At 71.6% G+C, this 56,075-nt stretch carries 51 protein-coding genes, 1 tRNA gene and 1 riboswitch (1 of these 53 running past the window's edge); of the genes, 33 read left to right on the top strand and 19 right to left on the bottom strand.

The window, feature by feature from the left end:
- From ACFWBB_RS21370 to ACFWBB_RS21305, 14 genes are all read left to right on the top strand, one after another.
- Nucleotides 1-767 carry the 3' portion of a glycoside hydrolase domain-containing protein gene (locus ACFWBB_RS21370; protein ID WP_385274577.1) on the top strand. Its footprint begins 64 nt before the window's first position, so only the last 767 of its 831 coding nucleotides appear in the window; its start codon lies beyond the left edge, outside the window; the stop codon is at nt 765-767.
- A 63-nt stretch (nt 768-830) separates the two neighbouring features.
- Nucleotides 831-1,163 carry a hypothetical protein gene (locus ACFWBB_RS21365; RefSeq protein WP_385274574.1) on the top strand — a complete coding sequence of 111 codons (333 nt, stop codon included), beginning with the start codon at nt 831-833 and terminating at the stop codon, nt 1,161-1,163.
- Between the two features lie 24 nt (nt 1,164-1,187).
- Nucleotides 1,188-1,826 carry a hypothetical protein gene (locus tag ACFWBB_RS21360; protein ID WP_385274571.1) on the top strand — a complete coding sequence of 213 codons (639 nt, stop codon included), beginning with the start codon at nt 1,188-1,190 and terminating at the stop codon, nt 1,824-1,826.
- A 156-nt stretch (nt 1,827-1,982) separates the two neighbouring features.
- Nucleotides 1,983-2,627 (top strand): SurA N-terminal domain-containing protein, encoded by a 645-nt coding sequence (locus ACFWBB_RS21355; RefSeq protein WP_385274568.1) that lies wholly within the window; start codon nt 1,983-1,985, stop codon nt 2,625-2,627.
- 121 nt (nt 2,628-2,748) lie between these two features.
- Nucleotides 2,749-3,771, top strand: coding sequence for a nucleoside triphosphate pyrophosphohydrolase (locus ACFWBB_RS21350; protein WP_385274565.1), 1,023 nt, complete (start codon nt 2,749-2,751; stop codon nt 3,769-3,771).
- Between the two features lie 289 nt (nt 3,772-4,060).
- Nucleotides 4,061-5,356, top strand: coding sequence for a cytochrome P450 (locus tag ACFWBB_RS21345; protein WP_385274562.1), 1,296 nt, complete (start codon nt 4,061-4,063; stop codon nt 5,354-5,356).
- Nucleotides 5,357-5,561: 205 nt separating this feature from the next.
- Nucleotides 5,562-6,599, top strand: a complete 1,038-nt coding sequence (locus ACFWBB_RS21340; RefSeq protein ID WP_385274559.1) for a transglycosylase family protein — start codon at nt 5,562-5,564, stop codon at nt 6,597-6,599.
- A 204-nt stretch (nt 6,600-6,803) separates the two neighbouring features.
- Nucleotides 6,804-6,990: riboswitch (cyclic di-AMP (ydaO/yuaA leader) on the top strand.
- A gap of 3 nt (nt 6,991-6,993) precedes the next feature.
- Nucleotides 6,994-7,719, top strand: a complete 726-nt coding sequence (locus ACFWBB_RS21335; RefSeq protein ID WP_385274556.1) for a transglycosylase family protein — start codon at nt 6,994-6,996, stop codon at nt 7,717-7,719.
- 428 nt (nt 7,720-8,147) lie between these two features.
- Entirely contained in the window at nt 8,148-9,440 is a 1,293-nt protein-coding gene (gene eno, locus ACFWBB_RS21330; protein ID WP_385274553.1) for a phosphopyruvate hydratase, read from the top strand.
- A gap of 113 nt (nt 9,441-9,553) precedes the next feature.
- Nucleotides 9,554-10,030, top strand: coding sequence for a septum formation initiator family protein (locus ACFWBB_RS21325; protein ID WP_385274550.1), 477 nt, complete (start codon nt 9,554-9,556; stop codon nt 10,028-10,030).
- 212 nt (nt 10,031-10,242) lie between these two features.
- Nucleotides 10,243-10,788, top strand: coding sequence for a DUF501 domain-containing protein (locus ACFWBB_RS21320; RefSeq protein ID WP_385274547.1), 546 nt, complete (start codon nt 10,243-10,245; stop codon nt 10,786-10,788).
- Complete coding sequence (locus ACFWBB_RS21315; RefSeq protein ID WP_385274544.1) at nt 10,785-11,726, top strand: exopolyphosphatase; 942 nt, start codon at nt 10,785-10,787, stop codon at nt 11,724-11,726. Before ACFWBB_RS21320 ends, ACFWBB_RS21315 begins: the two co-directional genes overlap by 4 nt.
- Nucleotides 11,727-12,180: 454 nt before the next feature.
- The gene (locus ACFWBB_RS21310) at nt 12,181-13,575 is read left to right on the top strand and encodes an NAD(P)/FAD-dependent oxidoreductase (RefSeq protein ID WP_385274541.1); all 1,395 of its coding nucleotides are present in this window, start codon (nt 12,181-12,183) and stop codon (nt 13,573-13,575) included.
- Between the two features lie 232 nt (nt 13,576-13,807).
- Nucleotides 13,808-15,097 (top strand): class I SAM-dependent methyltransferase, encoded by a 1,290-nt coding sequence (locus tag ACFWBB_RS21305; RefSeq protein ID WP_385274538.1) that lies wholly within the window; start codon nt 13,808-13,810, stop codon nt 15,095-15,097.
- A gap of 62 nt (nt 15,098-15,159) precedes the next feature.
- Here the strand turns inward: ACFWBB_RS21305 and ACFWBB_RS21300 are convergent, their stop codons facing one another.
- On the bottom strand, nt 15,160-17,688 hold the full coding sequence (locus ACFWBB_RS21300) for an ABC transporter permease (RefSeq protein ID WP_385274535.1): 2,529 nt from the start codon (nt 17,686-17,688) through the stop codon (nt 15,160-15,162).
- 69 nt (nt 17,689-17,757) lie between these two features.
- Nucleotides 17,758-18,558, bottom strand: a complete 801-nt coding sequence (locus ACFWBB_RS21295) for an ATP-binding cassette domain-containing protein (RefSeq protein WP_385274531.1) — start codon at nt 18,556-18,558, stop codon at nt 17,758-17,760.
- A gap of 413 nt (nt 18,559-18,971) precedes the next feature.
- On the opposite strand from ACFWBB_RS21295, the gene ACFWBB_RS21290 reads away from it, so the two are divergent.
- The 3 genes from ACFWBB_RS21290 to ACFWBB_RS21280 all read left to right on the top strand — a co-directional run bounded on the left by ACFWBB_RS21290 (nt 18,972) and on the right by ACFWBB_RS21280 (nt 21,579).
- Nucleotides 18,972-19,055, top strand: a tRNA-Leu gene (locus tag ACFWBB_RS21290).
- 181 nt (nt 19,056-19,236) lie between these two features.
- Nucleotides 19,237-20,412, top strand: a complete 1,176-nt coding sequence (locus ACFWBB_RS21285; protein ID WP_385274528.1) for a 4-hydroxybenzoate 3-monooxygenase — start codon at nt 19,237-19,239, stop codon at nt 20,410-20,412.
- 273 nt (nt 20,413-20,685) lie between these two features.
- A complete protein-coding gene (locus tag ACFWBB_RS21280) occupies nt 20,686-21,579 on the top strand; it encodes a Bax inhibitor-1/YccA family protein (protein ID WP_385274525.1) in 894 nt (297 codons plus the stop codon).
- Between the two features lie 150 nt (nt 21,580-21,729).
- Here ACFWBB_RS21280 and ACFWBB_RS21275 read toward each other — a convergent pair whose 3' ends face one another.
- Entirely contained in the window at nt 21,730-21,957 is a 228-nt protein-coding gene (locus ACFWBB_RS21275; RefSeq protein WP_020128488.1) for a DUF4287 domain-containing protein, read from the bottom strand.
- Between the two features lie 104 nt (nt 21,958-22,061).
- Between ACFWBB_RS21275 and ACFWBB_RS21270 the strand changes: the two genes are divergently transcribed.
- Nucleotides 22,062-22,373 carry a hypothetical protein gene (locus ACFWBB_RS21270; protein WP_385274522.1) on the top strand — a complete coding sequence of 104 codons (312 nt, stop codon included), beginning with the start codon at nt 22,062-22,064 and terminating at the stop codon, nt 22,371-22,373.
- Nucleotides 22,374-22,376: 3 nt separating this feature from the next.
- Here ACFWBB_RS21270 and ACFWBB_RS21265 read toward each other — a convergent pair whose 3' ends face one another.
- The 3 genes from ACFWBB_RS21265 to ACFWBB_RS21255 form a co-directional block, all read right to left on the bottom strand.
- The gene (locus ACFWBB_RS21265; RefSeq protein ID WP_385274630.1) at nt 22,377-23,177 is read right to left on the bottom strand and encodes a hypothetical protein; all 801 of its coding nucleotides are present in this window, start codon (nt 23,175-23,177) and stop codon (nt 22,377-22,379) included.
- A 319-nt stretch (nt 23,178-23,496) separates the two neighbouring features.
- On the bottom strand, nt 23,497-24,717 hold the full coding sequence (locus ACFWBB_RS21260; protein ID WP_385274520.1) for an acetyl-CoA C-acetyltransferase: 1,221 nt from the start codon (nt 24,715-24,717) through the stop codon (nt 23,497-23,499).
- Between the two features lie 493 nt (nt 24,718-25,210).
- Entirely contained in the window at nt 25,211-26,248 is a 1,038-nt protein-coding gene (locus tag ACFWBB_RS21255) for an SGNH/GDSL hydrolase family protein (RefSeq protein ID WP_385274627.1), read from the bottom strand.
- A 170-nt stretch (nt 26,249-26,418) separates the two neighbouring features.
- Between ACFWBB_RS21255 and ACFWBB_RS21250 the strand changes: the two genes are divergently transcribed.
- Nucleotides 26,419-27,807, top strand: coding sequence for a cystathionine beta-synthase (locus ACFWBB_RS21250; protein ID WP_385274517.1), 1,389 nt, complete (start codon nt 26,419-26,421; stop codon nt 27,805-27,807).
- 375 nt (nt 27,808-28,182) lie between these two features.
- On the opposite strand, the gene ACFWBB_RS21245 is transcribed toward ACFWBB_RS21250, so the two are convergent.
- Nucleotides 28,183-29,046 carry a helix-turn-helix transcriptional regulator gene (locus ACFWBB_RS21245; protein ID WP_385274514.1) on the bottom strand — a complete coding sequence of 288 codons (864 nt, stop codon included), beginning with the start codon at nt 29,044-29,046 and terminating at the stop codon, nt 28,183-28,185.
- Nucleotides 29,047-29,194: 148 nt separating this feature from the next.
- On the opposite strand from ACFWBB_RS21245, the gene ACFWBB_RS21240 reads away from it, so the two are divergent.
- Nucleotides 29,195-30,004, top strand: coding sequence for an SDR family oxidoreductase (locus ACFWBB_RS21240; RefSeq protein ID WP_385274511.1), 810 nt, complete (start codon nt 29,195-29,197; stop codon nt 30,002-30,004).
- 56 nt (nt 30,005-30,060) lie between these two features.
- Here the strand turns inward: ACFWBB_RS21240 and ACFWBB_RS21235 are convergent, their stop codons facing one another.
- The 5 genes from ACFWBB_RS21235 to ACFWBB_RS21215 form a co-directional block, all read right to left on the bottom strand.
- Nucleotides 30,061-30,486 carry a hypothetical protein gene (locus tag ACFWBB_RS21235; protein ID WP_385274624.1) on the bottom strand — a complete coding sequence of 142 codons (426 nt, stop codon included), beginning with the start codon at nt 30,484-30,486 and terminating at the stop codon, nt 30,061-30,063.
- Nucleotides 30,487-30,650: 164 nt separating this feature from the next.
- Entirely contained in the window at nt 30,651-31,583 is a 933-nt protein-coding gene (locus tag ACFWBB_RS21230) for an ABC transporter substrate-binding protein (RefSeq protein WP_385274508.1), read from the bottom strand.
- A gap of 12 nt (nt 31,584-31,595) precedes the next feature.
- Nucleotides 31,596-32,267 carry an ABC transporter permease gene (locus ACFWBB_RS21225; protein ID WP_385274505.1) on the bottom strand — a complete coding sequence of 224 codons (672 nt, stop codon included), beginning with the start codon at nt 32,265-32,267 and terminating at the stop codon, nt 31,596-31,598.
- Entirely contained in the window at nt 32,267-32,908 is a 642-nt protein-coding gene (locus ACFWBB_RS21220) for an ABC transporter permease (protein ID WP_385274502.1), read from the bottom strand. The genes ACFWBB_RS21225 and ACFWBB_RS21220 overlap by 1 nt, the downstream gene beginning before the upstream one ends.
- On the bottom strand, nt 32,905-33,948 hold the full coding sequence (locus ACFWBB_RS21215; protein ID WP_385274499.1) for an ABC transporter ATP-binding protein: 1,044 nt from the start codon (nt 33,946-33,948) through the stop codon (nt 32,905-32,907). Before ACFWBB_RS21215 ends, ACFWBB_RS21220 begins: the two co-directional genes overlap by 4 nt.
- Nucleotides 33,949-34,089: 141 nt before the next feature.
- Between ACFWBB_RS21215 and ACFWBB_RS21210 the strand changes: the two genes are divergently transcribed.
- The 3 genes from ACFWBB_RS21210 to ACFWBB_RS21200 all read left to right on the top strand — a co-directional run bounded on the left by ACFWBB_RS21210 (nt 34,090) and on the right by ACFWBB_RS21200 (nt 37,230).
- Nucleotides 34,090-35,598, top strand: coding sequence for an aromatic amino acid ammonia-lyase (locus ACFWBB_RS21210; RefSeq protein ID WP_385274496.1), 1,509 nt, complete (start codon nt 34,090-34,092; stop codon nt 35,596-35,598).
- Nucleotides 35,595-36,530 carry a MurR/RpiR family transcriptional regulator gene (locus ACFWBB_RS21205; RefSeq protein ID WP_385274493.1) on the top strand — a complete coding sequence of 312 codons (936 nt, stop codon included), beginning with the start codon at nt 35,595-35,597 and terminating at the stop codon, nt 36,528-36,530. The genes ACFWBB_RS21210 and ACFWBB_RS21205 overlap by 4 nt, the downstream gene beginning before the upstream one ends.
- A gap of 115 nt (nt 36,531-36,645) precedes the next feature.
- Nucleotides 36,646-37,230 (top strand): hypothetical protein, encoded by a 585-nt coding sequence (locus ACFWBB_RS21200; protein WP_385274490.1) that lies wholly within the window; start codon nt 36,646-36,648, stop codon nt 37,228-37,230.
- A gap of 73 nt (nt 37,231-37,303) precedes the next feature.
- Here the strand turns inward: ACFWBB_RS21200 and ACFWBB_RS21195 are convergent, their stop codons facing one another.
- The 4 genes from ACFWBB_RS21195 to ACFWBB_RS21180 are packed head-to-tail and all read right to left on the bottom strand — an operon-like array spanning nt 37,304 to nt 39,626.
- Nucleotides 37,304-37,678, bottom strand: coding sequence for a hypothetical protein (locus tag ACFWBB_RS21195; protein WP_385274487.1), 375 nt, complete (start codon nt 37,676-37,678; stop codon nt 37,304-37,306).
- Nucleotides 37,679-37,700: 22 nt separating this feature from the next.
- On the bottom strand, nt 37,701-38,240 hold the full coding sequence (locus tag ACFWBB_RS21190; protein ID WP_385274484.1) for a roadblock/LC7 domain-containing protein: 540 nt from the start codon (nt 38,238-38,240) through the stop codon (nt 37,701-37,703).
- A gap of 34 nt (nt 38,241-38,274) precedes the next feature.
- Entirely contained in the window at nt 38,275-39,177 is a 903-nt protein-coding gene (locus tag ACFWBB_RS21185) for a transcriptional regulator (RefSeq protein ID WP_385274481.1), read from the bottom strand.
- A complete protein-coding gene (locus ACFWBB_RS21180) occupies nt 39,174-39,626 on the bottom strand; it encodes a hypothetical protein (protein WP_385274478.1) in 453 nt (150 codons plus the stop codon). Before ACFWBB_RS21180 ends, ACFWBB_RS21185 begins: the two co-directional genes overlap by 4 nt.
- A 538-nt stretch (nt 39,627-40,164) precedes the next feature.
- On the opposite strand from ACFWBB_RS21180, the gene hutU reads away from it, so the two are divergent.
- From hutU to hutI, 4 genes are all read left to right on the top strand, one after another.
- On the top strand, nt 40,165-41,829 hold the full coding sequence (gene hutU / locus ACFWBB_RS21175; RefSeq protein ID WP_385274475.1) for a urocanate hydratase: 1,665 nt from the start codon (nt 40,165-40,167) through the stop codon (nt 41,827-41,829).
- Between the two features lie 137 nt (nt 41,830-41,966).
- The gene (locus ACFWBB_RS21170) at nt 41,967-43,169 is read left to right on the top strand and encodes an allantoate amidohydrolase (protein WP_385274621.1); all 1,203 of its coding nucleotides are present in this window, start codon (nt 41,967-41,969) and stop codon (nt 43,167-43,169) included.
- Complete coding sequence (locus tag ACFWBB_RS21165) at nt 43,166-44,515, top strand: formimidoylglutamate deiminase (RefSeq protein ID WP_385274472.1); 1,350 nt, start codon at nt 43,166-43,168, stop codon at nt 44,513-44,515. The genes ACFWBB_RS21170 and ACFWBB_RS21165 overlap by 4 nt, the downstream gene beginning before the upstream one ends.
- Before the next feature lie 80 nt (nt 44,516-44,595).
- Nucleotides 44,596-45,792 (top strand): imidazolonepropionase, encoded by a 1,197-nt coding sequence (gene hutI / locus ACFWBB_RS21160; protein WP_385274469.1) that lies wholly within the window; start codon nt 44,596-44,598, stop codon nt 45,790-45,792.
- 43 nt (nt 45,793-45,835) lie between these two features.
- Here the strand turns inward: hutI and ACFWBB_RS21155 are convergent, their stop codons facing one another.
- From ACFWBB_RS21155 to ACFWBB_RS21145, 3 genes are all read right to left on the bottom strand, one after another.
- The gene (locus ACFWBB_RS21155; protein ID WP_385274467.1) at nt 45,836-46,879 is read right to left on the bottom strand and encodes a DMT family transporter; all 1,044 of its coding nucleotides are present in this window, start codon (nt 46,877-46,879) and stop codon (nt 45,836-45,838) included.
- 313 nt (nt 46,880-47,192) lie between these two features.
- Nucleotides 47,193-48,728 carry a ricin-type beta-trefoil lectin domain protein gene (locus ACFWBB_RS21150; RefSeq protein ID WP_385274464.1) on the bottom strand — a complete coding sequence of 512 codons (1,536 nt, stop codon included), beginning with the start codon at nt 48,726-48,728 and terminating at the stop codon, nt 47,193-47,195.
- Nucleotides 48,729-49,109: 381 nt separating this feature from the next.
- Nucleotides 49,110-50,045 carry an RNA polymerase sigma factor SigF gene (locus ACFWBB_RS21145; RefSeq protein ID WP_385274461.1) on the bottom strand — a complete coding sequence of 312 codons (936 nt, stop codon included), beginning with the start codon at nt 50,043-50,045 and terminating at the stop codon, nt 49,110-49,112.
- A 238-nt stretch (nt 50,046-50,283) separates the two neighbouring features.
- Between ACFWBB_RS21145 and ACFWBB_RS21140 the strand changes: the two genes are divergently transcribed.
- The 6 genes from ACFWBB_RS21140 (at nt 50,284) to ACFWBB_RS21115 (ending at nt 56,027) form a co-directional block, all read left to right on the top strand.
- Nucleotides 50,284-50,679, top strand: a complete 396-nt coding sequence (locus ACFWBB_RS21140) for an STAS domain-containing protein (protein ID WP_385274458.1) — start codon at nt 50,284-50,286, stop codon at nt 50,677-50,679.
- Nucleotides 50,680-50,888: 209 nt separating this feature from the next.
- Nucleotides 50,889-51,437 (top strand): ATP-binding protein, encoded by a 549-nt coding sequence (locus tag ACFWBB_RS21135; protein ID WP_385274455.1) that lies wholly within the window; start codon nt 50,889-50,891, stop codon nt 51,435-51,437.
- 564 nt (nt 51,438-52,001) lie between these two features.
- Nucleotides 52,002-52,715 carry an LPXTG cell wall anchor domain-containing protein gene (locus ACFWBB_RS21130; protein WP_385274452.1) on the top strand — a complete coding sequence of 238 codons (714 nt, stop codon included), beginning with the start codon at nt 52,002-52,004 and terminating at the stop codon, nt 52,713-52,715.
- A gap of 32 nt (nt 52,716-52,747) precedes the next feature.
- On the top strand, nt 52,748-53,578 hold the full coding sequence (locus ACFWBB_RS21125; RefSeq protein WP_385274618.1) for a hypothetical protein: 831 nt from the start codon (nt 52,748-52,750) through the stop codon (nt 53,576-53,578).
- Nucleotides 53,575-54,693, top strand: coding sequence for a hypothetical protein (locus ACFWBB_RS21120; RefSeq protein ID WP_385274449.1), 1,119 nt, complete (start codon nt 53,575-53,577; stop codon nt 54,691-54,693). Before ACFWBB_RS21125 ends, ACFWBB_RS21120 begins: the two co-directional genes overlap by 4 nt.
- Before the next feature lie 68 nt (nt 54,694-54,761).
- Complete coding sequence (locus ACFWBB_RS21115; RefSeq protein WP_385274615.1) at nt 54,762-56,027, top strand: hypothetical protein; 1,266 nt, start codon at nt 54,762-54,764, stop codon at nt 56,025-56,027.
- Nucleotides 56,028-56,075 lie beyond the last annotated feature (48 nt).

Genomic DNA, 56,075 nt, shown 5'->3' with positions numbered 1-56,075 from the left:
TCCTCGCGGGGGCCGGGATAGCGGCGCAGACCTCGATGGCGGCCACCACCTGGCCCGCCCAGAAGACGTACACCGGACGTGCCTTCGACGCCTGCACCGCGCCCTCCCTGGCCGCGATGAAGGCCTGGAAGACCGACGGGTACTACGGCGGCGCGGCCGTCTACGTCGGTGGCAAGAACCGGGGCTGCGCGCAGCCCAACCTGACCGCCTCCTGGGTGAAGTCGGTCAACGCGGTCGGCTGGAAGCTGATCCCGCTCTACGTCGGCGCCCAGCCGCCCTGCCAGACCGGCTCCAGCCCCGAGAAGATCACCGCCGCCACGGCCACCTCGCTCGGCGCGACCGACGGCGCGGACGCGGTCGCCAAGGCCTCGGCGCTCGGCATGAAGGCCGGCAGCCCGATCTACCTCGACATGGAGGCGTACGACATCACCAACAAGGCGTGCAACGACGCCGTGTTGGCGTACGTGCGCTCCTTCACCAAGACGCTGCGCGCCAAGATCTACCGGGGCGGCTACTACGGCTTCAGCAGCTCCAGCGCCAAAGCCATCGCCACCGCGACGAACAAGACGGACCTGCCGGGCAACCTCTGGTACGCCCTGTGGGACAAGAAGGACACCACGACCACCGACTGGCCGTGGGGCGCGACCCAGTTCACGAACCACAGCCGCGGCCACCAGTTCCAGGTCAACAGCAAGGAGACCCGCGGCGGTTACACGATCACCGTGGACCGCGACTCGTGGGACGCCCCGGTCGCCATCGTCGGCTGATCCGGATCACATGAGGCGTGACGCGCGAGTCCTGACACGCGAGGCGTGAGGGAGGGGCAGGACATGAGGATGGTCTTCGCGGGGGCCGTGGCCGGTGCGGCGCTGCGTACGCCCGTCGCGCGCGCGGGCTTCACGCTGCTGCCAGTCCTCAGCCTGGGGCTGCTGTGCCCCGTCCCGTCCCTCGTGCTGGCCCTGCGCCGGCGCTCCCGGGCCGACTGGTCGGCCTTCGTCGCCTTCAGCGCGGTGCTGGCCGCCTGGCTCACCGAGCTCGCGCTGACCCCGGTCGACACGCACGGGGCGCTGTTCGCGCTCGACGTGCTGCTGATCGCCCTGTCTACGGCCGGCGCCGCCACGCACGCGTGGCGCGCCTGGCCGCAGCGACCGACCGGGGAGTAGCGAAGAAGAAATGGAGCGGCAGCGGTGAGCAAGCAGGTCAGACAGGTGTCCCAGGCACGGGCGGCGCGGGCGGCGCAGAGGGCGGACGGGGCGCGCGAAGGGCGGGCGTTCGCCTTCGGGCTTGCGGCCGTCACCTGGCTGCGCGCGCTGCGCGGGCGCACTCTCGCCCTCGCGGCGGGCGCCCTCGTGGCAGCGGCGGCCCTCACGGTGGCCGCCGTCCTCCTCTTCTCCCACGACGACCGTCCCGCCGTCCCCGACACCCGCGCCCGCGCGTACAGCGACGTGGACGCCTGTCTCCTCACCGACGACAAGGGCATCACCGCCGACAGCACCGCGGCCACCGTCTGGCAGGGCATGCAGGACGCGTCTTCGAAGACGCACGCGCGCGTGAGCTACGCGCCGGTGACCGGCGAACAGAGCACCGGCAACGCGCGACCCTTCCTCAACGGCCTGCTTCAGCGCTCCTGCGACGTCGTCCTGGCGGTCGGGAAACCAGAGGTCACCGCAGTGGAAGCGACGGCGGCGCAGTACAAGAAGGTCGACTTCGTCCTGGTGGGCGGCGCCACGCGCGCGAACGTGAACGTGCGCACGGTGGCCACGGGCGACGGCCTGCGCGCGGACGTCGCGGACGCCGTCGAGCACGCGGTGGACGCGCGAGGCTGAGCCCTCGCACCGACGAGCGGGCGGCGAGCGGGCGCGGCGGTGCCCGAAGTCCTGGTGAATCGTTGGTCGAATGGGTTGGCCCCAGCCGCCCCACTGCCTAACATCGATCACCGCAAGACTTTGTGCACCGTCGCACAATCTCCTCGGGAGGTTCCCTTGCACCGCCGTCGTCGCACCGCGCTCCTGCTGTCCGCCGCGATCGTGGCGGCCCCTCTCCTCGCCGCCTGCGGGAACGACGCGCATCCGGGCGCTGCGGCCGTCGTCGGCGGCCAGCGGATCACCGTCGCGCAGTTGGAGAGCCGGGTGGACGAGGTGCGCACGGCCCAGCGCGCCGCGGTCACCGACGACGCCCAGTACAAGCAGGTCGTCGCCCAGACCGGCACCCTCGCCCGCGACACCCTGCACGGCATGGTCCTCGACAAGGTGCTGCACCGGGCCGCCGAGGACGCGGACATCACCGTCAGCCGCCGGGAGGTCCAGGAGATGCGGGCCGGTCTGGAGCAGCAGGCGGGCGGCGCGAAGGGCCTGGAGACGGCGTGGCTCCAGCAGTACGGCATTCCGCCGCAGCGCCTCGACGAGAATCTGCACCTCCAGCTGGAGGCCCAGAAACTCGCCGCCGGGCTCGGTACGAACACCAGCCAGCCCGCCTTCTGGAACGCCCTGTCCAAGGCGTCCAAGGCGCTCGGCGTCGATCTCAACCCGCGCTACGGGAACTGGGACGCGCAGAAGGTCGCCCGCGTCGACGCGAAGACGCCCTGGGTACGGGAGATCTCGACGGCGGGGACGCAGCAGACGACGTGACCACGTGATCGCCCGACACCACGTGCTCACCCGACCAGGTGGCCGTGTGATCGTATGACCGGCTGACCTGTCCTGTGGATAACTCGGAGGGCCGCCGGCGGGTGTGGGTTACGTTCGGGGTGTGAACGCAATCAGCTCCGCCGCCGCCCACGCCGAGGTCGCCGCCCCCGGCCGGGTCGTCCTGCTCACCACCAGCCACCGGGTCGCCCCCGGCCTGTTGTCCTGGCCCGCCTGGCAGGCCCTGCGCACGGCGGACCGGGTGCTGTGCGCGGACGGCGCTCATCCGCAGCTGCCTTACCTGCGGGACGCGGGCATCACGGTCGAGGAGTCCTCCCCGACCGCCGAGGAGCTGCTCGCCGCCTGCGCCGACGGCCGCACGGTCGTGGTCGTGGCCACCGGCGAAGGCGAACCGGCCCTCACGGACGGCCTGGCCCGGCTGGCCGGCTCCGGCCGTGTGTCGATGCCCGACCTGGAACTGCTGCCCGCCTCCTACGACCTGCCCGGCGCCCGGCTCCTCGACCTCGTCCAGGTCATGGACCGCATCCGCGTCGAGTGCCCGTGGTCCTCCCGGCAGACCCACAAGGGCCTGGCGAAGTACGCGGTCGAGGAGTCGTACGAACTGGTCGAGGCGATCGAGGACGGAGACCGCGACGAACTCCGCGAGGAGCTGGGCGACGTTCTGCTCCAGGTCGTCTTCCACGCCCGCATCGCCGAGGAGGACGAGGAGTCCCCCTTCTCCGTCGACGACGTCGCGGGCACGATCGTCGCCAAGCTCATCCACCGCCACCCCCATGTGTTCGGCGACGCCACGGCGACGACCCCGGAGGAGGTGAAGGAGCACTGGCTCCGCACGAAGGCGACGGAGAAGCGGCGGGAGTCCGTGACCGACGGCGTCCCCCTCCACCAGCCCGGACTGGCCCTCGCGACGAAACTGGTGTCCCGGGCCCGGACGGCACGACTGGAGGTGCCACTCCCGGCGGCCGAGGGCATCGGCTACGAACTGCTCGCGCTGGCGGCACGCGCCGAGTCGGAGGGCATAGACCCTGAGGCGGCACTGCGGGCGGCGGCCCGCACGTACCGGGACGCGATCCGGGGCGTCGAAGGTATAGAGGAGACAGAGGATATAGAGGGTATGGAGGGCTGATTCGAGGGCTCCTCGTCCGGGCTCCCCCATAAAGGCGCGGTTCGTCCGGGCTCCCTGTCCGGGTTCCCTGTCAGGGCTTCCCCTCCGGCTTCCCCTCCGGCTTCCCCCCGGGTTCCCTGTCGGGGCTTCCCGTCCGGGTTCCCTGTCCGGTCCGGTTGCCCCGCCGCCGGTCGAAGCGCCTCGCGGAGCTGTCGGGCCCCCCGCCCGAGGCCCTTGCGGAGCCGTCGGGCAACCTCCTCCACCCGAGGCCCTCGCAGAGCCCCCTCGGGAACCCCGCTACCGTCAAGGCGTGACCAACCAGCCCCGCCCCTCGGGCGACACCCCGCCCGCCCCCGACCTCTTCACCTGGGAATTCGCCACCGACCCCTATCCCGCCTACGCGTGGTTGCGTGAGCACGCCCCCGTGCACCGCACCACCCTGCCCAGCGGTGTGGAGGCCTGGCTGGTCACCCGTTACGCCGACGCGAAACAGGCCCTGGCCGACCACAGGCTCTCCAAGAACCCCGCGCACCACGACGAACCGGCGCACGCCAAGGGCAAGACCGGCATCCCAGGTGAGCGCAAGGCGGAGCTGATGACGCATCTGCTCAACATCGACCCGCCGGACCACACACGGCTGCGTCGGCTCGTCAGCAAGGCCTTCACGCCGCGCCGGGTCGCCGAGTTCGCCGCCCGGGTCCAGGAGCTGACGGACGACCTCATCGACCGGTTCGCCGCCGAGGGCGAGGCCGACCTCATCCACGACTTCGCCTTCCCGCTCCCCATCTACGCCATCTGCGACCTCCTGGGCGTCCCCCGCGAGGACCAGGACGACTTCCGCGACTGGGCCGGGATGATGATCCGGCACGGCGGAGGTCCCAGGGGCGGGGTCGCGCGGTCGGTGAAGAAGATGCGCGGATATCTGCTGGAGCTCATCCACCGCAAGCGAGCGGAGCTCCCGGCCGAGCCGGCTCCCGGCGAGGACCTCATCTCCGGCCTGATCCGCGCCTCCGACCACGGCGAGCACCTCACCGAGAACGAGGCCGCCGCCATGGCCTTCATCCTGCTGTTCGCCGGCTTCGAGACGACCGTCAATCTCATCGGCAACGGCACCTACGCCCTCCTCACCCACCCCGAGCAGCGCGAACGCCTCCAGCGGTCGCTCACCGAGGACGGCGGCGACCGCACCCTCCTGGAGACCGGCGTCGAGGAACTCCTGCGCTACGACGGCCCCGTGGAACTGGCCACCTGGCGGTTCGCGACCGAACCGCTCAGCATCGGCGGGCAGGACATCGCGCCGGGCGACCCGGTCCTGGTCGTCCTGGCGGCCGCCGACCGTGACCCGGCCCGTTTTTCGGACCCGGACACCCTCGACCTCTCCCGCCGGGACAACCAGCACCTCGGCTACGGCCACGGCATCCACTACTGCCTGGGCGCCCCGCTGGCCCGGCTGGAGGGCCAGACCGCGCTGGCCACGCTTCTCACCCGGCTGCCCGACCTCCGACTGGCCGTGGCTCCGGCCGAGTTGAGATGGCGTGGCGGACTCATCATGCGCGGACTGCGGACTCTGCCGGTCGAGTTCACTCCGGTGCATTCCGGTTCATAACAGCTACGGACCTGACCGAATGTCGGCCGGAGTGTGACCGTTCGGCAAAGCAAAGGTGACCAACACTCAAGTCTGTGATCTTCACGTGATCTGCGCGGCATTAACTTGTGACAAGTGATCGTCTGCCGATACGTTCACTCGTCAGCGCGACGCATCGGTTCAACCCGCCGCGCCGGTCAGTGCTGTCCAGAGAAAGGCCCCTCGCATGCTCTCCGGGAACGGTCGTCACCGTCGCCCCCGCCAGGCCCCGGCTCTCCTCGTCGCGGCCGGAGTGACGGGCTCCGCCATCGCCATCCCGCTGCTCGCCGCCTCCGGCGCGAGCGCCGCCGACGGCACGGTCTGGGACAAGGTGGCGCAGTGCGAGACCGGCGGCTCGTGGAGCGCCGACCAGGGTGCCGGCGAGTACGGCGGCCTGAGCCTCACCCAGAAGGACTGGGAGACGTACGGCGGCCTCGACTACGCGGCGAGCCCCGATCTGGCCAGCCGCAACCAGCAGATATCCGTGGCGCAGAAGGTGCTCGCGGCCCAGGGCATCGGCGCCTGGGGTACCTGCGGGCTGACCTCCGGGCTCACCCAGGAGAACGGCGCGCTGAGCGTGGACACCGGCGTGGCGGACGACTCATCGGATTCGTCCGACTCGTCGGACTCATCCGGGTCTTCCGGATTGTCCGACCTGTCCAGGGGGTTGTCCGGCTCCTCGAGCGGCGGTGACGCCTCGACCGGATCGTCGGACTCGTCCGCCGATTCCTCCAGTTCGCCCTCGGCGTCCGCTTCTTCCTCTTCTTCCTCTTCCTCCCCTTCGTCCTCTTCTTCCGCCGCGGACGGTTCCGGTGCGTCCGGCGGTTCTGGTGGCAAGGGTGACGGGCAGACGGGTGGCGGCTCGGTCGCGGCATCCCCGCAAGCGGACGACTCGGACAATTCGGGTCAGGAAGCGGGTTCTTGGAGCCTCGTCGACACGGGGTCCCTCGGTTCCGGCCGCCATCGCGGCACCGCCGACGAGGCCACACCCAAGAGCGCGACCGACGCGGGCGTGGACGCCCTGGACGGCACCACCACCGCGTCCACCGGCCGGCACGCCGCGGCCACCTATCTCGTCCAGGAGGGCGACTCCCTCGAGTCCATCGCCGACTCCCTTGACCTCGACGGCGGATGGCGCGCCCTCTACGCCGAGAACAGGGGCCTCATCGGCGCCGACCCGAGCAACATCACCCCCGGTCAGACCCTCGACACAGGGGTGGAATAGGGCGCAAAGCCCAAGAAAAACAGCGGCAGTTCACGTCACGCTTCGCACTGAATGTCCGATTTGGTGAAGTGTGGGATGAGTCTCAGAAGCCCTGATCGTCTTTGAAATTCCGCCGATCGCGTGTCTACGGTCGAGGCCGCTCGGCAACCCGAGCCCCGGCCGTCGCAACGCCGAATCCTGCCAGCGACGACCCGGGAACAGTCGTCGCGTCAAGCGCCGTAGGCAGGAGCGGGGGACCCAAGGTAAGTGCCGCATCGGGGTGGTTGACCGGAACGGCTAGGGGTTAAGCCACACCCCCCACGGAGCAGTGCTCCGGTGGGTGAGGAGTGGCCGGGCAACTCACACGGCCCGAACCCGACAGCTCACCTCGTAGGCGTCGGTGAGGGGATCCACCATGCTGTTTTCCGGTAAGGGCAAGCACCGTCGTCCGTCCAAGGCCACCCGCGTCGCCACGCTCGCCGGCGTCACCGGTGTCGCCATCGCCGCCCCGCTGATGGCGGCCGGCAACGCCTCCGCCGCCACCTCCTCCGAGTGGGACGCGGTCGCCCAGTGCGAGTCCGGCGGCAACTGGTCCATCAACACCGGCAACGGCTTCTACGGCGGCCTCCAGTTCTCCGCCTCCACCTGGGCCGCGTACGGCGGCACGCAGTACGCCGGGCAGGCCAACCAGGCCTCCAAGTCCCAGCAGATAGCCATCGGCGAGAAGGTCCTCGCGGGTCAGGGCAAGGGTGCCTGGCCGGTCTGCGGCACCGGCCTGTCCGGCGCCGCCTACAACGGCGGCAGCGCCGGCTCCTCGAGCTCCGGTTCGGCCGGCTCGTCCAGCTCCTCCGATTCCTCCAGCTCGTCGAACAGCGGCAGCACCAGCACCCGCTCGACCGAGGAGCAGAGCGCCTCCCGCTCGACCGACCGCCCGGCCGCCTCCAAGACGGTCACCACCCCGACCGGCAAGAAGGTCAAGAAGGGTGACGGCGAGTACAAGGTCGGCAAGGGCGACACCCTCAGCTCCATCGCCGAGAAGCACAAGGTCAAGGGTGGCTGGGAGAAGCTCTTCCAGCTGAACAAGGACATCGTCACGGACGCGGACCTCATCTACCCGGGCCAGCAGCTGCACCTGAAGTGACACTGCGCCTGAAGTGACACTGCACCTGAAGTGACACTGCGCCTGAAGTGGCACTGCACTTGAAGTGGCACCGCGCCTGAAGTGACACCTGGTCCCCAGAGAAGCCACAGTGCCCTCACATCCGAGGTCGGCACACTGAAGACCTCGTGAGGGTCACCCCCCCGTCCCCACGGGCTCCCCGCTCCGGTGCGCGTTCCCCCGTACGCACCGGGGCGGGGTTTCTCTTTGCCCGTTCGCCACTTCCTGTTGGCTTTTCTCGGCCACCCTCTTTGTTCCGGGCGGAAACAATAGGTACCGTCTGTCTGTCCACGGGACGGTCGGTCGGCTGCCGACGGCCCCGGGGCGGTTAGGCTCTAGTCGCAAGGCTCAGCAAGGGCTCCTCAAGGCCCCTGGGCCCCGCACAACCAGCGTCACATCCCAAGAAGGAGATGCTCGTGCCGTCCATCGACGTCGTCGTAGCCCGGGAAATCCTGGACTCCCGAGGCAACCCCACGGTCGAGGTCGAGGTCGGCCTCGACGACGGCAGCACGGGTCGTGCCGCCGTTCCGTCCGGCGCCTCCACCGGTGCCTTCGAGGCCATCGAGCTCCGCGACGGTGACCCCAACCGCTACCACGGCAAGGGTGTCGAGAAGGCCGTCCTCGCCGTCATCGAGCAGATCGGCCCGGAGCTCGTCGGCTACGACGCCACCGAGCAGCGCCTGATCGACCAGGCGATGTTCGACCTGGACGCCACCGACAACAAGGGCTCGCTCGGCGCCAACGCCATCCTCGGCGTCTCGCTCGCCGTCGCCCACGCCGCCTCCGAGGCCAGCGACCTGCCGCTGTTCCGCTACCTGGGCGGCCCGAACGCGCACCTGCTGCCCGTTCCGATGATGAACATCCTGAACGGCGGCTCGCACGCCGACTCCAACGTGGACATCCAGGAGTTCATGATCGCCCCGATCGGCGCGGAGTCCTTCTCCGAGGCGCTGCGCTGGGGCGCCGAGGTCTACCACACCCTCAAGAAGGTGCTGAAGACCAAGGGCCTGTCCACCGGCCTCGGCGACGAGGGCGGCTTCGCCCCGAACCTGGAGTCCAACCGCGCCGCGCTCGACCTCATCATCGAGGCCATCCAGCAGGCCGGTTACATCCCCGGCGAGCAGATCGCGCTCGCGCTCGACGTCGCCGCGTCCGAGTTCTACAAGGACGGCAAGTACGAGTTCGAGGGCAAGTCCCGCTCGGCCGCCGAGATGACCGAGTACTACGAGGAGCTCGTCTCCGCGTACCCGCTGGTCTCCATCGAGGACCCGCTGTACGAGGACGACTGGGCCGGCTGGAAGGTCATCACCGACAAGCTGGGCGACAAGGTCCAGATCGTCGGCGACGACCTCTTCGTCACCAACCCCGAGCGTCTGGCCCGCGGCATCGAGGAGGGCTCCGCGAACGCCCTGCTCGTCAAGGTGAACCAGATCGGCTCGCTCACCGAGACCCTGGACGCCGTCGAGATGGCCCAGCGCAACGGCTTCAAGTGCATGATGTCCCACCGCTCCGGCGAGACCGAGGACGTCACCATCGCCGACCTCGCCGTCGCGGTGAACTGCGGTCAGATCAAGACCGGCGCCCCGGCCCGCTCGGACCGCGTCGCCAAGTACAACCAGCTGCTGCGCATCGAGGAGATCCTCGACGACGCCGCGGTGTACGCCGGCCGCTCCGCGTTCCCCCGGTTCCGCTCTGCGAACTGATCGGCGCAGCAAGGGCTGAGTCGAAGGCTCCGCCAGTCGTACGTACGTCCCCGTACCCGGTCCCGTACCGTGTGCGGGGACGTACGCACGTGTGAGACGGGAGGCGGGAAACAGTGGCCGTGAAGGACCGGGACCGTTTCTCCACCGCGACCAGGATCAAGCTGCTCGGCGAACAGACCGCGGCCCGGGTCTACCGCTCCCAGACCAGGCGTCAGGCCCGCCGCTCCCGGCTCACCGGCCGCGCCGCGCTTCTCGCGATGGTCCTGTGCACGCTGATCGTGGCCCTGGCCTACCCGATGCGCCAGTACGTCTCCCAGCGTGCCGAGATCGCCGACCTGGAGCGCGAGAAGCAGCAGGCCGGCGAACGCGTCGAGCAGCTGCGCGACCTCAAGGCGCGCTGGCAGGACGATGCCTACGCGGAGCAGCAGATCCGGTTGCGACTGCACTATGTGCTGCCCGGGGAGACCGGGTTCGTGGTGATCGACCCGGACGCGGCCAGGCAGTCGCGCGCCGACCTCGGGGCGGCCGACCGCCCCTGGTACGCGAACGTCTGGGACGGCGTCGACAAGTCCGACGCCTCCGACCGGTGAACCGACCGGCAGCCGGAGCCGGTGAACCGACCGGCAGCCGGAGCCGGTTTACCGACCCGCAGCCAGAACCCAGTGGACCGACCCGCAGGCAGAATCAGTGGCCCGACCCGCACGCAGAACCTCTGGACCGACCCGCACGCAGAACCAGTGGACCGACCGGCAGCCAGGGCCGATGGACGGAACCGGCAGCCAGAACCGATAGAAAGACAGGCATGGAAACGCCCCCGCCGACCACCCCGCGCACCGAGCCCACCGACGCGGACGTCGAGGCCTTCAAGCAGCAGCTCGGACGGCCGCCGCGCGGCCTGCGCGCGATCGCGCACCGCTGCCCGTGCGGCCGGCCGGACGTCGTGGAGACGGCTCCCCGGCTGCCCGACGGCACGCCCTTCCCGACGCTGTACTACCTGACGTGCCCCAAGGCCAACTCGGCCATCGGCACGCTCGAGGCGAACGGCGTGATGAAGGAGATGACGGAGCGGCTGCGCACCGACCCCGAACTGGCCGCCTCCTACCGTGCCGCGCACGAGGACTACATCCGGCGCCGGGACGAGATCGAGGAGCTGAAGGACTTCCCCAGCGCGGGCGGCATGCCGGACCGCGTGAAGTGCCTGCACGTGCTCGTGGCGCACTCCCTGGCCGCAGGACCGGGCGTGAACCCGCTCGGCGACGAGGCCCTGGCGATGCTCCCGGAGTGGTGGCGCAAGGGCAGCTGTGTGACGCCGGTTCAGCTGGACGAGCCGAAGGCGGCCGCTCGGTGACCCGCGTCGCCGCCGTCGACTGCGGTACGAACTCGATCCGCCTGCTGGTCGCCGACGCCGACCCGGAGACCGGTGAGCTGGTCGACCTGGACCGCCGGATGACGATCGTCCGCCTCGGCCAGGGCGTCGACCGCACCGGACGGCTCGCCCCCGAGGCGCTGGAGCGGACCTTCGCGGCCTGCCGGGAGTACGCGGCCGCCATCAAGGAGTACGGCGCTCAGCGGCTGCGTTTCGTCGCCACCTCCGCCTCCCGGGACGCGGAGAACCGGGACGAGTTCGTGCGCGGGGTGCTGGACATCCTCGGCGTCGAGCCCGAGGTCATCACGGGCGACCAGGAGGCCGAGTTCTCCTTCACGGGCGCCACGAAGGAACTCAAGGGGCGTGCCGACCTCGCCAGGCCCTTCCTGGTGGTGGACATCGGCGGCGGCTCGACCGAGTTCGTCGTCGGCGACGACCGGGTGCGCGCCGCGCGCTCCGTCGACGTGGGCTGCGTACGGATGACCGAGCGGCACCTGATCGTGGACGGTGAGGTCGCCGACCCGCCCACCGCCGGGCAGATCGCGGCGATGCGCGCCGACATCGAGGCCGCCCTCGACCTGGCCGAGCGGACCGTCCCGCTTCGTGAGGCGCACACCCTGGTCGGTCTGGCCGGCTCGGTCACGACGGTCGCGGCGATCGCGCTGGGACTGGACGAGTACGACTCCACGGCGATCCACCACTCGCGGATCGGTCTCGACCGGGTCAGGGGCATCAGCGACGCCCTCCTGAGGGCCACCCACGAACAGCGCGCGGCGCAGCCGGCGATGCATCCGGGCCGGGTGGACGTGATCGCGGCGGGCGCGCTCGTACTGCTGGCGATCATGGAGCGGATCGGCGCGCAGGAGGTCGTGGTGAGCGAGCACGACATCCTCGACGGCATCGCCTGGTCGATCGCGTAGCCGCCGGACGACCCGGTACTCGCACTCTGCTGAGCAGGCCGGATGCGCGTATGAGCAGTGCCGAGGGGCCCTTCGTGGCCCCTCGGACGCGTTCCGGGGGCACCCCCTCGGGAAAGTTCGTGAAGTTCTTCACAAGGAATTCGGCCCTGTCGGAGGAAGGAGACGTCCTCGTTGACCCTTCCGGGGGCCCAACACCCGTGTGAACGTGTTCAAAAGAGGCGGGCGCGGACGTGTCGCGGAGGTGCCGGGAGGGGGTCCCGGGGGGGCCTCACGGAGGCCCTCCGGGCCCGGAGAGGCAGCTCACGCGGCATTGACAACGCCATGCCCTACACGCTGGTTCCCGTTCCGCGCCATGACGTGGATCACGCGGGCCGCGGAGGATAGCACACACCCCCTCGAAGCTTGTGAAGGGGCGCACGAGCTACCCCCCTGGAGCGGGTGGATACTCGATGGCATGAGCACCACGGAGCGTCCCAGGATCCTCGTAGTAGGCGGTGGGTACGTAGGCCTGTACGCAGCTCGGCGCATCATGAAGAAGATGCGCTACGGCGAGGCGACCGTCACGGTCGTCGACCCCCGGTCGTACATGACCTACCAGCCCTTCCTCCCCGAAACCGCCGCCGGCAACATCTCCCCGCGCCACGTCGTCGTCCCGCTGCGACGCGTGCTGCCCAAGGCGGAGGTTCTCACCGGCCGGGTCACCACCATCGACCAGGACCGCAAGGTCGCCACGATCGCCCCGCTGGTCGGCGAGGCGTACGAGCTGCCCTTCGACTACCTGGTGATCGCGCTCGGCGCGGTCTCCCGCACCTTCCCGATCCCCGGCCTCGCCGAACAGGGCATCGGTATGAAGGGTGTGGAGGAGGCCATCGGCCTGCGCAACCACGTCCTCGAGCAGCTCGACAAGGCCGACTCCACGACCGACGAGGAGATCCGCCGCAAGGCGCTCACCTTCGTCTTCATCGGCGGCGGCTTCGCCGGTGCGGAGACCATCGGTGAGGTCGAGGACCTGGCCCGGGACGCGGCCAAGTACTACAAGACGGTGTCCCGCGAGGACATGCGGTTCATCCTCGTCGACGCCGCCGACAAGATCCTTCCCGAGGTCGGCCCCAAGCTGGGCCAGTACGGCAAGGAGCACCTCGAGGGCCGCGGTGTGGAGATCTACCTCTCCACCTCCATGGACTCCTGCGTCGACGGCCACGTGGTGCTGAAGAACGGCCTCGAGGTCGACTCCAGCACCATCGTGTGGACGGCCGGCGTCAAGCCCAACCCGGTGCTGGCCCGCTACGGCCTGCCGCTGGGCCCCCGCGGTCACGTGGACACGGCGCCCACCCTCCAGGTGCAGGGCACCGACTACATCTGGGCCGCCGGCGACAACGCCCAGGTCCCCGACGTCGCCGCCCGCAAGGCCGGCGTAGAGAACGCCTGGTGCCCGCCGAACGCGCAGCACGCGCTGCGTCAGGCCAGGGTCCTCGGCGACAACGTGATCTCCGGTATGCGCGGCTTCCCGCAGAAGGAGTACTCGCACGCCAACAAGGGTGCGGTGGCGGGCCTCGGCCTCCACAAGGGCGTCGCGATGATCGTCATGGGCAAGGTGAAGATCAAGCTCAAGGGCCGCCTCGCCTGGTACATGCACCGTGGTTACCACGGCCTGGCGATGCCGACGTGGAACCGTAAGATCCGCGTCTTCGCCGACTGGACGCTCGGCATGTTCCTCAAGCGCGAGGTCGTGGCGCTGGGTGCGCTGGAGTCCCCGCGCGAGGAGTTCTACGAGGCCGCGAAGCCGGCGCCGGTCGCCGCGAAGCCGGTCGCCGAGAAGACCGAGAGCGAGAAGGCCAAGGCCTCCTGACCTCCGGTCACCGATACACCCCCGAAGGGGCCGTCCGCCATCCGTGGTGCGGGCGGCCCCTTCGGGCGTGGTGCGGGCGGCCCCTTCGGTGCCCGCCCGGCCCGCCGTCGGTGACACATGTGGTGTACATGTATTTTGCCGGTCCGTGACGGCCGCGCGGGACTTGACGGTGCGCTCTTCCGTGTTTACGTAGTGTCAGGACATTGCGGATCATTGTCACGGAGGTTGCATCATGGCTGACGCCGCGCCGCGGCTCCATGCCCGCGTCGAACAGTTGCTGGGAGCCCCCTTTCCGGTGCGCGTCCGCGCCTGGGACGGTTCGCAGGCGGGCCCGCCCGGCGCACCGACCCTGGTCGTACGCAATCGCCGGGCCCTGCGCCGGATCCTCTTCAAACCGGGCGAACTCGGCCTCGCCCGCGCCTGGGTGGCCGGTGACCTGGAGATCGAGGGGGACCTGTACACCGCGGTCGATCTGCTCTCCGGTCTCCTCTGGGAGCGGGGCGAGGACGCCCGTACGCTCACCCAGGCCCTGCGCGACCCCCAGTTCCGTACGGCCGTCTACGGCCTGCTCAGACTCGCCGGACCGCCGTTGCCGCCCGCCCCGCCCCGCGAAGAGGTCCGCCGGACCGGCCATCTCCACACCCGCCGCACCGACAGACGCGCGATCAGCCACCACTACGACGTCGGCAACGACTTCTACGCGCTCGTCCTCGGCCCGTCCATGGTCTACTCGTGCGCCTACTGGGAGTCCGAGGACAGCACACTCGAACTGGCCCAGCGCGACAAACTCGAACTCGTCTGCCGCAAGCTGGACCTGAGGCCCGGTTCGCGGCTGCTGGACGTCGGCTGCGGCTGGGGCTCCCTGGCCGTCCACGCGGCCCGCGAACACGGGGCGACCGTCGTCGGGATCACCCTCTCCCAGGAGCAGGCGGCGTTCGCCCGCAAGCAGGTCGCCGACGCCGGGCTCACCGACAAGGTCGACATCCGCGTCCAGGACTACCGGGACGTCACCGACGGCCCGTTCGACGCGGTCTCCTCCATCGGCATGGCGGAACACGTCGGCTCCGAGAAGTACCTGGAGTACGCGCACGCCCTGAACGCGCTGCTGCGGCCCGGCGGCCGGCTGCTCAACCACCAGATCGCCCGCCGTCCGCAGCGCGACGAGTCGGCGTACGACGTGAACGCGTTCATCGACGCCTATGTCTTCCCGGACGGCGAACTCGCCCCCGTGGGCACCACCGTCACCCAGCTCGAACGCGCGGGTTTCGAGGTCCGTGACGTCGAGTCGATCCGCGAGCACTACGCCCTCACCCTGCGCCGCTGGGTCGACCGTCTGGAAGCCGACTGGGACCTGGCAGCCCACCTCACCGGTCCCGGCCGCGCAAGGGTCTGGCGGCTCTACATGGCGGCCTCCGCCGTCGCCTTCGAACGCAACCGGATCGGCGTCAACCAGGTCCTGGCCGTCCGGACCCCCGGGTCCGGACGCTCCGGGATGCCGCTGCGTGCCCGCACCTGGAACTGACGGCCGCTCACGCACGACGGGGCCCCGCCGCATCGCACGACGGGGCCCCGACCACGGCGCCGTTACTCCGACTTGATCGCGGCCAGCATGTTCAGGCGCGACGCCCGCCGGGCCGGCCACAGCGCCGCCAGGATGCCCACCCCGGCGGCCAGCAGCAGGAAGACGGTCATCCGGGCCCACGGCACGACCAGTTCGTACGTCGGCATGCTGGCGCCGAGCAGCTCACCGGCCGCCCACCCGAAGAACACGCCCAGGCCGATGCCGAGCACCCCGCCGAAGAGCGAGATCACCAAGGACTCCAGCCGGACCATCCGCTTGACCGAGCGCCGGTCCAGGCCGATGGCCCGCAGCATGCCGATCTCCTGGGAGCGCTCGAAGACCGACATCGCGAGGGTGTTGATGACACCGAGGATCGCGACGATCACGGCCATCGCGAGCAGCCCGTAGAGCATGTTCAGCATCAGCGTGAACATCTTGGCGACCTCGTTGGACAGGTCCTTCTTGCTCTGTACCTTGATGGCCGGGTTGGAGCCGAGAGCCTTCTCCAGCCTGTCCTTCGTACCGTCCGAGACACCGCCGGACGTCTTGACCATGACCCGCATGTCGGTCGGGTCCGCCAGATGCGGGGTGAGAGCGCCGTTGTCCAGCAGGATGCCCTCGATCAGCTCGTTGCCCTCGTAGACCCCGGCGACCGTCAGCTGCTGCTTCCTGCCGTCCTCGTAGTTCACCGTGAAGGACGAACCAGCCTTCCAGTGGTGGGACTTGGCGGTCGTGTCATCGACGACGACCTGCCCGCCGGCCACCTTGAAGGCGCCGTCCTCCACCTTGAGGTCGGTCAGCTCGCCGATGGTGGAGCCGGTGACACCGGTGAGGTACTCGGTCGTGCCGTCGATCCGGCCGGGCGCATTGCGCATCGGGCTGGTGGCGGTCACGCCGCCGGTGGCCTTCAGCTTCTCGTCGATCCCGGCGGAGAGCTCGTTGCCGTTCGCCATCGACACCACGTAGTCGGCACTGATCGCGGAGGACGCCATCTTGTCGATGGACTTCTGCAGGCTGCCCGCCATCACCGTCATACCGGTGATCAGGGTCAGGCCGATCATCAGCGCGGAGGCCGTGGCCGCCGTACGGCGCGGGTTGCGCACCGAGTTCTGCCGGGCCAGCTTGCCGGACACCCCGAAGATCCGCAGGACGGGCGCGGCGGCCGCGATCAGCGGGCGGGACAGCAGCGGGGTCAGGATGAAGACACCGATGATCAGCAGGACCGCGCCGATACCCATGGGGGCCTGGCCGTCGGACCCGCTCATCGTCGTGGCGGCCAGGACCACGGCGACACCCGCCGCCGAGAACAGCGCCCCCAGCGTGTTGCGCAGGACCAGCGACTTGGTGCTCGCGGTGGCGTGCACGCTGCTCATCGCGGCGACGGGCGGGATCTTCGCGGCCCGGCGGCCGGGCAGCCAGGCCGCCAGCATGGTGATGACGATGCCGACGACCATGGCGGCGGCGACCGTCCCGCCCGAGACGACGAGCGGCCCGTCGGGGACGGTCGCCCCCAGCGTCCCCAGCAGTGAGCGCAGCCCGGCTCCGATGCCGATACCGGCGACCAGACCGGTCACCCCGGCGACCGTGCCGACGACGAACGCCTCGATCAGCACCGACCGGGTGACCTGCCGGCGGGAGGCGCCGACGGCCCGCATCAGCGCGAGTTCCTTGGTGCGCTGGGCGACCAGCATGGTGAAGGTGTTGGCGATGATGAAGGTGCCGACGAAGAGCGCGATACCGGCGAAGACCAGCAGCCCCTGCTTCATTCCGCTCATCGACGCGGCGATCACCTTGGCCTGGTCGTCCGCCAGTTGCCCGCCGGTGGTGGTCTCGACCTCGTCCTTCGGCAGGGCGGTGTCCAGCGCGGACTTCAGCGCGCTCTGTGAGGTCCCGGCGGCCGCCTTCACATCGATCTCGTCGTAGGTGCCGGGCTTGCCGAAGAGCGTCTGCGCGGTCGCCGTGTCGAACAGGGCGAGGCTGCCGCCGGCGGTGACGTTGCCGTCGTCGGTGGTGAAGACGCCGGTGATCTTCGGGGTGAGGACGGGACCGTCGACGGAGAGCCGTATCGTGTCGCCGACCACGTACCCGGCCCGCTCGGCGGTCTTCGAGTCGATGACGACCTCGTCCGCGCCGCTCGGGGCGTGCCCGGAGGCGAACGGGTACCGGGCGTCCTTGTCGCCCCAGTAGTTCGCGCCCTGCGACTGGAAACCGCCGCCGATGAGCTTCCCGTCCTTGTCGGCGATGGCGGTGAAACCGCTGACGACGCCGACGGCGGACGCCGCGCCCGGAACCTTCGCGCTCTGCTCCAGCAGGGCCTGGGTCAGCTCGGCCGACTTGACGATGCGGTCGCCGACGTCCGGCTGGGACTCGGCGGTGACGGCGACGTCGACCTGGTCGAAGCCCTTGGCGGAGCTGTTCTGAAGGGCACCGGAGAGGGTGTTGGTGAAGACCAGGGTCCCCGACACGAAGGCCACGCCGAGCATCACGGCGAGCACGGTCATCAGGAGCCGGGCCTTGTGCGCGAGCACATTGCGCAAGGCGGTACGGAACATGGGTGTTGTCTTCTCAGTCCTGCTCGTCGTCGAGCGGTCGGTCCCGGTCGGGGATCAGCTGGCCGGTGATCAGCTGGTGCGGCCCTCGGCGTCGAACTCGGGGGTCCTGGGATTGCCCCCGGAAAGGCGCAGCATGCGGTCGAGCACCGAGTCGGCCGTCGGGCCGTACACCTCGTCGACGATCCGTCCGTCCGCGAGGAAGATCACCCGGTCCGCGTAGGCCGCCGCCACCGGGTCGTGGGTCACCATCACCACCGTCTGGCCCAGTTCCCGCACCGAGTTGCGCAGGAAGCCCAGGACCTCGGCGCCCGCGCGCGAGTCGAGGTTTCCGGTCGGCTCGTCGCCGAAGATGATGTCCGGCCGGGAGGCGAGGGCGCGGGCGACGGCGACGCGCTGCTGCTGACCGCCGGAGAGCTGCGAGGGCCGGTGGCTCAGCCGGTCGGCGAGTCCCACCATCCGGATGACCTTCTCCAGCCACTCCTTGTCCGGCTTGCGGCCCGCGATGTCCATCGGGAGCGTGATGTTCTCGAGCGCCGTCAGCGTCGGCAGCAGGTTGAACGCCTGGAAGATGAACCCGATCTTGTCCCGGCGCAACTTGGTGAGCTGCTTGTCCTTCAGCGAGCCGAGCTCGGTGTCGCCGATGCGCACGGAGCCGGAGGAGAAGCTGTCGAGACCCGCCACGCAGTGCATCAGCGTGGACTTGCCGGAGCCGGACGGCCCCATGATCGCGGTGAACTCGGCCTGCCGGAAGTCGACCGAGACCCGGTCCAGGGCGACCACCTGCGTCTCGCCCTGTCCGTAGATCTTCGACAGGTCCGTGGCGCGGGCGGCCGCGGTGGTGGTCCGCTCGGCGAGGGGGCTGGTGGTCACGGGGTGGCTCCTGACGGGACGACGGCATGTCGGGGGGACGTGAACCATCGTCCCGGCCGTCGCCCGCCGTGTAGTCAGCCGTTGTTCCGGTTCCGGGGGCAGACTCGGGGCGGACAGCGGACCGCCGTGTCATACCTGCGGATGACTCCCGTCCCCTACTCGCTCCCGTGCCCCTCCATTTGCTGGACATTCGTCAAGAACCGGTGGAGCACCCTCGTTCGGGCGGTGAAATTCCGTCATTCCGTATACGCAGGCGATTGCCGCGCGCCAGGCTACTGGCAAGTGCAGATGGCGAGTTCCGGGTGCTGATGCACCCTCAGACGTCAATAAAATAAGACAACATCGGTCCGCTGTTCCGCTGTTCGGGGGACGGATCCCGATAGGGTCTGAAGCTCAAGTGGAGCCCTCGGCCTGCCCAGATGGTGGAATGCAGACACGGCGAGCTTAAACCTCGCTGCCCCTCCGCGGGCGTGCCGGTTCAAGTCCGGCTCTGGGCACTTCCGACGTCCCGGCGATCGTTGCATCCTCCATCGAGGCACTGACCGCCGCGGCGGTCGGCCTCCCTCCCGTCCCGACCGTTGACACCCGGTGAGCAGGGGCGCAGACTCACGTCCGAAGATGGTGAAGAAAACTTCACTGTGCGAACAGCACTGCATGAACCCCGAAGGGAAACGCCCGATGCGCACCACTGTCGGCATCGTCGGCGCCGGCCCCGCCGGCCTCCTCCTCGCCCGTCTGCTGCACAACGCCGGTATCGACTCCGTGGTGCTGGAGAGCCGCGACCGGGCCTACGTCGAGCAGCGCCAGCGCGCCGGGATCCTGGAGCAGGGCACGGTGGACGTCCTGCGCGCCGCCGGGGCCGCGGAGCGGATGGACCGGGAGGGGCTGCGGCACGACGGCATCGAGCTGCGCTTCGCCGGGCGGCGGCACCGCGTCGACTTCCCCGCCCTCGCCGGTGGCCGGTCGGTGATGGTCTACGCGCAGACCGAGGTGTGCAAGGACCTCATCGCCCTCCAGCTCGAGGCGGGCGGCCCGCTGCTGTTCGAGGCGGAGGCGCTGGCCGTCGAGGACGCCGACACCGATCACCCGCGGGTCCGCTTCCGCCACGAGGGCGTCGAGGACGTCCTGGAGTGCGACTACGTCGTGGGCTGCGACGGCTTCTGGGGCGTCGCCCGCCAGGCTGTCCCGGCCTCGCTGACCCGCGTCTTCGAGCGGACGTACCCCTTCGGCTGGCTCGGCATCCTCGCCGACGTACCGCCCTCGCACGACGAGCTCGTCTACGCCCGCCACGACCGCGGCTTCGCACTGCTGTCGATGCGCTCCCCGACCGTCTCCCGCCTCTACCTCCAGGTGCCCGAGGGCACGGACGCGCGGGCGTGGGGGGACGAGGAGATCTGGGACGAGCTGGAGCGTCGCCTGGAGACGGACGACGACTGGAGACTGGAGCGCGGGCCGATCACCCAGAAGTCGGTCACGCCCATGCGCTCCTACGTCCACGAGCCCATGCGGCACGGCCGGCTCTTCCTCGCCGGGGACGCGGCCCACATCGTGCCGCCCACCGGGGCGAAGGGGCTGAACCTCGCCGTCGGGGACGTCGTCACCTTCGCGCGGGCCCTGGCGCACCGGAGGGGGACGGGGTCCGCCGCTCTCCTGGACGCCTACTCGGAGACCTGTCTGCGCCGGGTGTGGCAGGCCGAGCGGTTCTCGTACGACATGACGACACTGCTGCACCCCGCGCCCGACGCCACCCCCTTCGAGGACCGCCTTCAGCTGGCCCGGCTGGAGCGGTTCGCCTCCTCCCGGGCCGCCGAGACCGACCTGGCCGAGGGGTACACCGGGTTCCCGTTCGGGTGATCGGGCGGGGCCGGTCCTGCCCGGTCCTGCCCGGTTCCGCCCGCCCTGTCCGCCCCCGTTCGGGCTCCGCCGGGCCCCCGCGGTCTCCGTGCGGTACCGGCCAGGTCCCGGCTTGGTCATGAACACAGCCCTCCTGCCGTGGGAATCACCACGCCGCGTAGCGTGTTGCGCAGCAGCGACAGGGAAAGATCCTCCCCAAGCACTAGGGTCAATCCTTTGCCTACCTATTACCCTTGAGCTCAAGGCCGCGCAGTGTGGCCACGGAGGAGTGCAATGAGGAGCAGAAACCCGGTCTTCTCGCGACGGGGGTTCAGCCGCGACAACGGCTACGCGGGCTTCAACGCCGCGCCGCAGGCCGGGGGACCCGCCGTCGGCACGCAGCCGGGCAACCCGTACGCCCAGCAGGCCGGCAACCCGTACGCGCAGAACCCCTACGCCCAGCAGGGTCTTCAGCAGGGCGCCCCGCCGCAGGCCCCGGCCGCCACCGGCCGGATGACCATGGACGACGTCGTCGCGCGCACCGCGACCACGCTCGGCCTGGTGGTCCTCACCGCGGTGCTGTCCTGGGTGCTGCTGCCCGTCGACGAAGCCAACATCAACAAGTCGTACGGCATCGGCGTCGCCGCCGGTCTGGTCGCGATGGTGCTGGCCCTGATCCAGTCGTTCAAGCGCCGCGCGGCGCCCGCGCTGATCCTGTCGTACGCCGCCCTCGAGGGCGTCTTCCTCGGCGTGATCTCCAGCGCGGTGTCCACGTACATCGCGGACGGCGTCGTCGCCCAGGCGGTCATGGGCACCATGGCGGTCTTCGCCGGTGTGCTCGTGGCGTACAAGGCGGGCTGGATCCGCGTCAACCGCCGCTTCTACGGCTTCGTGATGGCCGCCGCGCTCGGCTTCGTGCTGCTGATGGTCGTGAACCTGCTGTTCACCGTCTTCGGCGGCGGCGACGGGCTCGGCTTCCGCAGCGGTCCGCTCGGCATCGTGTTCGGTGTCATCGGCATCCTGCTCGGCGCCTGCTTCCTCGCCCTGGACTTCAAGCAGGTCGAGGACGGAATCGCGTACGGCGCCCCGCGCGAGGAGGCCTGGCTCGCCGCCTTCGGCCTCACGATGACGCTGGTCTGGATCTACATGGAGTTCCTGCGACTCCTCTCGATCCTCAACAGCGACTGAGCGACCGAGCGGTCGCGTCACTCGGGGACTGATGACCGAGTGACCGCGCGACCGGCGGTGGGTACGCCGTGGCAAGACAGCGGGAAGGGCCCCGGGATTTCGATCCCGGGGCCCTTCCCCGTGGCCGTGGTCCGGTGTGTCGCGTGCGCGCTAGAGGAGTTTGCGCGCGGCCCTCCTCAGGTCGTACTCGTGGATGATCGCCTTGGCGTGGCCGTACGCGAGGTTGTGCTCGGCGCGCAGCCAGCTGACCTTCTCCTCGAAGCGGAGAGCGGGGCCTTCGTCGACGGTGCGCAGCCAGTCGGCGACTTCACGACCGGTGCAGTGGGGGATGCGGGCCAGTATGTTGCGGTGGGTCTCCTCGGAGAGGACATGGGACATCGGCGCCTCCGGTAGCAAAGGGGATATAAGCCGGTCCTTCAGGTCACGGTGCCTGAGTGTTCGCCCGTTGGCAACAGTCCCGGTGCGACGCGTACTCTCACGGCGTGGCTGATACGACGTCTCTGACCCGTGCGGTGGACCACTTCGCCGATCGACTGCGTGCCGCTCCGCAGAGCCGGCTGCAGAGAAGCGCGGCCGCGGAGGCGCTGGCCCTGGCCAGGGAGTTGGCCCGGCGCGCGCAGCTCATCGAGGAGCCCGCGGCGTCGCCCCGCGAGATGCCGGACGTCGGGATGTTCGCCGCCGCCGACCAGATCACCGTCGCCGCGCACGACTTGGCCCTCGTACTCACGGACGAGGGCCAGGTTCGGGAGGCTGTGGAGTTGGTGGCGCAGGCGCAGAAACGGGCGGGCGTGTGAGCCTCAGAGGCTCGCTATGACCCGGTCGGCCAGGATGTAGACGTTCTCCGCGCCGCACTGGAACGTCAGGGTGTACGCGCCCGAGATGCCCGAGCCGCCCAGCAGGAACGGGGTCTCGCCCGCGGTGAGGGCGGCGGCGAGGCGCTCCGCCGTCTCGCGGTGGCCCGGCGTCATGCACAGGGTGGTGCCGTCGGCGAACACGTAGACGTCGAGGGTGCCGAGCGGGCCCGGGCGGACGTCGGTCAGTCCGGTCTGGGACGCGGCCAGTTCCTCGAGGGTCGCCACCGTGCGCTCGTGGTCGTTCACGACCGGTGACTGGACCGGCACGAAGTCCGGGTGCGACGGGTGACGGCGGCGGGCCGCGGCCAGTTCGGCGGAGTCGCCGGCGAACTCGTCGGCCTCCGCGGTCTGCTCGGACACCGGCTCCAGCGGCTCCAGGCCCACGAAGTCGGCCTGCCGGGGCAGGAACAGCTCGCTGTCCGGGAGACCCAGCAAAGAGGGCGCGTCGGATGCGTCACGGGCCTCCTGGGCGGCCCAGAACGCGCGTGCCTCGGCGAGTTCCCGCTCCCGCTCCTCCGCGAGCGCCTCGGCGACGGCGGCGCGTATCTCAGCCGCGTCGGCCGTGGTGCGGGCGGCCGGGACGAAGCCGCGCAGTTCGGCGGCCGCCTCCTCGGCGTTCCTGGCATCCCTGGCCAACTGGGTGTGCAGGGCGGCGACCTGCCGGCGCAACTGCAAGAGGGTGCGCAGGACGGCGACGCCCACGGCGCCCGTGGCGGCCGTGGTGACCAGCAAGGCGATCGGCATGGCGCTCACTGACGTACTCCCGGTTCAAAGTCGACCCCCGACTTCCTACATCAGCTTGAAGGGCGGACTATCCAGCTGTCAGTGCGTAACGTCACGAAACGGGCAGGACTTTGGGCCTGAGGTTTGGTGCCGAACGGCGCTGAGCTGCGTAAATCCCTCCGGGGAGGGAGATAGGTCACATCCTGGAGGAGATTGAATCACCAAACGGCCCGGAGTCCGGGGGCTTTCCGGACTCCGGGCTGATCCGTCACTTCAGGTGCTGACACGGTTACGCAGGGGCCCTGTCGAAGGCCCTGGCTCAGGTGGTCAGCTCAGGTGATCAGCTCAGTCGCTCGATGACCATCGCCATGCCCTGGCCGCCGCCGACGCACATCGTCTCCAGGCCGAACTGCTTGTCGTGGAACTGGAGGGAGTTGATGAGCGTGCCGGTGATGCGGGCGCCCGTCATGCCGAACGGGTGGCCGACGGCGATGGCGCCGCCGTTGACGTTCACCTTGTCGAGGTCGATGCCGAGGTCGCGGTAGGAGGGGATCACCTGGGCGGCGAACGCCTCGTTGATCTCGGCCAGGTCGATGTCGTCGATGGTGAGGCCGGCGCGGCGCAGGGCCTGCTTGCTCGCCTCGACCGGGCCCAGACCCATGATCTCGGGGGACAGGCCGGAGACGCCGGTCGACACGATGCGGGCGAGCGGGGTGAGGCCGAGCTCGCGGGCCTTGGTGTCGCTCATGACGACGAGCGCGGCGGCACCGTCGTTCAGCGGGCAGCAGTTGGCGGCGGTGACCATGCCGTCGGGGCGGAAGACCGGCTTCAGGCCCTGGACGCCCTCCAGGGTGACGCCGGCGCGCGGGCCGTCGTCCTTGCTGACGACCGTGCCGTCGGGGAGCGTCACCGGGGTGATCTCCCGCTCCCAGAAGCCGTTCTTGATGCCTTCCTCGGCGAGGTTCTGCGAGCGGACGCCGAACTCGTCCATGTCCTGGCGGGTGACGCCCTTGAGGCGGGCGAGGTTCTCGGCGGTCTGGCCCATCGCGATGTAGGCGTCCGGGACGAGGCCGTCCTCGCGCGGGTCGTGCCAGGTGGTGCCCTCCTGTGCGGCGACGGCCGCGGTGCGGGCCTCGGCTTCGGCGAAGAACGGGTTGTGCGTGTCCGGCAGGCTGTCGGAGTTGCCCTTGGTGAACCGGGAGACCAGTTCGACGCCGGCCGAGATGAAGACGTCGCCCTCGCCGGCCTTGATGGCGTGCAGGGCCATGCGGCTGGTCTGGAGGGACGAGGAACAGTAACGGGTGATCGTGCAGCCGGGGAGGTGGTCCATCCCCATCTGCACCGCCACGACGCGGCCGAGGTTGTTGCCCTGCTCGCCGCCGGGCAGGCCGCAGCCGAGCATCAGGTCGTCGATGTCCTTCGGGTCCAGCTCGGGGACCTTGGCGAGGGCCGCCTGGATGATGGTGGCGGTGAGGTCGTCCGGGCGCAGGTCCTTCAGGGAGCCCTTGAAAGCGCGGCCGATGGGCGAGCGGGCGGTCGAGACGATGACTGCTTCGGGCATCACGGCTCCAGGGGAACGGTTCGTATGGGCACGGCTGTCTGGAAGTTACCTGTAGGTATGGGCTGGGTCACGGGGGTGGCGGTGTGACTCGTGCCGCAATTTACTAAGCGCTTGCTTGGGCCTCCGGCGGTTGGGCGGGTTCGTGCGGGTGGGGGGACGCGCCGAAGCCGGGGGCTGTGCCCCCAGACCCCCGACGGCCCTGAAGGGGCCTCGTCCTCAAACGCCGGACGGGCTGGTGAGGCGGGCCCCCAACGGCTGGTGGGGCTGGTGGGGCGGGCCGCCGTCGGCTGGTGGGGCTGGTGGGGCGGGCCGCCGTCGGCTGGTGGGGCAGGTGGGGCGGGCGGCCGTCGGCTGGTGGGTTGGATTCCCGTTGGGGTCGTGAGGCGGGCCCCTGTCGGGGTGATGGGGCAGGCCGCCCTCGGCTGGTGGGTCGGATTCCCGTCGGGGTGGTGGGTTGGATGCCCATGGGGCTGGTGGGCTGGGGGCGGTCCGGTCAGACCCCCGAGGCGCTCGTCGGGGACGTCGGTTCCGTTTCCGACACCCGCCGCCTCCGGCGGCGCTTGAGCAGGGCCCAGGGGCCTCGGGGGCCCGTCGGCATCGCCGCCGTTACCTCCGTGCCGGGCTCCGAGGCCGCTTCCGCCGCTGCCCGGGCCACCGGCAGGAAGCCCTCGCGGCGGGAGACGTCCGGGCGTTCCTCGTCCGCCGGCCACAGGCCGAGAGTCGCGCAGACCGTGGGGAGGAGCGCCATCGCCGCCGTCGCGTACCCCTCCGCCGAGGGGTGGTAGTGGTCGGGGCCGAACAGCTCGCGCGGGTTGGCCTCGAACTCGGGGCCGAGCAGGTCGCCCAGGGAGACCGTGCGGCCGCCCTGCTCGACGGCGCCGATCGTCTGGGCCGCCGCCAGCTGGCGCGAGGCGCGGCGGGCCAGCCAGCGCAGCGGCTGCTGGACCGGCTCGATCGTGCCCAGGTCGGGGCAGGTGCCGACGACGACCTCCGCGCCGGCCGTGCGCAGCCGCCGTACCGCCGAGGACAGATGGCGGACCGACCGGGTGGCCGGCATGCGGTGGGTCACGTCGTTCGCGCCGATCATGATCACGCAGACGTCGGGCACCCGGTCGGAGTCTGCGACGACCAGGGCGACCTGGCGGCCCAGGTCGTCGGACTGGGCGCCGGGAAGCGCCACGTTGCGCAGTTCCACCGGGCGCTCGGCGACCGCCGCCAGGCCCGACGCCAGCAGCGCGCCCGGGGTCTGGCCGGAGCGGTGTACGCCCTGGCCGGCCGCCGTGGAGTCGCCCAGCATCGTCAGGCGCAGGGGTTCCTTGCCGGGGCCGGGGGCGTCGTAGGCGACGCCGTAGCGGCCCTCCGCGTGCGGGACGTGCGGTTGGGCCCCGTGGTTCACCTGGCGTCGGGCCAGATGCACCTCCGCCACCACCAGCCCGACCGCCGCCGCCCCGGCCAGCCCGATGCCACCGCCGCCGTAGGCCGCGCCGGCCGCGATGCGCCGGGCCACTCTCGCCCTCGACATGCTCGTCATGCTCGTCATGCCTCGACGCCACCTCCTCGTGTCCGTACACCCACTCCTTGCCCCGTACCGACCGTCGGCCAATCTCAACCAGGAGTGAACGTGCCGACCCGGCCGCCGCCCGGGCCGTACTCTGGCGTAACCACTACGACCACTGTTTTTGCAAGCAACCGGAGACAACGGTGCAATTCCACGACTCGATGATCAGCCTCGTCGGCAACACCCCGCTGGTGAAGCTCAACAGCGTGACCAAGGGCATCCGGGCGACCGTCCTGGCCAAGGTGGAGTACTTCAACCCGGGCGGTTCCGTGAAGGACCGCATCGCCCTGCGCATGATCGAGGCCGCCGAGAAGAGCGGAGAGCTCGGGCCCGGGGGCACGATCGTCGAGCCGACCAGCGGGAACACCGGGGTCGGACTGGCCATCGTCGCGCAGCAGAAGGGGTACAAGTGCATCTTCGTGTGCCCCGACAAGGTGTCGACGGACAAGATCAACGTGCTGCGGGCGTACGGCGCCGAGGTCGTGGTCTGCCCCACCGCCGTGGACCCCGAGCACCCGGACTCGTACTACAACGTCTCCGACCGGCTGGTGCGTGAGACGCCGGGCGCGTGGAAGCCGGACCAGTACTCCAACGCGCACAACCCGCTCTCCCACTACCACTCCACCGGCCCCGAGCTGTGGAAGCAGACGGAGGGGCGGATCACCCACTTCGTCGCCGGTGTCGGCACCGGTGGCACCATCTCCGGCACCGGCCGCTATCTGAAGGACGCAAGCGAGGGCCGGGTCCAGGTCGTCGGCGCCGACCCCGAGGGGTCCGTGTACTCCGGCGGGTCCGGGCGGCCGTACCTGGTCGAGGGTGTCGGTGAGGACTTCTGGCCGACCGCCTACGACCGGACCGTCGCCGACGAGATCGTCGCGGTGTCCGACAAGGACTCCTTCCAGATGACCCGGCGCCTCGCGAAGGAGGAGGGTCTGCTGGTCGGCGGCTCCTGCGGGATGGCCGTCGTGGCCGCCCTGCGCGTCGCCGAGCGGCTGGGCCCGGACGACGTCGTGGTCGTGCTGCTGCCCGACAGCGGTCGTGGATACCTCTCGAAGATCTTCAACGACGAGTGGATGGCGGACTACGGCTTCCTCGAGGACGAGGGGCCCAGCGCCCGCGTCGCCGACGTCCTCAACGACAAGGTGCACGGCGCCATCCCGTCCCTCGTCCACATGCACCCGGACGAGACCGTCGGCCAGGCCATCGAGGTGCTGCGCGAGTACGGCGTCTCCCAGATGCCGATCGTGAAGCCGGGCGCCGGTCACCCGGACGTCATGGCCGCCGAGGTCGTCGGCTCGGTCGTGGAGCGGGAACTGCTGGACGCGCTGTTCACCCAGCGGGCCTCCCTCGGCGACCCGCTGGAGAAGCACATGTCCGCCCCGCTGCCCCAGGTCGGCTCCGGCGAGCCGGTCGGCGACCTGATGTCCGTGCTCGGCACCGCGGACGCGGCGATCGTCCTCGTCGAGGGCAAGCCCACCGGGGTCGTCAGCCGCCAGGACCTGCTGGCCTTCCTGGCCAAGGGCGGGAAGTAACTTCCGGGGGGCAGGGGCCGTAACTTCCGGGAAACCTGCGGTGAACGGCCCCTTTGAGCGCTGAACTTCCGTTTGCCTACCGAAGTGGTGGACTTCGCGGAAGTGGTACGAGCGTGTCACGTGCACGCAGCACCCGGTTAACACGCGTCCGGCATATTTATGGATGTCGGCAGGGCGGGAGCGGCTCCCCGCCCCACCGGCACCGAAACGGCGTCACGGACCTCCGGAGCGGCTCCCGGACCATCCACCGACGCCACGGACGCGCAAGCCCGGCCTGACCCGGCCCGCGTCCCTCGCGGGGACCGCCGTCGTCCCGCCCCCCGGCAACGGGGGTGCGGCGGTCCCCGCGCAAGCTTCTTCTCCCGCGGAAACCGCCTAGGACGACGTCTGCGCCTGCGTGGCTTTCCAGCTGCCCAGCAGCCGCAGCCGCTCCTCCGTCCCGGAGCCCGCTTCCGCGGTGTAGACCAGCAGGCTCTGGTCCGGGTCCGCCGACACCGCCAGCGTCTCGTACGGGAAGGTCAGCAGGCCCGCGACCGGGTGCTGGATCCGCTTCACCCCGTAGGCGCACTCCCGGACCGGGTGATCGGCCCACAGCCTGCGGAAGTCCTCGCTCTTCAGCGAGAGTTCCCCGACGAGCGCGGTCAGCCGGCGGTCCTCCTGGTGATGGCCCGCCAGCATCCGCAGGTGCGCCACGCACTGGACGGCCACCGCGGACCACTCCGGGTAGAAGTCGTGGGAACCGGGGTCGAGGAAGACGTGCCGCGGGATGCTGCGGCCCTCGGGCCCGGTCCGGCCGTAGCCGAACACCGCGTCGGCGAGCGTGTTCCACGCCAGCACGTCCATCCGCTGGTCCAGCACGAAGGCCGGGGTGCGCTCCATGCTGTCGAGCAGCGCCTGAACCCCCGGGCGTACGCGGGGCGCGGCCGGTCGCCCGGCCGGCCTGCGGGGGCGTGCGACGGCGCGCAGATAGGCGTGCTCCGTGTCGTCCAGGCGCAGGACGCGCGCCACGGCGTCAAGGACCGCGTCGCTGACTCCCCCGGACTTCGTCCGGGAGGGACCCCCGGGGCCCCTGCCCTGTTCCAGACGGATGTAGTAGTCGACGCTCACTCCCGCGAGCTGCGCCACCTCCTCGCGACGCAGACCGGGTACGCGTCGGCGCCCGTACGAGGGCAGTCCGACCTCCTCGGGCTGGATGCGGGCGCGGCGTGAGCGCAGAAAGTCTCCAAGGTCCCCGTCCATGCGTTCGATGGTAGGGGAGGAGCGGACCACGAACCTGGTACTGGCAGACCCAGGAAAGGCGTATCCCTGGGTAGCGCGGACACGGGCGGCGAGGCTGGTGCGTGCCGCCGGGGAGCAGCCCCGGTCACCACCTTCCCAGGAGCAGCGGATGTCGCACGAGAACCAGAACGGAAACCGGTACGAGAGCCGGTACGGGCACCAGTACCCGAGCCTCGCCGGGCGTACCGCCGTCGTCACCGGGGCCGCCAGCGGGATCGGTGAGGCGGTGGCCGTGCTGCTCGCCGCCTCGGGTGCCCGGGTCGCGCTGCTGGCCCGGCGCGGGGACCGGCTGGAGGCGGTCGTCGGGAAGATCCGCGCAGACGGGGGCGAGGCCCTGGCCGTCGTCGCCGACGTCACCGACGACGCGTCGGTGGACGCGGCGGTGGCCGCCGTCCACGAGGCCTACGGGAACGTCGACCTGGTCGTCAACAACGCCGGCGTCATGCTGCCCAACCCCGTCGACGACGGCCGGATCGACGAGTGGCGGCGGATGCTCGACACCAACGTCACCGGAGTGCTGCGGGTGATCCGCGCCTTCACCGGGGACCTGGTGGGTGCCGCCGCCGAGGGGCGGGCAGCGGACCTGGTGAACGTCTCGTCCATCGCCGCGCACATCGCGTTCCCGAACTACGGGGTGTACGGCGCCACCAAGGCGGCCGTCACGTACCTCTCCCAGGCGCTGCGCGTCGAGTTCGGGCCGCGTGACGTGCGGGTCACCAACGTGGAGCCGGGGCTGACCGAGACCGAGCTGGCGACGCACCTCGACAACGCCGAGCTGGCCGGACAGCTGGACGGCATGTTCGACGCGATCGGCGGGCTGTCCGCCGCCGAGATCGCCGACGTCGTGGGCTACGCCACCAGCCGTCCCCGGCACGTCAACCTGCGGCAGATCATGGTGCTGCCGACCCGGCAGGCGTGAGTCCCGGTTCCCGGCCACCGGCCCGCGGCCCCGGGTCACTCCTCCGCGGCCCCGGGTCACTCCTCCCAGTCGCCGTCCTTCGAGGGGTGGCGACGGGTGCCGAAGAGGCCGGGGTGGGAGCGGGCGGCCTGGACCGCGTTGACACCCACGATGCCCACCCAGGAGACGATCAGGCCCGGCAGGTGCGCCGTACCCGCGCCGATCGCGGACAACGGGACCGCCAGCACCAGTGAGACGATGCCGAAGCCGAAGCGCTCGCCCCACGAGTCCGTCGCCTTCGGCGAGCGGGCGTCCCGGGCCGCCACCATCTGCTGCTCCGCGAACTGCCGCCGCACCCGGCGCTCCACCGCGCCGTCGATGCGCTGGTCGACCTTCTCCAGGAACGAGTCCACCAGTGCGGACTCGTACTCCTCGCCCAGTTCCCTGCGGGTCTGCAGGGTGGCGTCGAGGTCCTTCCTCAGGTCCGTGTCCCGCGCTTCCATGGTGGTCTCCCATCCCGTCATGAAGACCAGGCTAGGGAGCGGGGACGCCCGCCGCACTGGGGATAGCCCCCCTGTCCGGGGTCGGGTTCGGCCTGTCCGGGGTCGGGTTCGGCTCCGGAGGAGGACGGGGACGGGAAGGGGGGCGGCGACGGGCACGGGCGGGGCTACTTCGCCAGCCCGTGCTGCTTCGCGTACGCGTTCGCCACGTCCTCCGGGTCCTTCTTGTCCTTGTCCACCTGGCGGTTGAGCTCGGTGAGCTGGGCGGTCGTGAGGACGTTTCCGAGCTTCGCCAGTGCCTTGCGGACGGTGGAGTCGGCCTTGCGGTCGGCGACGAGGGGGACGATGTGCTGGCTGGGGATCAGGTTCTGCGGGTCGGTCAGGACCACCCAGTCGTTGGCCTCGATGTCCGTGTCGGTGGTGAAGAGGTTCGCCACGTCCACGTCGCCCTTCTTCAGGGCGCCCTTGACCAGCGGGCCGTCGGAGTCGAGGGACTTGAACTCCTTGAAGTCCACCCCGTACACGTCCTTGAGGCCGACCACGCCGACCTGGCGCTTCTTCACCTCGGGGGCCGCGCCGATGACCAGTTTGCCGTTCTGCTTCTTCAGATCGGCGAGTGAGGTCAGTCCGTACTTCTTCGCGGTCTCCCGGGTGACGACGAAGGCGTCGGAGTCCTCCGCCAGGCCGTACGGCAGGACCTGGAGACCGGGCGGCAGGGCGAGGGTGAGGGCGTTCTGCATCGCGCCCTCCTCCGCGGCGGTGGCCTTGGGGTCGAGGTAGTTGAGGAGGGCGCCCTGGTACTCGGGCAGCAGATCGATGTCGCCGCTCCTGAGGGCGGGGATCACGATCTCCCGGGTGCCGAGGTTGGGGCGGACCTTCACCTTCACACCGGCCGCTTCGAGGGCGGCCGCGTAGAGGTAGCCCAGCACCTGGTTCTCGGTGAAGTTGGCGGTGCCGATGGTGACCCCGTCCTTGCTGGAGCCGCTGCCGGCGGAGGTGGTGCCCTCGTTGTCGAGGGAGGTGATGCCGCCCGCGCAGGCGGAGAGGGCGGGGACGGTCGCGGCCGCGAACAGGCCGCCGAGGATCATGCGTCGGTTCATGTCGGGGGTTCCCTAGGCGGTCTGTGCGGGGCGGTGCCGGAAAAGGAGGCGCTGGACGCCGGAGAGCGCCAGGTCCAGGACGATGGCGACGGCGGCGACCAGGAGCGCGCCGCCGAGCACCTGGACGAGGTCGCGCTGGGCGAGGCCGTCGAAGACGTAGCGGCCGAGGCCGCCGAAGGAGACGTATGCGGCGATGGTGGCCGTGGCGACCACCTGGATGAGCGCGAGGCGCAGGCCGGTCATGACCAGCGGGAGGGCCAGCGGCAGCTCCACCTGGAACAGGACCTGGTGGCCCCGCATGCCCTGGCCGCGGGCCGCGTCCTTCACGTCCGGGTCGACGGCCGTCATGCCCGCGTAGGTGTTGGTGACGATGGACGGGACCGCGAGGGCGACGAGCGCCACGTACACCGGCAGCATCGACAGGCCACCGGCCAGGAAGACCAGCACGACCAGGCCGACGGTCGGCAGGGCCCGGCCGAAGGAGGCCAGGTTGATCGCGAGGAACGCGCCCCGGCCGGTGTGGCCGATGAGCAGGCCGATCGGGAGGCCGATCACGGCCGCGATGAGGGTGGCCAGCAGCGAGTACTGGAGGTGTTCGGCGAGACGGTGCGCGATGCCGTCCGAGCCGGACCACTGGGCGCCGCTGGTCAGCCAGTCGCCGAGGTTCTTGATCAGTTCGAACATCAGGCTCGCCGCCTCTTCCACGGGGTGAGGAGGTACTGGACGCCGACCAGAGCCGCGTCGGCGACGACCGCCAGGAGGATCGTGAGGACCACTCCCGCGATCACCGGGGTCGGGAAGTCGCGCTGGAAGCCGTCGGTGAAGAGCTGGCCGAGGCCGCCGTCGCCGATGTAGGTGGCGACGGAGACCAGGGAGATCGACATGACCGTCGCGATGCGGACGCCAGCCATGATCACAGGGAGCGCGAGCGGGAACTCGACGGTGAGGAGCGTGCGCAGGGGGCGCGTGCCCATCGCCTTGGCGGCCTCCTTGGTCTTCGCCGGGACGGAGTCGAGCCCTTCGACCGTGTTCCGCAGCAGCACGACCAGGGTGTAGACGGTCAGGCCGATGACGGTGGTGGTGCGGGTGAGACCGCTGACCGGCAGCAGCAGCACGAAGATCGCGATCGACGGGATCGTGAACAGCACGTTGGACAGGCCGAGCAGAAAGCCGCGCAGCGGGCGGACCCGGTGGGCGATCACCGCGAGGGGGAGGCTGATCAGCAGTCCGAGGAGAACGGCGGTCAGCGCGGCCTCGAGATGGGAGATCGTGAGGGTCGTCAGGTCGTCGGTGTGGCCCGATATCCAGGACCAGTCGATGCTCATACCGCCACCCGCGCCTCGGTGTGGGCCCGGCCGGCGCGGGTGTGGATGTCGTCGCGGGAGGTGACACCGGTGAGGACGCCGGCCGCGTCGACGCGGGCGACGAGCCCGGTGGGGGAGGCGACCGACTCGTTGAGCGCGGACAGCAGGGAGTCGCCGTCCTTGAGGGGGCGCACGGGTACGGCGGTCCCGGCGGTGTCCTTTGGCGTCCAGTGCAGCGGCTTGCGGGCCTCGTCGAGCACGAGAGTCCAGGCGCCGCCCTCGGGGGCGGGGCCCTGGGGGACATCCGCGAGGGTCGTCAGCGAGAGCAGCTTCAGGCCGCGCTCGGCGCCGAGGAAGTCGGCCACGAAGTCGTCGGCCGGGCGGGCGAGCAGCTCGGTGGGCGAGGCGCACTGGACCAGGTGGCCGCCCGTGCGGAACACGGCGATCTGGTCGCCGAGGCGGACGGCCTCGTCGATGTCGTGCGTGACGAAGACGATGGTCTTGCTCAACTCCTTCTGCAACCTGAGCAGTTCGTCCTGGAGCTGGGTGCGTACCACCGGGTCGACCGCGCCGAAGGGCTCGTCCATGAGAAGCACGGGCGGGTCGGCGGCGAGCGCGCGGGCCACGCCCACGCGCTGCTGCTGGCCGCCGGACAGCTGGTGCGGGTAACGCTTGCCCGAGTCGGCGGACAGGCCGACGGTCTCCAGCAGTTCGGCCGCGCGGGCGCGGGCCCTGCGGCGGCCGTGGCCGAGCAGCAGCGGCACGGTGGCGATGTTGTCGAGCACCGTGCGGTGCGGGAAGAGCCCCGACTGCTGGATGACGTACCCGATGGAGCGGCGCAGTTCGGCCGCGTCCTGCCGGGTGACGTCCCTGCCGTTGACGTTGATGGTTCCGGAGGTCGGGTCGACCATCCGGTTGATCATCCGCAGGGTGGTCGTCTTGCCGCAACCGGAGGAACCGACCAGCACGGTCACACCGCCCTCCGGCATGTGGAGGGAGAGATCGTGGACCGCTGTCGTGCCGTTGGGGAAGCGCTTGTGGACCGCGTCGAACTGGATCATGAGTTGTCCCTTGCCCGGCTGTATAACGTCATGCAGAGTTCTCGGTAGATGAATAGCTTGTCAACGGTTCGGTGTTAATCCGAGGTAACGGATGACCGTCAGGCAAGATCGCGTGTCCGGATTGAGGGGATTCATAGCCTTATGTCGTCTCGGATGGTGGACGCCTCTCCTGTGACGGGCTCCGGTCTCGTGGTCCTCGACGGGATCGCCCTCGGTGTCGCGGACGTCGCGCGCCTCGCCGACCGGGCCGCCCGGCCGGTCCCCGGCACCGACGCGACGAAGCGGATGACCGAGGCGTGGGACGCCGCCCGTCTGATCGCCGCCACCGGTCGCGTCTACGGCCGCTCCACCGGAGTCGGCGCCAACCGGAACGAGGACGTGCCCACCGACGCGGCCGCCGAGCACGGCCTGCGCCTGCTGCGCAGCCACGCCGGCGCCATCGGCGAGGAACTGCCCGCCCGGCAGGTCCGGGCCATGCTCGCGGTCCGCGCCAACCAGCTGCTCGCCGGGGGCGCCGGTCTGCGGCCCGGCGTCGTCACGGCCCTGTGCGAGGCCCTGGAGAACGGGGCGTATCCGGTCGTCAACGAGTTCGGCTCGGTGGGGACCGGCGACCTGGCGGCGCTGGCGCAGGTCGGGCTCGCGCTGGTGGGGGAGCACCCGTGGCGCGGCACCGGAGCCCCCGAGCCGCAGCAGCTCGACAACAACGACGCCCTCGCGCTCATCAGCAGCAACGCCCTCACCCTCGGCCAGTCCGCCCTCGCCCTGCACGAACTGCGCGGGCTCCTGGAGGCCACCCAGGTCGTCGGCGCGCTCTCGCTGCTCGCCGTGGACGGCTCGCACGAGGCGTACGCCGCCCCCGTGCACGCCGCCCGCCCGCACCGGGGGTCCGCCGAAGTCGCCCGCCGGATGCGGGAGTTGACCGGCGCACAGGACCGGCCCACGCCGCCCCTCGGCAGGATCCAGGACCCCTACGGCTTCCGCTGCCTGCCCCAGATCCACGGCCCCGCGCACGACGCCGCCGACGCCCTGGAGGAGGTGGTCGGCATCGAGATCAACGCGGCCGCCGAGAACCCGCTCATCTGCGCCGAGGACATGGCCGCCTACCACCACGGCGGCTTCTACCAGGCCCAGCTCGCCCTCGCCCTGGACCACTTCAGACTGGCACTGACCCAGGTGGCACGGCTGTCCACCTCCCGCCTGTCGACCCTGAACGAACCGGCCTACACCCGGCTGCGCCCCTTCCTCGCCGACGCCGAGCCCGCCTCCTCCGGCGTGATGATCCTCGAGTACGCCGCCGCGGCCGCCCTCGGTGACCTGCGGGCCTTCTCCGCGCCCGCCTCGCTCGGCCACGCTGTACTCTCCCGGGGCGTCGAGGAACAGGCCAGTTTCGCCTCGCTCGCCGCCCGGCAGACACTGCGTGCCTGTGCCGCGTACCGTCTCGTCGTCGGCTGCGAACTCGTGGCCGCCGTACGGGCACTGCGCCAGCGCGAGCTGCGGCCCGAGCCGGGACTTCCGGTGGCGCGCGCGCTGGAGCTGGCCGAGTCGGTGCTCGACGCGGAACAGGCCGACCGGCCGCTCACGGACGACGTGCGCGCGGCGGCCGGCCTGCTGGACCGGTTCACGGACATCTGGAGGGGGAGCGGGGCATGAGCGCGGAGACGGGGATCGGTGGGGGAGTGCCGGGTGCCGGTGTGCGGGGTACCGGTGCGCCGGGTGGTGCCGGGGCGCCGGGTGCGGGTGCGGGTGCGCCGGACAGTCCCGCCGCCCGGCTGCAGGCGCTCTTCGAGGGGCACCGGCTGACGCCGACCCAGCGGCGCATCGCGCACAGCATGGTGCGGCGCGCCGCCGACGTGCCGTTCCTGTCCAGCGTCGAGCTGGCCGAGCTCGCGGGCGTCAGCCAGCCGTCCGTGACCCGCTTCGCGGTGGCCCTCGGCTTCGACGGCTACCCCGCCCTGCGCAAGCACCTGCGCGAGGTCGCTCCCGCCGAACAGACGGCGGGCTCGGCCTCGTACAACGAGTACCAGCAGGCCGTCGAGGCCGAGATCGAGAACCTGAGGCACCTCGCCGAACTGCTCGCCGATCCCCGGCCGGTACAGCGGGCGGGCCGGCTGCTGGCGGCCTCGCGTCCGCTTCCCGTGCTCGGACTGCGGGCCGCCGCCTCCCAGGCGTACGGGTTCGCGTACTTCGCGGCCAAGGTCCATCCGGACGTACGGCTGCTGAACGAGGGCGGCACGATGATCCACGACCGGATCGACGCCGCCGTCCGGGCGGGCGCCTCGGCCCTGCTCTGCTTCGCGCTGCCCCGGCATCCGCGCGAGGTCGTCGACACCCTCGCCTACGCCCGGGGGGCGGGGCTGAGCGTGGTGACGGTCGCCGACTCCGCGTTCGCGCCGGTCGCCAAGGTCTCCGACCTGCTGCTGCCGGCCGCCGTCGGCACCGGCCTCGCCTTCGACACGGCGTGCGCGCCGATGCTGCTGGGGCGGGTGCTGCTGGAGGCGATGTGCGACGACCTGCCCGACGCGCAGGTCCGGCTGGAGGAGTTCGACGCGCGGGCCGCGGCGCGGGGGCTCTTCGTCGAGTAGGCCGCCGCCGCGCCTGCGGGGCCCGGTTCTCCGGGGCGTTCTCTCAGACTCGTCTCACGTTCGCTCACTAGTCTGAGCGGTCACGGAACTGTGCCGGAGAGACCAGGAGGCGGACGTGGCGCGCGGAGGGCAGGGGCTGGCTCGGGTGGCCGTCGTCGTACGGGCCGGAGCCGCGCCGTTGTGGTGGTGCGGGGTGTTCACGGCGGGGGTCGGGGTCCTGGTGCCCGGACTCACCGGGCGGCGGATCGGAGTGCTGGCCGGGGCCGCGCTCTTCATCGTCGCCGTCGCCGTGGTGGCGTCCCGCGGCCGTCGGCGGATGACGGGACTCGGCCGCGGGGCCGCCCGGGCCGGCAAGAGCGATGTGCTCCAGGACCGGGCGGTGACCGTCGGCACCTGGCGGCACGGTCACCGCTGGTGGCTGCTGCTCGCCTTAGTGGCCGCGCTCGGCAGCTCCTTCGTGGTGCCCGCGGCGGCCGGCCTGCTGCTCGCCGGCTGCGGGGCCGGGCTGCGGCTGAAGGCCGCCTGGCTCGGGCGGCGCGAGCGGGCCGAGGACGCGCTGCTGTGGGTGCGCGTCGACTGGCTGGACCGGCACGGCGGACGCCCGGCCGGCAAGGCCGTCAAGGCGTACCGCAGCACCGGCATCGCGGCGGGCGACGCGGCCCCGGGCGGGGCCCGCCGCCGCACCGCGGCGCTGGTCTAGCCGTCCTGCACAGGGGGAGCGGGTCCGGCCGGTGTGGCGGGTCCGGTCGGTGTGGCGGGTCCGGTCGGTCCGGCTACACCTCGAGGTCCTCCTCGATCCTCTTCAACTGGTGGCGGGCCATCGCCAGGTTGGCCCGCTTGGCGTCCAGGACCAGGTACATGAAGAGCCCGTTGCCGCCGCGGCCGCTGATCAGCCGGATCAGGTGGTACTGGTCGTTCAGCGTGATCAGGATGTCCTCGATCTGGCCCTTGAGCCCGAGGTGCTCCATGGTGCGCATCTTGGCGCGCACCACGTCGGTGTTTCCGGCGGCGGCGACGTTCAGGTCGAACGTCTTGCTGCCGCCCATCGTGCCCAGCGCCATGCCGCTCGTGTAGTCGACGAGCGCGACTCCGGTCGCGCCCTCGATCGAGGCGAGACACTCTTTCAGTGTGGTTTCGGTGTTGGCCATGACAGTGCTCCTCGGTTCCTTCTCAACTTTCCGTGGTGGTGCGCGCGTTGGTGGTCCCTGAACCGCGCGCCGATCTGGTCCGTACGATGGGTGGCTTGGCGGGCGTCCGCACGGGCGGCTTCGCCGGGGTCTTCGCCGGTGCCCTGGCCGGTGTGGCGGCGGAGGCGGCCTTCGCCTCCCGCACCTTCGCCTCCCACGCGTCGACGAGTTCCCCGATGCGGGCCCCGGCCCGGCGGCCCTCCAGGTGCAGCCGGCCGACGTTGACGCGGTCCTGGGCGAGCAGGGTCAGGACCGCGCTCTCACCGGCCGCGTACGTCGCGACGTAGCCGTAGACCCCGCGCACGAGCAGCTCGCGGAAGTCGCCCTGGCCGGTCGTGTCCGCCATCCGCACCGCGACGCCGAGGGCGGCGGCGGTCAGCGCGGCCACCACCTCCGGCTCCACGCCGGGCGTGTCGTGGGCGAGGACGAGGCCGTCCACGCCGGCCGTCAGGGCGCCGGTCAACTGGGGCACGCGGGCCCGCAGTCGCCGAAGTTCGTCGAGTATCTCGGGCTCGGACACCATCAGCTCGCTCCTCTCGGCGCGCGGTCGCTGCCGTTCAAAGGGCCTCCAGCGCATCCCTGAGCCTCTTCAGCAAGGTGATGTCGGGGTCGTTGACACGGGGCAGGGTGATACCCGGTGCCGGGTCCGGGACCGGGGCCGCGGGGCTCGCGGCCAGACCGGGGTGGATCGGGGGCGCGGCCGGCGCGCGGTGCGCCCGGGGCGGCGGGAAGAGTCCGGTGAGCAGGCCCGCCGCCGCCAGCCGCCGGACGTCCACCAGGGTGTGGAAGGCCTGCCGGCCCAGCTCCCGGGCGATGTCCGACGCGGTGCGTACGCCGTCCACCAGGGCCAGCACCGCGCTCTGCCGGGCGGTCGGCGTGGGCGCGGCGACGGTCTCGGACCGCCGCAGCGGCGCCCCGTCGGTCAGCGGGTCCGGCCACAGCCGGTTCAGCAGCTCGCGCCGGCGCAGTGTCTCGCGCTCGACCGCCTCGACCGGGACCGGCCGGAGCGTGCCCAGCCAGTGCCCGGCGCCGTACCGGAAGTGGCCCGGGGTGCTGCTGGGGGTGAGCGCGAAGTACGCCGCGTCGTACACCGTTTCTAGGTGGCACAGCTCCAGCGCACCGCGCGGGACGCGGCCGGCGTCGAGCAGGAGACGGGCGACGCCGTATTCCTCGTCGGCCCGGTCCACCGCGTCCTGCCAGACGGCGGCGGCGAGGGTGCCGTGGGCCAGGAGGAGCACGTCGAGGCCCGGGGCGAGCGGGCTCTCGGCGTGCACCACACGGCCCTCGGCGAGGTAGAGCGAGCCGCGCTCCCGCTCCAGGACGCCGGTGGCCCGTTCGGCCGCGAGCCGGGTCAGCATCGGCGACAGTCCGCCGCCGCGCTCCCGGGCCGGCGACTTCTCCCGCACGGGCAGCCGGGGCGGCGGGGTCGTCCCCTGCGGGGTCGTTCTCACCGCGGTCATCCCAGCACCAGCCGTCCGGCCATCTCGCCCAGCCGGATCCGGGCCAGCGCGAGGTTGCCGTCCGGCCGGGACAGCCACACGTGCAGGAACACGCTGCTGTCGAACGACGTCGGCACGAAGCGGAGCACGTGGTAGCTGTCCCGGTTGCTGATGATCAGGTCCTCGACCGGTGGATCGGCGGCCCCGGGCCGGGGGGCCGCCGATCCCTCCCCGTCGCCGGCGTGGTCTTCGTGGTCGGCACGGTCGGCGTAGCCGTCCGGGGCGAACGCCCGCTGCTCGGCCGTGAGCCGGGCGACCTCGGCGGCCTCGGCGGCCGCCGCCTCGTGGTCGCCGCCGGGGAACTCCCCGACCGAGCCCAGGGCCAGCCCGCTCGTCCAGTCGACCAGCGCGGCGCCCCTGGCGCCGGGCAGCCGCATGGCCTCCAGTAGACACTCGTCGATTCCGGGCACCGTTGGGCTCCCCTCCCGCCTGCCGTTCGGCTGAGTGATGAAGACGCTACGCAACGTATGCGCGGGGGGTGAGTCTTCTGGCATTTTCCAGCGGAACATGCGGTGAGGTGACTAAGGTGGGTCGACTGTCCCCGTTTTGGGTCGTATCGAGCCCCAGGCGCCCCTTCCTCACCGTTCAACACGTGTCCACCGGCGCGTGTCAACGGCGTGCGCGTCCAAGCGGGGTGGCGAACGCGAAGGCGTACGCCCCCTCGTTCCCTGCGTTCCCGCCCTGGCCTGCCGCTGTTCCGCGCCGATCCCGCAGGACGCCCCGCCGCGTGCCGCCGTGTCGCCTCGCCCCGCCTCGTGCCGCCTCGTGGTGCGGCTCGGTACTCCCCTTCGTGGCCCGGTTGCCCCCTTCGTGGCCCGGCTGCCCCCTTCGTGGCCCGGTGGCCACTCAGGTCGCGGCTCCGATGTATTGACTAGTTCTATTCATCAAGTCAGGATGTGAATAACAACAGCAACACCCCGGGATCACCCATCCGCAAGGAGGCAGACCATGTCAGGACCCCGCCCCGTACGAGCGCCACGCGGTACGGAACTGAGCGCCCTGGGATGGCAGCAGGAAGCCGCCCTGCGGATGCTGCAGAACAACCTCGACCCCGAGGTCGCCGAACACCCCGACAAGCTCGTCGTCTACGGCGGCACGGGCAAGGCGGCCCGTGACTGGCGCTCCTTCGACGCGATGGTCCGCACGCTCAGGACCCTCAAGCAGGACGAGACCATGCTGGTCCAGTCCGGCCGCCCGGTCGGCGTGATGCAGACCCACGAGTGGGCCCCGCGCGTCCTCATCGCCAACTCCAACCTCGTCGGCGACTGGGCCAACTGGGAGGAGTTCCGCCGGCTGGAGACCCTCGGCCTCACCATGTACGGCCAGATGACCGCCGGTTCCTGGATCTACATCGGCACCCAGGGCATCCTCCAGGGCACCTACGAGACCTTCGCCGCCGTCGCCGCGAAGAAGTTCGGCGGCACCCTCGCCGGCACGATCACCCTCACCGCCGGCCTCGGCGGCATGGGCGGCGCCCAGCCCCTCGCCGTCACGATGAACGACGGCGTCGCGATCTGTGTCGACGTCGACCCGCGCGCGATCGACCGCCGCATCGAGCACCGCTACCTGGACGTCAGGGCCGACAACCCGGACCACGCGCTCCGGCTCGCCGTCGAGGCCCGTGACCAGCGCAGGCCGCTCTCCATCGGCGTTCTCGGCAACGCCGCCGAACTCGTCCCGCAGCTGCTCGCGATGGGCGCCCCCATCGACATCGTCACCGACCAGACCTCGGCCCACGACCCGCTCGCCTACCTGCCGACCGGGATCGCCTTCGAGGACATGGCCGACGCCGCCGCGAAGGACCCGGCCGGCTTCACCACCCGGGCCCGCGAGTCGATGGCACGGCACGTCGAGGCGATGGTCGGCTTCATGGACGCCGGCGCCGAGGTCTTCGACTACGGCAACTCCATCCGGGGCGAGGCGCAACTCGCCGGATACGAGCGGGCGTTCGCGTTCCCCGGCTTCGTCCCGGCATATATCCGCCCGCTGTTCTGCGAGGGCAAGGGCCCCTTCCGCTGGGCGGCGCTCTCCGGCGACCCGGCCGACATCGCCAAGACCGACCGGGCGATGCTCGAGCTCTTCCCGGAGAACGAGTCCCTGGCCCGCTGGATCAAGCTGGCCGGTGAGCGCGTCCACTTCCAGGGCCTGCCCGCCCGTATCTGCTGGCTCGGCTACGGCGAGCGCGACAAGGCAGGCGAGCGCTTCAACGACATGGTGGCCTCGGGTGAGCTGGCGGCCCCGCTGGTCATCGGCCGAGACCACCTCGACGCCGGTTCCGTCGCCTCTCCGTACCGCGAGACCGAGGCCATGCTCGACGGCTCCGACGCGATCGCCGACTGGCCCCTGCTGAACGCCATGGTCAACGTGGCCTCCGGCGCCTCCTGGGTCTCCATCCACCACGGCGGCGGCGTCGGCATGGGCCGCTCCATCCACGCCGGCCAGGTGTCCGTGGCCGACGGCACCAAGCTCGCCGGCGAGAAGATCCGCCGTGTCCTCACCAACGACCCCGGCATGGGCGTCATCCGGCACGTGGACGCCGGGTACGACATCGCGGAGTCGGTCGCGGACGAGCGGGGCGTGCGGGTCCCCATGCGCGAAGGTGACGACGCGTGACCCTTCCGGGAGAGGAGCGGGGCGGGGACCGTCCGGTGGGGGCCGGGCTCTCGTCGCCGACCCCCACCGCCCCGCGGAACGAAGGCCCCCGGCCTGAAGGTCCACAGCCCGTGGCGGCTCATGCGTCCTTCCAGGAAATGTGGCGTGAGCTGACGCCCATCGGCCGCCACACCGAATCCGGCGGCTACCGCCGCTACGCCTGGACCGCCGCCGACGCCGACTGCCGGGCCTGGTTCAGGGGACAGGCCGAGGCACGCGGACTGACGTACGAGGTCGACCGCAACGGCAACCAGTGGGCGTGGCTCGGGGACCCGGCGGCCGGGGACGCCGTCGTCACCGGATCGCACCTCGACTCCGTGCCGGACGGCGGCGCCTTCGACGGGCCCCTCGGCGTGGTCTCCTCCTTCGCCGCCCTCGACGAACTCCGCGCGCGGGACGTCACGCTCACCAAGCCGCTCGCTCTCGTCAACTTCGGTGACGAGGAGGGCGCCCGCTTCGGACTCGCCTGCGTCGGCTCCCGGCTCACCGCGGGCCGGCTCACCGTGGAGCAGGCCCACCGGCTCACCGACGGCGACGGGATCACCCTTCCGCAGGCCATGGAAGCCGCCGGTCACGACCCCGACGCCATCGGTGCGGACCCCGAGCGGCTCGCCCGTATCGGCGCCTTCGTCGAACTGCACGTGGAGCAGGGGCGCGCTCTCGACCTGAGCGGGGACCAGGTCGGTCTGGCCAGCGCCATCTGGCCGCACGGGCGCTGGCGGTTCGACTTCCGGGGCGAGGCCAACCACGCCGGCACCACCCGCCTCGTGGACCGGCGCGACCCGATGCTGCCGTACGCCGAGACCGTGCTGGCCGCCCGCCGCGAGGCCCGGCTCGCGGACGCCGTCGCCACGTTCGGCAAGATCTCCGTCGAACCGAACGGCGTCAACGCCATCCCCTCCCTGGTGCGCGGCTGGCTCGACTCCCGCGCCGCCGACCAGGCCACCCTCGACACGGTGGTCGGCGGTGTGGAGCGGGCCGCGCGCGAGTACGCCGAGGCCCACGGCATCGACCTGGACGTCGTCCGTGAGTCGTTCACGCCCGTCGTCGAGTTCGACCACGCCCTGCGCGACGAACTCGGCCGGATCCTCGGCAGCGACACGGACCTCAAGGTCCCCGTCCTGGGCACCGGCGCCGGACACGACGCCGGAATCCTCTCCGGGACCATCCCGACCGCCATGCTGTTCGTGCGCAACCCCACGGGCGTCTCGCACTCCCCGGCCGAGTTCGCCGCCGAGGACGACTGCGTGGCCGGGGTGCACGCCCTCGCCGACGTACTGGAAGGACTGGCCCGCAGGTGACATCCACGCAGCGGACACGGACGTACTGGCTGGAGCACGCCTGGCTCGACACGAACGTCGAGCCGGGCGTCGCCCTCGAGGTGACGGACGGCCGCATCACCGCCGTCCGGACGGGCGTCGACACCCCGCCGCCCGGCGCCGAGACCCTGCGCGGACTCACCCTCCCCGGCCTGGCGAACGCCCACAGCCACGCCTTCCACCGCGCCCTGCGCGGCACCGTCCAGGTCGGCTCCGGCACCTTCTGGACCTGGCGCGAGGTCATGTACGCGGTCGCCGACCGGCTCACCCCGGAGACCTATCACCAGCTGGCCCGCGCCGTGTACGCCGAGATGGCGCTGGCCGGCATCACGGCCGTCGGCGAGTTCCACTATCTGCACCACGCCCCCGGCGGCACCCCCTACGCCGACCCCAACGCCATGGGCGAGGCACTGATCGAGGCCGCCGCCGAAGCCGGCATCCGCATCACCCTCCTCGACACCGCCTACCTGTCCGCCGGCTTCGGACAGCCCCCCACCGCCCACCAGCTCCGCTTCTCCGACGGCGACGCCGACGCCTGGGCCGCACGCTGTTCACTTCTCAAGGAACGGGATCACGCGAGGATCGGGGCGGCCGTCCATTCCGTACGGGCCGTGCCCGCCGGGCAGTTGGCGACCGTGGCGCGCTGGGCCGAGGAGCGCGGGGCGCCGCTGCACGTGCACCTGTCCGAGCAGACCGCCGAGAACGAGGCCTGCCGCGCCGCCCACGGCCGCACGCCCGCCCAGCTCCTCGCCGAGCACGGAGTCCTCGGGCCGCGCACCACCGGCGTCCACAACACCCATCTCACCGACGAGGACATCGCCCTGCTCGGCCGGTCCGGCACCGGCACCTGCATGTGCCCGACGACCGAACGGGACCTCGCCGACGGCATCGGCCCGGCCGTCGCCCTCCAGACCGCGGGCTCACCGCTCTGTCTCGGCTCCGACAGCCATGCTGTCATCGACCTCCTCGAAGAGGCCCGCGCGATGGAACTGAACGAGCGGCTGCGCACCCGCACCCGGGGTCACTGGACGGCGGCGGCCCTGCTGCGCGCCGCCTCCGCCGACGGGCACGCCGCCCTCGGCAACCCGGACGCGGGCACCCTGGAGACCGGCGCGGCCGCCGACTTCACGACGATCGCGCTCGACTCGGTCAGGACAGCGGGCCCGGTGCCCAGGCTCGGTGCCGAGACGGCCGTATTCGCGGCGACCGCGGCGGACGTACGGCATACGGTCGTCGCCGGGCGGCACGTCGTACGCGACGGGGCGCACACGCTCGTACCGGATGTGCCGCAGGCCCTCGCACGGGCCGTGGCGGCCCTGCACGCCTGACGTCCGCACGCCTCACCCCGGCGGCCGTCGCCCCCGCCTCCGCCCTCACCCCCGCCCCCGTCAGCCACGAGGACACGACGATGAGCAGCAGCACCGGTACGGCCGGCACGACCACCGTCATCACGAACATCGCCACGCTGGTCACCAACGATCCCTCCCTGGGCGACGACTCTCCGCTCGGTCTGGTCCGGGACGCGGCCGTCGTCATCGAGGGCGACCGCGTCGTGTGGACCGGTGAATCAAGCAAAGCACCCGCCACTGACAACCGGGTCGACGCCGGGGGCCGGGCGGTCCTCCCGGGCTTCGTCGACTCCCACTCCCACCTGGTCTTCGCGGGCGACCGCACCGAGGAGTTCAACGCCCGCATGTCGGGCCGCGGTTACACGGCGGGCGGCATCCGCACCACGGTCGCGGCCACCCGGGCGGCCACCGACGGGGAACTGGAAGCGAACCTCACCCGTTTCCTCACCGAGGCCCTCCGCCAGGGCACCACCACCTTCGAGACCAAGTCCGGCTACGGCCTGACGGTCGCCGACGAGGCCCGCGCCCTGCGCCTCGCCGCCGCCCACACCGACGAGGTCACCTACCTCGGCGCCCACATCGTCTCCCCCGACTACGCCGACGACCCGGCCGGCTACGTGGCCCTGGTCACCGGCGAGATGCTCGACGCCTGCGCCCCCCACGCCCGCTGGATCGACGTCTTCTGCGAGAAGGGCGCCTTCGACGGCGACCAGGCCCGCGCCATCCTCACCGCGGGCAAGGCGAAGGGGCTGCACCCCCGCATCCACGCCAACCAGCTCTCATTCGGCCCCGGCGTGCAGCTGGCGGTCGAACTGGACGCGGCCAGCGCCGACCACTGCACCCATCTCACGGACGCGGACGTCGACGCCCTCGCGAGCGGCGACACGGTCGCCACACTGCTGCCCGGCGCCGAGTTCTCCACCCGCGCAGCGTGGCCGAACGCCCGCAGGCTGCTGGACGCGGGCGTCACCGTCGCCCTCTCCACGGACTGCAACCCCGGCTCGTCCTTCACCTCGTCCGTCCCCTTCTGTATCGCGCTCGCGGTGCGGGACATGCGGATGACGCCGGACGAGGCGGTGTGGTCGGCGACGGCGGGCGGGGCCGCGGCCCTGCGCCGCACCGACGTGGGACGCGTGGCCCCCGGCGCGTACGCCGACCTGACCCTCCTCGACGCCCCGAGCCACGTCCACCTCGCCTACCGGCCCGGCGTACCGCTCGTGTCGGGGGTGTGGCGGCGCGGCGTACGGGTCGTCTGAGCCTGAGCCCGGGGCGGCATCCGGGACTGCATCCGGGTCTGGGCTAGGTCTGGGTCTGGGTCTGGCCCTGAGCCGGCTCCCGGCCCCTGTCCCGGTCCGCCACCGACCGTCCCCAGCCGGTGCCGACGAGCACGAGCACCGCGCCCACCAGGCCCAGCCACCCCGGCCGGTCCCCGGCCAGCGCGATGCCCAGGGCCGCGGCCCACACCGGCTCGGTGCCCAACAGCAGGCTGACCCGGGACGGTGACGTACGGTGGACCGCCCACATCTGTACGAAGAACGCGAACAGCGTGCAGAACACGGAGAGGTAGACCAGCCCCAGCCAGTCGCCGCCGTCGAAGTCCGCCGCGGCCGCCCACGGGGACGCGCCCGTCCCCGGCAGAGCCACCAGCACCGCGAACACGGCCACGGCGGAACCCAGTTGGACGGTGGTCAGCGACAGCGCGTCGGCACCGCGCACCGACTCCATGCGCGCCATGGCCAGCACGTGCACGGTACGGGCGACGGCGGCCCCCAGCATCAGCAGATCGCCCCCCGACGGGGCGGTGAACCCGGCGCCCTGTGTCAGCAGGGCCACGCCGAGCACCGACAGTCCCGCCGCCGCCATGAACGCCCCCGGCAGCCGCATCCCGCGCACCCGGCTCTCCGCGATCGGCGTGAACACCATGGTCAGGCTGATGATCAGCCCGGCGTTGGTCGCGGAGGTGTGCACCACGCCGTATGTCTCCAGCAGGAAGATCACGGCCAGGATCAGCCCCAGCACCCCGGCCCCGCGCCACTGAGGCCCGCTCAGCACCCGCAGCCGCCGCCACCCGGCGACCACCAGCACCGGCAGCGCCACGGCGAACCGCAGCACCAGCACGGCCGACACGGTGCCCGCCGTCGTGACGCCCTTGGCGGCGAGATAACTGGAACCCCAGACGACGGCGACGAGCAGCACTGGAACATCGGCGAGCCGCCCAAGACGGGAGGAGACGGCGGCCGGTGAGACCGGTGAGACTGGTGAGACCGGGGAGTTCAGGGAGGCAGGGGAAGCAGGGGGGTTGGGGGAAGCAGGGGAGACCGGTGAGGCAGGGGAGTCGGGCATGGGGCGCTGGGCTCCTCATGAGCGGATGACGCGGCTGGCCCAGCGGCTCTGCTGGTCAGAGGGCTGAGCCAGAGTAGTCACCGGCGGGAATCCGGCCAGTGGGTTTTCAGCATGAGGACATCCCGGCCCTGCGCACGGCACGCGCAGGCCACCGTGCGCCCGCCGCCCGCCGCTTGCCGTTCCCGTGACCTCAGGCGCCCGCCGCCTGTTGTCCGCCGTCCGCCGCCTGTTGTCCGCCGTCCGCTGTCCGCTGTCCGCTGTCCGCTGTCCGCTGTCCGCTGTCCGCTGTCCGCCGTCCGCCGTTCCCGTGAGCTCAGGCCGCCCCCGCCCGCCACAGTTGGTCCCCGGCCTCGTCCAGCGGCTCCAGCGACACCCCGCCGCCCGCGTCCGCCGTCAGCGCCGTCAGGATCGCGATCGCCGGGCGGACGGTCCCGTCGCCGTCCACGGTGAACCGCAGGTTCGCCCCGTGATCGCCCTCCGCCGAGGCGCAGTCCCACACTCCCACGCCCTTGTCCACGGACCCCCTGCTGTCCAGGCAGAAGTCCTGGTCGGCGTAGGACTGGAGCACCCCGCGCCCCGCGTCCACCCGCCACCGCTGGCTCGGCGAGGCGGAACACGGGACCGTCACCACGTCCGTGCCGTTGTCGAAGTCGCCCGCGACCTCCAGGCAGCGCCCGTTGGCCACGTTCACGACCTGGGCGTACGTCCCACCGGGAGCGCGCGTCGGTGACGGCGTGGGCGTCGGTTTCGGCTTCGGTGGGGCGCTCGTACGGGAGGGGGACGAACTCGGCGTCGGGGAGGGCGAGGGGGAGACAGGGGAGGAGACGGGCGGCGCGGAGACCGTCGCCGTCACGGTCACCGGCGGTGCCGTCGGCAGCCCGGTGGTGACGGTTCCCGCCGAGTCCCGGCCCGGCGAACCGGCGTTGGCCGCGAGCAGGAACAGCAGCGGGACCACGGCGATCCCCAGCGCCGCCGACGCCAGCACCACCCGGCGGGCCGGTCTCCGTACGGCTCTGGGCGCCGGGCGGGGCGACGCGCGCTCGTCCATCACGTACGCCGTCCCGCCCCACGGCAGCAGCCCCTCCGCGAGGGCGGCGCGCGGGGTGTCGCGCAGCGCGCTCTGCTCCTCGTAGGCGGTCGCGCAGTGCGGGCAGCGGACCATGTGGGCGTCGAGGTCGGGGCTGTGCCGGGGGGCGTCCGGACGCACGGACTGCTCGATCAGCCGGCGGAAGTCCCCGCAGCGAGGGTCGTCGGAGGCGGCGAGACGGTGCCGCAGACAGGCCTGGGCCAGGGCGTGCAGGGCGGAGCCCGTGCCGTACGTGACGTCCTCGGTGGTCAGGCCGAGCAGCGCGGCCGTCCGCCCGGCGGGCTCGCGTTCCACGACGCCGTACCAGACGAGGCCCTGTGCGCGGGAGGGCAGCGAACGGAACGCGGCGAGCAGGGGCGGTACGGGGCCGCCGGGGGCCGCCGTGTTGAGGACGAGCAACAGTCCCGCGTCCAGCCCGGCGGCCCGGTCGTCGACGGCCCAGGCCGCGGCCACCTGCCAGGACAGCAACAGCAGTTGGTGGCGCCAGGGTCCGCCGGGGTCGTTGCCGCGGGCCGTCTCCCGGGCGGCGAGGGTGAACGCCTCGGCCGCGAGGCGCCGCGCCGCCGGTTCGCTGGTCGTGCAGCGGCGGGCGTAGGCCAGGACGGCGGGGTGGTGGCGGGCACGCAGTGCGCGCAGCGCCGGGTACGCGGCGGCGGGGGCGGCGCGGAGCCGGTCGGTGAGGTACGCGTCGGAACCGTCGGAACCGTCGAAGCCGTCGGCGTTCACGTCGTCGCCGTCGCCGACACCGTCGGCAGGGGCCATGGGGGTCGCCTCCTCGCCGGATGCCCACGCATCCGGTTGCTGACGTACTGGTCAGTCTGGGGTGAGGGTGACCCTAGTGGCGACCGGGCTTCCATGGGGAGGCTTCCGGGGGTAACGAGACGGCCACCGGAGCGTTGGGCCGGGAGCCGGGAGCCGGGAGCCGGGAGCCGGGAGCCGGGAGCCGGGAGCCGGGAGCCGGGAGCCGGGAGCCGGGAGCCGGGAGATGCCGATGTCCGTGTCCGGGCGAATGGCCGGACACGGACAAGGGCAAGTGGCAAGACGTAGCGCACAGGCACAGGTGCACAGGCGCGGGCGCACACGCACAGCCATAAGCGCCGTCGCACAGGCGCAGGCAGCGCGGGGCTGCCTGCGAACGCCGTCCTACTCCTCGACCGTCAGCCCCTTGCGCAGCCGCACCAGAGTCCGCGACAGCAGCCGGGACACGTGCATCTGCGAGATGCCGAGCTCTTCACCGATCTCGGACTGGGTCAGACCGGCGACGAAGCGGAGGGAGAGTATCTGCCGGTCGCGGGAGGGGAGTTCGGCGATCAGCGGCTTCAGCGACTCCACGTACTCGATACCCTCGAGTCCGTGGTCCTCGTAGCCGATGCGGTCGGTGAGGGCGCCTTCGGAGTCGTCGTCCTCCGGCTGCGCGTCCAGTGACGAGGCCGTGTAGGCGTTGGACGCGGCCATGCCCTCGACGACCTCGTCGTTGGAGATGCCGAGGCGCTCGGCCAACTCCACCACGGTGGGCGCCCGGTCGAGCTTCTGGGCCAGTTCGTCGCCCGCCTTGGCCAGTTCGAGCCGCAGCTCCTGGAGCCGGCGCGGGACGCGCACCGACCACGAGGTGTCGCGGAAGAAGCGCTTGATCTCGCCGATGATGGTTGGCATCGCGAAGGTCGGGAACTCGACGCCGCGCGACAGCTCGAAACGGTCGATCGCCTTGATCAGGCCGATGGTGCCGACCTGGATGATGTCCTCCATCGGCTCGCTGCGGGAGCGGAAGCGGGAGGCGGAGAACTTGACCAGCGCGAGGTTCAGTTCTACGAGGGTGTTGCGGACGTACGAGTACTCGTACGTGCCCTCTTCGAGGGACTCGAGCCGCGCGAACAGGGTCTTGGACAGAGCCCGTGCCTCGACGGCCGCGATCCCGTCGTACGGGGGGATCTCCGGAAGGCCGGCGAGGACGTCGGTGGGGTCGACGTCCGGTGCCGCGTCCTGCGCGATGGGTTCCAGATGTTCTTGTTCCGGAGGGGGTGTCGACGTCGCTCCGCGGGTAGGCGGTGCGTCGAGCCGGGGTGACATGATGTCCTCCATCGTTCTCGGCGTATGGCTGCCGAAGCCAGTTACGCACTACGGTGTGCGGCGCCTCCAAAGCCGGCCGTGTCGGTTACGTGTTCCTACTAGCCCTACCCGCTTTACTTGCCCCGCCGCAAGTGCATTCTGTACGCTTATGTCCGTTTGTGTGCGATTGTTCGGGTGTTGAGGTGCGGGTCGAAGGCGTAAGGTGCGAGGGCGTCAGCAAGCAGTCAACAACCCCAGGAGAAGAGACGGCATGGACCGCGGGACGGTCGGCAGCGCACAGTCGGGCCGGCTTCTGGTCGAGGTGCGGCAAGAAGGCTCCAGCGCCGTGGTGAGCCCGGCGGGTGAGCTCGATCACCACACCGCCGAACTGTTGCGTGAGCCACTCGACGACTGCCTCTCCAAGGGGCTCAGTCGCCTCGTGGTGGACTGCGCCCGTCTGGAGTTCTGTGACTCCACCGGGCTGAACGTGCTGCTCGGTGCCCGCCTGAAGGCGGAGGCGGCCGGTGGCGGTGTCCATCTGGCGGGCATGTTGCCCGTGGTGGCGCGGGTCTTCGAGATCACCGGCGCGGACGCGGTGTTCACCGTGCACGCCACGGTGGCGGAGGCCCTGGCCGACGGGCACGACGGGCGTGACGAGGACGGCTGAGCTTCGCCGTCCGCCGGAAACGGGTGCGAACGGACGTGAACGGGGGGTGTTCCGGCGGTTCTCTCGGGCAGGAGACATCCTGAACCCGAACATGTCGGCCGGGAAGCCGACGCGAACGCCGTCCGTCTACGTGCAGATACAGATTCTGTAGTGATCCGACTCTTGAATTGTGAACTGGTGAATCGGGGAATCGGTGAGGTGAAGCGCTGATGAGCACCACCCGGCCTTGCTCGCCGGGCGATCGAGGCCCGGAGCCCAGCGGCGCTTCCGAGGCGTCCGAGGCAGGCGCACACGGGGCTGAGACGCCCGAAGGGGGCGCGGCGACCGTCGCGTCCGGGTCGCCGGGCGGCCGCCAAGTGCGCCGCCTGGAATTCGACGACACCGGCGGGGTGGTCCCGCTCGCCCGTGACTTCGCCCGCCAGGCGTTGTACGCGTGGGACTGGCTGCCCGCCGCCACCGCCGACCGGCGGGCCGCAGCCGAGGACGTACTGCTCGTCGTCTCCGAACTGGTCACCAACGCGTGCCTGCACGCCGAGGGACCGGAGTGGATGGTCCTCAGCTGCGACAACAAGGTGATCCGGGTCGAGATCTCGGACCGCGGCGCGGGTCAGCCGGCTCCGCGCACCCCGCACCGCGCGGGGCGCCCCGGTGGGCACGGCATGTTCATCGTCCAGCGCCTCTGTCTGGACTGGGGTGTCGTACGGACCCCCGGTGTCACGGGCAAGACGGTCTGGGCGGAACTGGGCGCGCCGGCCTGACCTCACGGGGCCCGGGAACCACTCGGTTCCCCGGGCCCGGCGCCGGTCCGGACTCCCATCGCCCCGTGGTGGACGGCGGGAGACCGCGGTACGCGCACACCCCCGACGGCTCGGGGCCGCCCGTCGGCCGACCGGTTCCGGTTTTCGGCTGCCGACTGGTCGTCTCCCGACCGGTTCCGGTTCTCGGCTGCCCGCCGGTCGTCTGCCGACCGGTCCCGTTCTCGCTTGCCCGCTCCAGTCGTCAGTCGACCGCTCCGATCGCCTCCTCCCCGCACCGGTCGTCCGCCGACCGCTCTTACGGAGCGGTCCCGGAGTCCCCGTGGGCTGGCAGCCGTGCCCGAGGTACTGCGGCGCCGGAGTCCCCGCGGGGTGGTCGCCGTGCCCGAGGTGCTGCGGTGCCGGGCGGCTTCCGGCCTCCTCGCGACCCCCTGGATCCGCGTGCCGGATCGCCAAAACTCCGGGGCGTACCTTCTCTTCCTTCCTCATCGCCCCGGGCGTACCTTGACGGCTCAATCTGATGCCTCGTCAGTAAGGGCGGGGCGGTGGGAGTGAGGGGACGGGACCGTGTCGAACCGGAAGCGAACCGCCGCGCTCGCGACTGCCGCGGCCCTGGCCGGCTCGGCGGTGTGGATGGCCGCCCCCGTGGCCACGGCCCAGGTCGTGAACGTCAACTACACCTGTGACACGCCCATCGGCGTGAAGACGGCCGTATCGCCCATCGACATCGAGGGCGTCAAGAGCGGCAGCGGCTACAAGATCACCATGTCCTGGCAGAAGGGCGTCTCCTCCAGCCCCATCGAACTCGGCGCGGGCACCATGAAGCCGAGCGCCACGATCAAGCTGGGCGGCGCCGACGGCGGCACCCTGAACGTCACCGGCTCCGCCAACCAGGCCGCGATACCCGAGAACACCCCCATCAAGATCAACGACCTGAGCGGCACCTACACCCCGAAGAAGACCGGCAAGGTCACCTTCACGGCCGGTGTGCTCACCATCAAGGCGATGGGCACGACCACCACCTGCACACCCAGCAACAGCCCCGGGCCCTCCCTGACCCTCGACGTGACCGCGTCGGGCGGCGGGAGCACCACGAGCGGCGGTGGCGGCGGTTCCGGCGGGACGACGGGCGACGGCGGTTCCGGCGGCGACCTCCCGCAGACCGGACCCGAGGACTCCGCCGTCGCCCTCGGCACCCTCGGCGGCACGGTGCTGCTCGCGGGCGCCGCGGGCACCCTGTGGCTGACCCGGCGGAGCCGGACGGCAGCCGCCCGCCGCTGACCGTCCCCCTCGTACGAGTGCTGGAGCCGCCGATGCCGTACGCCGACGCCCGTGCCCTGCTGCTGACCCTGTCGCTCCCGCTGCTGCTCGCGGCCGGCCCGGCCACCACCGGCGGCTGGTCGGCCGCGCCCTCCGGCGGCGGGCGGCCGTCCTTCTACGCGGAGGGTGCGCCCGGGGCGGTGCTCCGGGACACGCTCTCCGTGACCAACCGGGGCACGGAGCCGCTCACCGTACGGCTGCGCGCCATCGGTGACGGCCTGCGGGTCGCCTTCGCCGGGCCGGTCCTCGGCATCCCGGCCCGCACCCGCGCCGAGGTGCCCTTCACGGTGACGGTCCCGGCGGACGCCCCGCCCGGGGACCGCGTCGGCGAGATCGTCGTACGGGACGCCGGCGGCCGGGAGTCCGCCGTCCGGCTGCTGATCCGGGTCGGCGGCCCGGAGCTGGCCGCACTGACCGTCGAGCACGTGGCCGTGCGCGGCGACCGCATCACGTACGAGCTGGTCAACCGCGGCACCACGGCCCTCGTCCCGCGGCTCGCCGTGCACGCGGACGGTGTCCTCGGCGCCGTCCTGGACCGAGCCCCGCGCACCCTGCCCGTCCGCCTGTCCCCGGGCCGCCGCCTCGGACTCGACGAACCGTGGCCCGACCGCCCCGCCCTGGACGCCGTCACCGTCCGGCTGACGGTGACCGCGCCGGGTGCGGCACGGGCCACCGGGCGGGCGTCGGCGCGGTTCGTGCCGTGGGACGCGGTGGCGGGCACGGCGGCCGGCGCGCTGTCGGTCGCGGTGGCCGCCGTGGCCCTACGACGACGCGGGCGCCGAACGGCCATGGCCCGGGCCGGGGAGAGGGGAGCGCCGACGTGAGAGGCAAGCCGCGGAGCACGCTGCTGGTGCCGGTCCTGCTCCTGATACTGCTCCCGTTCTCGCTGCCGTCTGCGGGCGCGGCCGCCGCCGCGGACGGCAAGCCGGTCGTCACCCTCTCCAAGTCACAGGCGGGGACGGGTGGTTCGATCACCGTCAGCGGCAGCGGCTGGCGGTCACGCACGCTGCTGATGCTGCTGGTCTGCGGACAGGCGACCCCGGCCCGGGGTGTGGTCGGCGGCACCAACTCCTGCGCCAACGCCGACGGCCGCGCCGTCACCACCGACGCCGAAGGCCGCTTCAGCCGGGCGCTGCCGGTGACCGAGCCGCCGGTGCCGTGCCCCTGCGTGGTGCACGTGGCCACCGCGACCGGAGCGAAGGCCCAGGCCGACGCGATGTTCCAGGTGGCCGGGCACCCGGTCGAACCGCTTCCCGCGCAGACCGGCGGCGGCCGCCTGTCCGTGCTCACCGACACCCGGCTCGACGGCTCCGGCTCGCTGCTCACCTGGTTCGGGGCGCCGCCCTCCCGCACGCTGGCCTTCACCGTCGGCAACGTGGGCACCGCGGCCGTCAAGGACCCCGTCTTCCAGGTCGGCACCGCTCACGGGGTGTTCGCCCCCCAGTGGGACGATCGGCAGTGGCACGGCACGCTCGGCCCCGGCGAGAAGGCGCGCGTGGAACTGCCCGTCGAACTCACCGCCGGCGCACACGGCGACTACACCGTCTCCCTGAAGTACGGCGGGAAGGTCCTCGCCGAACAGCCGTGGGGCGTGGGCCGTCCCTGGGGCGTGACCCTGTTCTGGATCCTGCTCTGCCTGGTGGTGCCGGCCGCGGTCTTCCGCGTCGGGCTGGCGGTGGTGGACCGGGTACGCCCGCGCCACGCCGCCCGACGGCCCGCACGCGCCACGAGACCCGCACGTGCCCCCCGGCGCGGACGCCGGCGCGGAACGGCGGCCCCGCCCCCGCGTCCCGCGCCCCCCACCCCGAACACGACTCTGCCGTGGTTCAGCCCGGAGACCGGTCCGGGCGGCCCGGCGGGCCGGCTCTCCGCACCGCACGAAGACCATCCGACGAGTCCCACGAGTCCCACGACTCCCGGCAGGAAAGGATCCACGTGAGTGAGAGAGCCGTATCACCCGACCGTGCGCCCGCGCGGAAGAGAGCGGCAGCGGCGGGCGCCGCCGTCCTGTTCACCGGGGCGGCCGTCCTGCTGGGCGTGACCGCCGGGCAGGCGCAGGCCGCCGAGGTGTCCTACGCCACCAAGTGCGTCCCGCCCTCGGGCATCGGCCTGCCCGACGTCAACGGCACCACCAAGGTCGACATCACGGCACCGGCCACGGCGAAGGTCGGCGACACCGTCGACATCGTCTGGAAGTTCACCCAGGCCGCGTCGAAGAACCCCGACATCATCGACCTGCCCGCGAACTCGGTCCAGCCGTCCGGCACCCTCAAGGCGGCCGGCGCGCAGAGCGCCGACATCGCGATGCAGGGGACGCGCGAGAACCCGGCGATCCCCAAGGGCGGCGCGATGACGCTGTCCGACATGAAGGGCACGCTGAAGCTGACGGCCGCCGGGCAGGTGACGCTCACGCCGGACGCGTACGTCGTCAACGCGCTGTCCACGGACACCAGGTGCGCGCCTACGGAAGCCGTCCAGCCGTCGGCGACCATCACCGTGACGGCGGGGGAGGGGAGTTCGGGTTCCGGCTCGGGTTCGCCCTCGTCGAGCACGTCCCCCAGCTCCTCGCAGAGCCAGAGCCAGTCACCCTCGTCGAGCCCGTCCACGACGCCCGGTACCACCCCGTCGGCGTCCCAGTCCGGCGGTGACAGCGGCCAGACCGATTTCACCGGCAAGGTCGTCGACATCCCCTACACCTGCGCCTCGCCCATCGGCGAGAAGAAGGCGACCTCGCCGATCCAGATCAACGCCAAGAAGGACGGCGGGAGTTACGCCCTCACCGTGCAGTTCAAGAAGTCGGTGATGGACAGCCCGATCGACATCCCGGCCGGCAAGGTCAAACCGACCATGCAGATCGTGCTGGGCGGCGCGGACACGGGCTCGGTGACGGTGGAGGGCCCGCTGAACTCCGCGACGATCCCGCAGGGCGAGCCGATCGCGATCCCTGACCTCACCGGCGTGTACAAACCCGGCGCGACCGGCGACTCCACGCTCTCCCCGGGCGTCCTCACCATCGAGGCCATGGGCACGACCACCACCTGCACTCCGGACAGCACGGCCGTCTCCCTCACCCTGAACACCGCGGAACAGGCGAGCGGCGCGTCCGGCGGCAGCGGCTCGTCCTCGGGCGGGACCACCTCGACCAGCGGCGGCCTCGCGGAGACGGGCTCCGGCGACCACGGCACCCTGAAGGCCCTGGGCCTGGTCGCGGGCACGGCGATCCTGCTGGGCGGCGCGGTCTTCACGTTCATGCCGGGCAGGAGGGTGCGCTGACTTCCGGCCCGCAGAGTCCGAGCGTGAACAGGGGAGGGCCGCCGCACC

This window comes from Streptomyces sp. NPDC060000 (assembly GCF_042737375.1).
Classification (GTDB): Bacteria; Actinomycetota; Actinomycetes; order Streptomycetales; family Streptomycetaceae; genus Streptomyces.
Note: the sequence above shows the minus strand (reverse complement) of the source record. Positions and strands in the feature narration are given on the sequence as shown.

What these genes read in the sequence shown, in the direction of transcription:
- ACFWBB_RS21230 (WP_385274508.1), bottom strand. Translation starts at nt 31,583, where the DNA reads ATGAACCGACGCATGATCCTCGGCGGCCTGTTCGCGGCCGCGACCGTC.
- ACFWBB_RS21170 (WP_385274621.1), top strand. Translation starts at nt 41,967, where the DNA reads ATGTGGCGTGAGCTGACGCCCATCGGCCGCCACACCGAATCCGGCGGC.
- ACFWBB_RS21340 (WP_385274559.1), top strand. Translation starts at nt 5,562, where the DNA reads ATGCTCTCCGGGAACGGTCGTCACCGTCGCCCCCGCCAGGCCCCGGCT.
- ACFWBB_RS21335 (WP_385274556.1), top strand. Translation starts at nt 6,994, where the DNA reads ATGCTGTTTTCCGGTAAGGGCAAGCACCGTCGTCCGTCCAAGGCCACC.
- ACFWBB_RS21135 (WP_385274455.1), top strand. Translation starts at nt 50,889, where the DNA reads ATGAGCACCACCCGGCCTTGCTCGCCGGGCGATCGAGGCCCGGAGCCC.
- ACFWBB_RS21365 (WP_385274574.1), top strand. Translation starts at nt 831, where the DNA reads ATGAGGATGGTCTTCGCGGGGGCCGTGGCCGGTGCGGCGCTGCGTACG.
- ACFWBB_RS21220 (WP_385274502.1), bottom strand. Translation starts at nt 32,908, where the DNA reads ATGAGCATCGACTGGTCCTGGATATCGGGCCACACCGACGACCTGACG.
- ACFWBB_RS21225 (WP_385274505.1), bottom strand. Translation starts at nt 32,267, where the DNA reads ATGTTCGAACTGATCAAGAACCTCGGCGACTGGCTGACCAGCGGCGCC.
- ACFWBB_RS21275 (WP_020128488.1), bottom strand. Translation starts at nt 21,957, where the DNA reads ATGTCCCATGTCCTCTCCGAGGAGACCCACCGCAACATACTGGCCCGC.
- ACFWBB_RS21145 (WP_385274461.1), bottom strand. Translation starts at nt 50,045, where the DNA reads ATGGAGGACATCATGTCACCCCGGCTCGACGCACCGCCTACCCGCGGA.
- ACFWBB_RS21195 (WP_385274487.1), bottom strand. Translation starts at nt 37,678, where the DNA reads ATGGCCAACACCGAAACCACACTGAAAGAGTGTCTCGCCTCGATCGAG.
- ACFWBB_RS21240 (WP_385274511.1), top strand. Translation starts at nt 29,195, where the DNA reads ATGTCGCACGAGAACCAGAACGGAAACCGGTACGAGAGCCGGTACGGG.
- ACFWBB_RS21300 (WP_385274535.1), bottom strand. Translation starts at nt 17,688, where the DNA reads ATGTTCCGTACCGCCTTGCGCAATGTGCTCGCGCACAAGGCCCGGCTC.
- ACFWBB_RS21265 (WP_385274630.1), bottom strand. Translation starts at nt 23,177, where the DNA reads ATGCCGATCGCCTTGCTGGTCACCACGGCCGCCACGGGCGCCGTGGGC.
- ACFWBB_RS21205 (WP_385274493.1), top strand. Translation starts at nt 35,595, where the DNA reads ATGAGCGCGGAGACGGGGATCGGTGGGGGAGTGCCGGGTGCCGGTGTG.
- ACFWBB_RS21285 (WP_385274528.1), top strand. Translation starts at nt 19,237, where the DNA reads ATGCGCACCACTGTCGGCATCGTCGGCGCCGGCCCCGCCGGCCTCCTC.
- ACFWBB_RS21280 (WP_385274525.1), top strand. Translation starts at nt 20,686, where the DNA reads ATGAGGAGCAGAAACCCGGTCTTCTCGCGACGGGGGTTCAGCCGCGAC.
- ACFWBB_RS21210 (WP_385274496.1), top strand. Translation starts at nt 34,090, where the DNA reads ATGTCGTCTCGGATGGTGGACGCCTCTCCTGTGACGGGCTCCGGTCTC.
- hutI (WP_385274469.1), top strand. Translation starts at nt 44,596, where the DNA reads ATGAGCAGCAGCACCGGTACGGCCGGCACGACCACCGTCATCACGAAC.
- ACFWBB_RS21255 (WP_385274627.1), bottom strand. Translation starts at nt 26,248, where the DNA reads ATGACGAGCATGTCGAGGGCGAGAGTGGCCCGGCGCATCGCGGCCGGC.
- ACFWBB_RS21310 (WP_385274541.1), top strand. Translation starts at nt 12,181, where the DNA reads ATGAGCACCACGGAGCGTCCCAGGATCCTCGTAGTAGGCGGTGGGTAC.
- eno (WP_385274553.1), top strand. Translation starts at nt 8,148, where the DNA reads ATGCTCGTGCCGTCCATCGACGTCGTCGTAGCCCGGGAAATCCTGGAC.
- ACFWBB_RS21260 (WP_385274520.1), bottom strand. Translation starts at nt 24,717, where the DNA reads ATGCCCGAAGCAGTCATCGTCTCGACCGCCCGCTCGCCCATCGGCCGC.
- ACFWBB_RS21235 (WP_385274624.1), bottom strand. Translation starts at nt 30,486, where the DNA reads ATGGAAGCGCGGGACACGGACCTGAGGAAGGACCTCGACGCCACCCTG.
- ACFWBB_RS21245 (WP_385274514.1), bottom strand. Translation starts at nt 29,046, where the DNA reads ATGGACGGGGACCTTGGAGACTTTCTGCGCTCACGCCGCGCCCGCATC.
- hutU (WP_385274475.1), top strand. Translation starts at nt 40,165, where the DNA reads ATGTCAGGACCCCGCCCCGTACGAGCGCCACGCGGTACGGAACTGAGC.
- ACFWBB_RS21125 (WP_385274618.1), top strand. Translation starts at nt 52,748, where the DNA reads ATGCCGTACGCCGACGCCCGTGCCCTGCTGCTGACCCTGTCGCTCCCG.
- ACFWBB_RS21155 (WP_385274467.1), bottom strand. Translation starts at nt 46,879, where the DNA reads ATGCCCGACTCCCCTGCCTCACCGGTCTCCCCTGCTTCCCCCAACCCC.
- ACFWBB_RS21320 (WP_385274547.1), top strand. Translation starts at nt 10,243, where the DNA reads ATGGAAACGCCCCCGCCGACCACCCCGCGCACCGAGCCCACCGACGCG.
- ACFWBB_RS21185 (WP_385274481.1), bottom strand. Translation starts at nt 39,177, where the DNA reads ATGACCGCGGTGAGAACGACCCCGCAGGGGACGACCCCGCCGCCCCGG.
- ACFWBB_RS21140 (WP_385274458.1), top strand. Translation starts at nt 50,284, where the DNA reads ATGGACCGCGGGACGGTCGGCAGCGCACAGTCGGGCCGGCTTCTGGTC.
- ACFWBB_RS21305 (WP_385274538.1), top strand. Translation starts at nt 13,808, where the DNA reads ATGGCTGACGCCGCGCCGCGGCTCCATGCCCGCGTCGAACAGTTGCTG.
- ACFWBB_RS21215 (WP_385274499.1), bottom strand. Translation starts at nt 33,948, where the DNA reads ATGATCCAGTTCGACGCGGTCCACAAGCGCTTCCCCAACGGCACGACA.
- ACFWBB_RS21150 (WP_385274464.1), bottom strand. Translation starts at nt 48,728, where the DNA reads ATGGCCCCTGCCGACGGTGTCGGCGACGGCGACGACGTGAACGCCGAC.
- ACFWBB_RS21190 (WP_385274484.1), bottom strand. Translation starts at nt 38,240, where the DNA reads ATGGTGTCCGAGCCCGAGATACTCGACGAACTTCGGCGACTGCGGGCC.